The sequence below is a fragment of the Flavobacterium lacisediminis genome (genome assembly GCF_025909975.1).
GTDB lineage: Bacteria > Bacteroidota > Bacteroidia > Flavobacteriales > Flavobacteriaceae > Flavobacterium > Flavobacterium lacisediminis.
The window spans coordinates 346,030-403,700 of record NZ_JAPCIO010000001.1 but is presented as its reverse complement, the minus strand read 5'-3'; the positions used below and the strand labels follow the sequence as shown (position 1 = coordinate 403,700).

The following is a 57,671-nucleotide window of genomic DNA, read 5'->3' as shown; positions in this document are numbered from 1 at the left end:
TCCATTCGAACTTTATTTGATGTTGTATCTACCAAAAGTGTTTCTCCTGTTTCAGCATCAATCATATTTACAATTCCAATGTTTGGAATACTTTCTTCTCTTTGGTCAAAAACTCGAATTCCAGTTACATCATGACGTTTTGAAGCAATTTTCAACGTGTGTTCGTAATCTTGCACCATGAAATCGGAAATTAAAAACACAATCGCTTTCTTTTTCAAAACGCTTGATAAATATTTCAACGCTTGCGATAAATCGGTTTTTTTGCTTTTCGATTCGAATTCGATTAACTCGCGAATGATTCGTAAAACATGCGATTTTCCTTTTTTAGGCGGAATAAACAATTCGATTTGGTCCGAAAATAAAAGTAAACCAATTTTATCATTATTTTGAGTAGCCGAAAACGCTAATGTCGCTGCGATTTCGGTAATCATATCTCGTTTTAACTGATTTTTTGTACCAAAACTCTCCGAACCTGAAATATCAACCATTAACATCATGGTTAATTCGCGTTCTTCTTCAAATACCTTTACGAAAGGTTCGTTATAGCGCGCGGTTACATTCCAATCGATAGCTCTTACGTCATCACCGTATTGGTATTGGCGTACTTCTGAAAAAGTCATACCGCGTCCTTTAAAAGACGTATGATATTCGCCCGAAAAGATGTGATCACTCAATCTTCGGGTTTTGATTTCAATTTTTCGAACTTTCTTTAGAATTTCTTTGGTATCCATTTCTATTAGTTGGCAGTCGCAGTTGACAGTCGCAGTTTAAAAACAGTATTATCTGAAAACTGAGACTGAACACTGATAACTAAATTAAGGCACTTCAACTTCGTTAACAATTCTGCTAATAATGTCTTCTGTAGTTACATTTTCAGCTTCAGCTTCGTATGTGATTCCGATTCTGTGACGTAATACATCGTACACAACGGCACGAACGTCTTCTGGAATTACATAACCTCTACGTTTGATGAAAGCGTAACATTTAGCAGCAGTTGCTAAGTTGATACTTCCACGTGGCGAAGCTCCAAAACTGATTAATGGTTTTAGACTTTCTAATTTATATTTTTCTGGATAACGCGTTGCAAAAATTAAATCTAAGATGTATTTCTCGATTTTCTCGTCCATATATACTTCACGAACAGCTTCTTGAGCTCTTAAAATTTGTTCAATAGAAACCACTTGGTTTACTTTTTCAAAAGCGCCTTTTAAGTTTTGACGAATTACCAAACGCTCGTCTTCCATTTTTGGATAATCGATAACGACTTTCAACATAAAACGGTCAACTTGTGCTTCTGGTAAAGGATAGGTTCCTTCTTGGTCAACCGGATTTTGCGTTGCCATTACTAAGAACGGTTTGTCTAACTTAAACGTTTCATCACCAATAGTAACTTGCTTTTCTTGCATCGCTTCTAACAAAGCCGATTGCACTTTTGCAGGAGCACGATTAATCTCATCGGCTAAAACGAAGTTAGCAAAAATTGGTCCTTTACGAATGGTAAAGTCGTTTTGTTTGATATTATAAATCATGGTTCCTACAACGTCTGCAGGCAATAAATCTGGTGTAAACTGAATACGACTGAACGAACCGTGAACGGCTTGAGAAAGCGTATTAATTGCTAAAGTTTTTGCTAATCCGGGAACTCCTTCTAATAGAATGTGTCCTTGTCCTAAAAGTCCAATTAACAATCGTTCTACCATTTGTTTTTGACCTACAATAACTTTGTTCATTTCCATTGTAAGCAAATCGATAAAAGCACTTTCTCTTTCTATCTTTTCGTTGATTGCTCTTATGTCTAATGCAGCAGCATTTTCTTCCATATCTTGTGTTTTTTTCGAGGTACAATTAAGTTCAAAATTTTAACATTTCAAAATTGAAAAAAAATTTAGTGGTTTGTTGTTAATAATTGGTTAAAAAAACAAAGGCAACTACCTGAAATAGCTGCCTTTTTGAGAATTTTATGATACTTTAACTTAATTACTTCTATTTAATCAGAAATTGTACTGGTTCCGGTATCGGTATTTACTCCATTCACAACCACCACATTTTCAATAATTAAAGGTGTGAAAGTAGATGCTGGATCTGGTGTTAATGTAAGTGTATAAGTTCCTGCTGGTATTCCGTGAAGATAAAATACCCCTTCCGAATCTGTAAGAGCAGTAACCTCAACACTGCCTACCATAACTGAAGCAGATACCTGATAAACCCTGAAACAACAGTTCCTGAAATAGAACCCGAATTTGCTACTGAGCTAACTCTTAAAACGGGACTTAAATTAAAAATACCCGAACCACCAGCTTGTACCACTATAGATCGATTTACATCGAAATCTATCAAAAAATCATACGTGAAATTTGGTTCAAGTGTTTGATTTACTTGCAATTTTAAACCTGATTGTTGTGAGCTTGGTGTGTTCAATGGGTAAGTTATTCCATCTTTTACCACCGTATTATTATCCCCTAAAATCAATCTAATTTGACCTAAAAACCCTGAAGGAATTTGACTATCCGACAAAGAAGCTGTAACTCCCCCTGTTAAATCGAGTAGATTGTAAATTCCTGGATTAGCAATTCCTATACTTACCCATCCATTTTCATCTGTTCCATTAGAATTTTTTATTTTCACATCAAGTATTTCAACATTAACTTCGTCATAATCTCCCGGATTATCGGTTATACCTACTTTAATTCTTGAAGTTCCTGGAGAATTGTCATCCGAATCAGAACAACTTAAAACAAAAACGCTCAGAACAAGAATTGAAAAACAACTTAATAAAATTTTTTTTAAATTTTTCATGAGACAAATGTTTAAATTAGTATATTCATAATGTCATTTTGACATCATACAATTATATATAAACAACGCTATATCAATTATTTATTATAAAATTTAACACCAAAACACAAACTTTATGAAAACTTTGTCAAGAATAATCGCAGGAACAATGAATTGGGGTATTTGGGACAAAAACCTAAGTACAACAGAAATGGCACATTTGATTAATCTTTGTATCGAAAATAAAATCACCACTTTTGATCATGCCGATATTTATGGAGATTATACAACCGAATCACAGTTTGGAAAAGCATTTAGCGAAAGTAAAATTTCAAGAGATAAACTACAATTGATTACCAAATGCGGTATTCAACACACAAAAGGAAGAGAAAATAAAATCAAACATTACGATTATTCTGCAGCATATATCATTTGGTCGGTAGAAAATTCATTGAAAAATCTACAAACAGATTATTTAGATGCTTTGCTTTTACACCGACCAAGTCCATTAATGCAAGCTGATGAAGTTGCCGAAGCGGTTGAAAAATTAAAATCGGAAGGAAAAATTAAATCGTTTGGTGTTTCTAATTTTACACCTTTTCAAACGGAACTTTTGCGTCAAAAAACTGAAATTTCGTATAATCAGGTTCAGTTTTCAGCAACACATCATGAAGCTATGTTAGACGGAAGTTTTGATTATATGCAGATTCACAATATTCAGCCAATGGCGTGGAATCCTTTAGGAACTGTTTTTAGAGAAAATACGGAGCAAACTTTTAGATTGAGACAACTTCTTGCCACTCTTGTAGATAAATACCATGTAGGTTCTGATATTATTTTATTAGCTTGGATTTTACAACATCCGGCAAATGTTTCACCTGTGGCGGGTACAGTAAATGTGGCGCGAATTCAGCAATTATCAAAAGCTCATAGTTTAGAATTAGACAAACAAGATTGGTTTGAAATTTGGACAACAAGCATGGGAAATAAGGTTCCTTAAAAAAAGTAACTACTAAAAAATGATAAACAAACGCTTACTTATCAAAAACATTCTATCTCATCACGATGAGAACAGTTTTTATGATAAGAAGCGTCAGTTGAATTTGCACACTAAAGAAGGAAAAGCGAAATTTTTAAAACACATTTGTGCGCTTTCGAATTCTAATCCGAGCAACAACTCATACATAGTGGTGGGTGTGGAAGATGAATCGAATGAAATCGTTGGTGATGACTTTTTTGATGATAGCCGAATTCAGAATTTGGTGAATGCTTTTTTGGAGAATCCGCCTAAAATTCAGTACGAAAATGTGCCTTTTCCTAATCTTCCAAAAGATAAAGTGGTAGGATTGGTTACGATAAAACCTAAATCTAAAACTTCTTATTTTAAAAAAGGAATTCACACCATTGAAGCCAATAGTACTTTTGTTAGAAAAGGGAGTAATACTTCGCCTACGAAAGAGAAAATTCCATATTCGAAACAGAATGTTGAAACAGTTATTAGCATAGAAAATAGCTCACGTAATAGCATTGCGCATACGTTAGAAAGTGTTTTGGATTTCATCAACAATCGCCATAAAGACATTCCTTCTAACTATCTTGTTTTTAAAGAATTGTTTGTGGTTTGCTGGGCCGGAAATAAGAAGAAGATTCGAGATAAAGTATATTACTCGAGAGTAGATATTGAGTTGATTAATGAACAAGTAAAATTATTTTATTCAGCATTAGATGAAGTTAACATTGAATATGATGATAGTACGTTTTCTATTACCGAATACGTTTCTTTAGGGTTAAATGATAAAACCAGTTATTATCCGTTTGAAAAAGTAACATTAACTTTTTTTGATAATGGCTATTACAAAATGAATTCGGAAATGTTATTTGAGCCACCTCAATACAACCGAAAAATGTTGCATCATATTTATAATTCAAATTTGACCTTATTAGGAAAACTTCAAAAAGGATTGCCTTTACAAGAATCAGAAAAAAGAGATTTGGAGAATTTACCTCACATTCTAATGATTTGTTACTTGAATGGATTTGATGAAGCGAAACAAAAACTAATTGATGCTAAACCTTTTTTGAAATCACTAGAAAATCCTATGATTTATATCTCATTTAAAGAAGTAATGCGAATTTTAAGAAAAATGAAATACGATTAATACAGCTTTTTGTTTTTTATAAAAAGGATTAAAACCAAATAAGAAACAAAAAGAAAAACCCCTAAAATGTAAATCAATTCAAATTGTGCATGATACCCTATGCATTTGGAAAGCAATGTACTACTCTCTAAAAAGAGTGTATTGTACGTTAAATCGATAACAGTATAAAGCCATATTAAACTCAAGAACAACAAAAACAGCAATATTTTAGTGTATAGTTTCATCCTTTATTTATTATAGAAATTACATTGTAAATGTAAGGACGCTTTTTGGATGGGTTGCTGTAGTTTTTCTGCAGTTTATGTTAAAATTTCATATCAAACCTCTTTTTTTTGCTTCTTTAATAATGTCCTCATCAGAACCTTTTTCAATATTAAAGAATTCTTTTATATGCGCCTTCCTTTTATCAATGGCGCTCAGCGTGATGTTAATATATTCGGGCATATTTTTAGTCTTTATACCCTGTGCAAGTAATGTTATGATTTGCTGATAATGTTCGTCTAATAAAAAATCATTCGCCATTAAATCATTAATGTTTTGTTGAACCGTTCGGCTTCTGTATTTATTTCCAATAACAATTTGATGAAATGCGTTTAAAAGTTCTTCTGCTGTAAAATCGCTTTTAACTAAAAAACCTTCGGGTTCAATTTCTCTATGAATTTTATAAAGCAAAAAAGATTCGATATGAGAAGTTAAAATTACAATTTTCGAACTTGGCATGTACATTCTAACCAAAGTAGCTAAATCGTGTCCTGAGTGAATTTTTTGCTCTGGAAAAGCAGGCAAACTCAAATCGATAAAAACAACATCATAGGCTAATTTACTTTGGATATCAGTAATTAAATAATAAGCACTTTCACAATTATAAGCTGGCGTAACCTGAATTTCATAATCCAAATCGTTGAATGAAAGAATGCTCTTATATCCTTCTATCATGGAAGGATGATCGTCTATCATTAAAATATTTAGCTTTTTGTTTTCCAAGTTTGAATGCGTTATTTGACTTTATAATTTGACTTTTAGTTGAACTTTGGTTCCTTTGTTTGTTTCAGAAGTTATTTTTAGTTTTCCGTTTATGGATTCTGCACGACTTTCCATGTTTTTTAATCCGATTCCTGATTTTGATTTAGAAACTTTAAATCCTACTCCATTGTCAATTATGTACAAATATAAAAATCCCTCTTCAATGTATAAACTTAGTGAAATTTTTGTTGCTTTTGCATGTTTGTTAATGTTATTCAATGTTTCCTGAATAATTCTATAAACATTCATTTTTATAAGAGCCGAAATTGTTTCAATCGTTTCATCTGGAGCGATTAAACATTCACATTCGGTTTGATAGGTTTCTTTTTGGTTTTGCAATATTTGTTCTAACAAACTACGATAACTGCCTTTGGCAAAAAAAGCGTCATTATGCAATTCATGCGCGATAGTTCGAATTTCTTTTTCGATATTCTGAATACCATTAATATGTTCTAAACATTTTTGAATGGTTTCATCATCCCTTTTTTTAGTTAAAACAAACAAATTGAGTCGTGTTCCCGCCAATTTATTCATTACACTATCATGAAGTTCTTGAGAGATTCGTAATTTTTCTTTCTTTTTTACTTCGTCTATTTCATCTTGTTTGTCCAACATCAGTTTATAAATTTCTTCATTCGCTTTTTGTTGCTCTTGACTGAAAAGTAATTCTTTATGCTTGCTGCGTTGATACAAAATAATATAAAATAAAATTCCAAAAGAAAACACCAAAAGAGAGGAAACTAAGATGATTCTAAATTGATTTGAAATGGCTTCTTTTTCTACAATTATTTCGTCCGTTTCGTATTCTATTCGAGCTAACTTATTACGTGTAAGTCTTTCTTGTTGTTGTAAACTATCACTAAGTTTAATGTATTCTTTAGCGTATTTTAACCCTTCTTTAGGTTTTAATTTAGTAAAGAAATCGAGAGTGGTTAAAACTTCTTTGTTGTAGTTAGACTCTTTAGCCAGACTATTGGCTTCTTGATTGTATTGAAGCGCAGTTGTAGTATCTTTTTTGGATAGGTAATATTCTGTTAGATGGATTCTGCTGTTAATTCTACTATAAATATCCCCAATTTCATCGCTAAGTTCTAACGCTTTTTTGAAATCTTTTAAACCTTCATTTTTATTTATTTTAAAACGGGAATAAGCATAATTATCTAACAAAGAGGAATGCAATACAGGTTGAATTTCTCTAAGATTATTAATTTTTAATCCTTCTGTAAAAATTTCACTAGCTTCTTTAAATTTACCTAAATTTAAATATACAAAACCAATATTGTTTAAAGCTTGTGCTTGAAGTAATGGTCTATAATTTTTATCTTCTATTTTTCTGATTTGCGCTAAAGATTTTTGATGGTATTCTAGTGCTTTTTTGTAATTTTCTACAGCTAATAAAGAACGCCCTAAATTTGCATAACATTCAAAAACTAAAATTGGGTCATTTAATTCATTGGCAATATTTAAGGCAATAATTGTTTCTGATTCGCAACTCAAAAAATCTTTCTCATATAACAAAATATAAGCCTTATGTAATTTAGTATTTGCAAGATTAAGCTTATCCTCTATTTTTTTATATATTTTTTCTGCTCCTAAGTAGTAATAATAGGCGCTATCGTTTTTAGAAAGAGAAAAATAATAGTCCCCGAGATAATATTCTGCTTTGGCAATATTTAAAGAATCATTATTGGATTTAGAAAGAGCTAAAATTTTATTAGTTGTTTTTTTATATTTTTCATTTTCTGACAACATAAAATAGCGATTAGCTATTCTAAAATAATTACTAATTTTCATAGAATCTGTACTACTTGCTCTATGAATAATAATTTCAGCAGAATCAATATATTTTAATCGAATTTCTTTGTCTAAATTTACATTTGAACTGTTTTCAAAACAGGAATCTAATTTTTTCTGAATATCAAGATTTTTCTCATTTGAATTGCATCCAACGAGAAAAAAGAAACTAAGAAAAATCACAGCCTGTTTCAATTAAAAATATTTGTTTGTAAACAAAAATACTATTAAAAGATAATTATTAATCCTTTTTTACAATAATTATAGGTATTCTGCTATTTAATGTGTTATCTACATTTATTTTTTCAATATTTTCAATTTTATAAGCCATTACTTTTTTTATTGAATCATTTTCTTTGTTATTGGATATATTTGACAAAAACAAAGAACTTACAATTACTACTACCATTGTTTTCATAATTTATTATGTTTTAAAGTTATTAATCTCTTTTTATTATAACAGGTGGTGTATTATCAGCTTCCGTAGCTAATGAATCTGTAGGAACTACATCCCCATCCTTAAATTGCGCATTTTGAATATTTTCTGTTACTTTTACACTTTGTTCAAGTGCGGCATCATACTCGTCTGTTGTGCATGAAAAAAAGGTAGAAGCTACTAATGCTAAAGCAAATAATTGAATTGAATTTTTCATAATGTTTTGATTTTGAAAGTGTTTGTTTGTTATTTTTTGGTGTTTTTTATCTTAAAGAACAAAATTAAAGCCCATGGAAACATAAATTGCTGTAGTTTTTCTGCACATTTTGTTAAAATTTGAGTCAAATTATACTTAATTATGAGAAAATTCGTACTTGGAGATATTCATGGTGGATTAAAAGCAATTCACCAAGTTTTAAAAAGAGCTAAGGTTACCCAAATGGATACTTTAATTTTTTTAGGGGACTTTGTTGATGGTTGGAGCGAATCTCCAGCTGTTCTGGATTTTTTAATAGAATTACAAAAACAACAACCTTGTATCTTTATTCGTGGTAATCACGACGAACTTCTATTAGATTGGTTATTAGGTAATAACGAAAATATTGATGAAAAATTGTGGTTTCAACATGGTGGAGAAGCAACGGTTTTATCCTATCAAAATATCGACACTGATACGAAAGAGAAACACATTCAATTTTTACAATCGCTTCAAAATTATCATTTAGATAATGAGAACCGACTGTTTATTCACGCTGGCTTTACCAATATGAAAGGTGTGGAGCACGAATTTTTTAAACCTTTATTTTACTGGGATCGAACACTTTGGGAAACCGCTTTATCATTGGATAATAAACTCTCAAAAGATGCGATAACGTATCCTAATCGATTAAAAATTTACAAAGAAATTTACATCGGTCACACACCAGTTACTAAAATTGACGAAACAATTCCGGTAAATAAATCTTGTGTTTGGAATATTGATACTGGTGCTGCTTTTAAAGGTCCCTTAACTATTATGGATGTTGACACAAAACAATTTTGGCAAAGCGACTCATTACCAGATCTGTACCCTAACGAAAAAGGAAGAAATTAATTTATTCGTATATTTGTACTCAATTTTAATTATAATACGATGAAAAAATTTTTAGCCGTAATTTGTTTATTAGCCGCAATCCAAGTCTCTAATGCGCAAGTTTTTAAAGGAAAAGGAGATACTAAATTTCAAGTTGGAGCCAACTTACAAGAAAAAGGTTCAGGAATAATTGCAACTTATGATAGAGGAATAGGCACAAACATGTCGTTTGGTTTTACTTCTTTATATTTATTAGGAATTGAAGAAGTAGCTGGTGAAAAACCAAATTTTGACGATCGTTTTGATTTAAGAGCTCGTTTTAGCGCCAATATTGCCGATGTTTTTGGAATTGAAAAAAAAGTAGACGTTTATCCTGGTTTAAATATTGGAATTAAAAATTTTGGAGCTCATTTAGGTGCTCGTTATTTTATTACCGATGGTTTTGGTTTATACTCTGAAATTCAGTTACCGATAGCACATTACGATAATAACCCTGTTGGATTTGAAAAATATAACAATCAGTTTAACTTCTCAATTGGAGCTTCTTTCAATTTATAAAAAATTGTAAAAAAACGTATTAAAGGAAGTCGAAATGGCTTCCTTTTTTTATTCGGGTTGTAGTAAAATGGTTCTTTGTTGTGGGATAACGTGACAAACATCGGACGTAACACTTATTACCTCTGAAATGTACGTTACATAACCCGTTTTTGAAACCGTAATTGTATAATTTCCTTGTCTTTCATAAGCACCTGAAAAAACAGGTTCAGCACTATCAAAACTTTCTAACGTTTCGGAATAACTTCCATCAGTAGCTACAACAGAAACACCTTCGTTTAAGTAAGCATTTGTTTCGGCATCTTTTATGGTGATGTTCAAACCAGCTCGTGCTTCTTCTGTACAAGCAATTCCGTTATCATCTTCGTTACATTGTGTAGCTAATAATAATGGAGCCACAGCTATGATTAAGAGTAATTTCTTCATATTAAGTAGATTTTAATCGAATAATCAAAGATAATTAAATTCAATTTATAACTTTGTCCCAAATTATTTATTTACGTAAAATCCATTCAAAATGAGTGTAATAGAAAAAAAACTGAAAGACCGCAGTGGTTCAGTTTGCGAAATTAGTGGTGCCGAACATGATTTAGTTGTGTACACGTTACCACCTCACACTGCAGAAAGCTTAGAACATTCGGTTTTAGTTGCGAAACATTTAAAAGACCAAATTGAAAACCCAGAAACCATGAATGAAAACGATTGGAGAGGGTTATCAGATAGTATGTGGAATGAGCATTTACCAGTTCAAATTTTATCTTGGCGTATGTTAGCACGTTTAAAAAATACTGATTTATTAGATATGATGTATCTTGACGAAGAAGCATTAGAATGGGCAAAAGCAACCGGTGAAGGCGAAGAAGAAGACGAAAACAAAATTGTACATAAAGACAGCAACGGTGTAACCTTATTAGATGGTGACTCAGTTGTATTAATTAAAGATTTAGATGTAAAAGGAGCTACTTTTACCGCAAAACGTGGAGCTGCCGTACACAACATTAAATTAGTTTGGGATGATGCAAACCTTATTGAAGGTAGAGTGGAAAACCAAAACATTTACATTTTAACACAATACGTGAAGAAAACGAAGTAGTTTTCAATAACTAAAGAAAACAAAAAACCCTGCAATTGCAGGGTTTTTCTATATCCAAAAAGTAACTAATCACTAATTACTTTTCACTAATCACTTTTTTTAGAAATCAAACTTAATACCTTGAGCTAATGGTAACGCTGTTCCGTAGTTAATGGTGTTGGTTTGTCTTCTCATGTAGGCTTTCCATGCATCAGAACCTGATTCACGGCCACCACCTGTTTCTTTTTCACCACCAAAAGCACCACCAATTTCAGCACCAGAAGTTCCAATGTTTACGTTAGCAATACCACAATCAGAACCCGCAGCCGAAAGGAATAATTCCATTTCTCTCATGTTGTTCGTAAAGATAGAAGAAGATAATCCTTGAGGAACTGCATTTTGCATAGCAATCGCTTCTTCAATTGTGCTGTATTTCATTACGTATAAAACAGGTGCGAAAGTTTCGTGTTGTACGATTTCGAACTCGTTTTTCGCTTCAATAATACATGGTTTTACATAACAACCACTTTCGTATCCTTTTCCTTCTAAAACACCACCTTCTACAATTACTCTTCCGCCTTCAGCTTTTGCTTTTTCGATAGCGTTTAAGTAATCTTGAACCGCACCTTTATCGATAAGTGGACCCACGTGATTGTTAGCATCTAATGGATTTCCAATTTTTAACTGTGCATACGCTTTAGCTAAAACGTCTAATGTTTTATCGTAAACACTTTCGTGAACAATTAATCTACGAGTTGAAGTACAACGTTGACCTGCTGTTCCTACCGCTCCAAAAACTGCTCCTACCAATACCATCGATAAATCTGCTTCTTGAGAAACGATAATCGCGTTGTTTCCACCTAATTCTAAGATAGTATTTCCAAAACGCTCAGCCACAGTTTTTGATACGTGACGACCAATTCTTGTAGAACCTGTAAACGATACTAATGGAATACGTTTGTCGTTATTGATTAAATCTCCAGACTCGTTACCAACTACTAAACAGCTGATTCCTTCTGGTAAATTGTTTCTTTCTAATACCGTTTGAATGATGTTTTGACACGCTACACCACATAAAGGCGTTTTTGAACTTGGTTTCCAAATACAAACATCACCACAAATCCAAGCTAACATAGTGTTCCAAGACCAAACCGCTACTGGGAAGTTGAAAGCCGAAATGATTCCAACAATTCCAAACGGATGCCATTGCTCATACATTCTGTGCATTGGACGCTCTGAGTGCATTGTTAATCCGTGTAATTGACGTGATAAACCTACTGCGAAATCACAGATATCAATCATTTCTTGAACTTCTCCAAGACCTTCTTGATACGATTTACCCATTTCAAAAGACACTAATTTTCCTAATGCTTCTTTATGTTTACGTAATTCTTCTCCCATTTGACGAACGATTTCTCCTCTTTTTGGAGCCGGAACCAAACGCCATGTTTTGAAAGCTTCTTCTGCAGCACTCATAGCTGTTTCGTAATCTTCTTTTGTTGAAGATTTTACTTTTCCAATCAAATCTCCTGTTGCTGGTGAATATGATTCGATGATTTTTCCGTTAGAAAACCACTTAGTTCCAGTAGAAGTTCCTTCGTTAATTTCTTTAATGCCTAATTGTTGCAAAGCTTCTTGCATACCAAATTGAATCGCTGCTTCAGATATCATTTTATAACTTTTTATTCGTTTTTTGTTAAATTTTTACAAATGTAAAAAATATATTTTAATAATTGTGTGTCTCAAGTTACACAGCTATTTTTTAACTATTTCTTAGTCGTAAACTTAGGATTGGTTTCCATTACAGTACCGCATTTTTTACACGTTCTTTTTTCTTCTGAATTATAGAACGTACTAAAATGAGGTAAGAAATCTTTTTCTATATCGTGTAATTCGAAATATACTTCGTGTAATTTATGATTGCAATTGTCGCAAAACCAAAGTAAACCATCATTGAATCCTTTTCCAGCGCGTTTTCTTTCGATTACCAAACCAACAGAACCTTCTGTTCTAGAAGGAGAATGTGGCACTTTAGCCGGATGCAAATACATATCACCAGCTGAAAGTTTCATCGCTTTCTTTTTCCCATCTTCCTGAATGTAAACTGTGATTTCACCTTCTAATTGGTAAAACAACTCTTCGGTTTCATTGTAGTGATAGTCTTTTCGTGCATTGGGTCCACCCACAATCATTACAATATAATCTTCCGATTCTACATATAAATTCTTATTACTAACGGGTGGTTTTAACAATGCTTTGTTATCCTCAACCCACTTTTGTAAATTAAACGGTTTTCCTATTGCCATCTTTTTTGCATTTAAAATGTAAAGTTACAGAAAAAGAAAAAGGTTAGCTGCATTTTATTGCAAACTAACCTTATTAAATTATTATCATTGAAATTACTTCACTTCTTTCACTAAATAAATATAAACTGGAAAGTGATCGGAAAATCCAGGAACTCCGTTTTGATTACGAAGTGGGTAGCCTTTATACTGACCTGTTTTCTGTATTAAGAAAGGCTTGTTGTAAATACCTGCTTTCCAATATTTGAAAGAACCATAATCATTTTTGTCTTTAGGGATAAATTGCTGACTTACCATAATTTGGTCAAAAATATCGCCTGAATCTCTATAAAATAAAGTAGCATGACCTTCTTTTGCCATTTGCTCAAAAGGATTGTAAATATCTCTTGGTTCTTTTAATTCTTCTTTTTTCAATTTAGCGCCAATGCCCTGCTTTACACTTTTATTGTATGCTCCATCATTCAAATCTCCCATAGTAATAATTTTAGCATTAGGATTAATTTTAATAATTGAGTCTATTATTTTTCTATTTAATCTTCCAGCTGCTTCTCTGTATGGACTACTCTTTTTCTCTCCGCCAGAACGCGATGGCCAGTGATTCACAATAATATTAATCTCTTCCCCATCTAATAAACCAGTAACTAATAGCTGATCACGAGTGTAGATTCTTTTAGTTTTTTTGTCATAATTAACATTCTCCTCAACTTCTTCTTCTTCTTTTTTGTTTTTTTTATCAGAAGTAGATTCTGATTCATATACATACAAAGGAACATTGATGTAGCTTGTAGGTTGAAAATGTTTTTCTTGATATAAAAACCCTACATCAATTCCACGCTTGTCAGGTGAATCAAAGTGGACAATTTTATATCCTTTATTAATTAAGGTTGGGTGTTTTACTAAATCTTCTAACACACCACGATTCTCAATTTCACATCCCCCAATAATTACTGGAGAATTTTTTTGATTTTCGCTTGTACCTAATTCGATAAGAACACGGCTTAGGTTGTCTAACTTCTTTTTATAGTTTTTTGTATTCCAACCATTAGTAGGTGTATATTCTTCATCGTATGTATCTGGGTTGTTAATGGTATCAAATATATTCTCTAAGTTATAAAATGCTACTGTGTGCACTTTAAATTTTTTATCCTGAGAAAAAGCGCTATTTACAGACAAAATCACGGTAAATACAGCCAAAAGGTGTTTAATTTTCATAAATCAAATGTTATATTAATATCAAGTTTATTACAAATTGGGTGCCAAAGGTAAATAATATTATTAAAAGTTATACATTTGCAGGCTGTTAAGTTTTAAACTACTTAACGTTAAATAAGTATTAATTATAATATTCTTTATGAAAAAACTTGTATTAAGCACTTTACTAGTGCTGCAAGCTGTTTTTGTTTTTGCACAGCAAAATCCAGCCTTAAAAGGTAAGGTTATCGATGCTAAAAGTCAAAAACCATTACAAAATGTAGTTGCAACTATTCAAAGCACGAATCAATCTGCCTTGACTGATTTTGACGGAAATTTTGTATTTCAATCAATTCCTGGTGGAGAACAAGTATTGGTAGTTAAGTCTACAGGATACAACCAACAGACATTCGTGTTAGAGCCAAATAATGGAGAACCATTAGACTTAGGTGTAGTTGTTTTAGAAGAAGACGTTACTTCTGAACAACAATTAAGTTTAGTAACTATTACTGAAAATGACTTAGGAGATGACAACAGTGGGTCGGAAAGTACGTCGGGCTTATTACAAGCAACGAGAGACACCTACCAACAAGCTGCTGCTTTTAACTGGGGGCAATCTCGTTTTAGAATTAGAGGTTTAGATAATGAATATGGTGTTACCATGATTAACGGTTTGTCAATGAACAAATTGTATGATGGAAGACCACAATGGAGTAACTGGGGTGGTTTAAATGATGCAACAAGAAATCAAGAATTCACTATGGGTTCTGCACCTTCAGATTATACTTTTGGTAGTGCTTTAGGAACTCAAGAAATCAACACAAGAGCTTCATTCTACCGTCCAGGTTCAAGAATTTCGATGTCGGGAACAAACACTAACTATAGTTGGAGAATGATGGGAACTCACGCATCTGGTATGAACAAAGACGGATGGGCATTTGTAGTTTCTGCATCAAGAAGATGGGCTGAAGAAGGATACTTTGAGGGAACTGATTATGCTGCAAATTCATTATTTGCAAGTGTTGAGAAAAAGATTAATGACAAACATAGTTTGAATTTAACTTCTATTTATGCTCAAAATAGTAGAGGAAAAAATTCTCCAAATACTGAAGAAGTGAATAATTTAATGGGAATTAAATACAATTCTTATTGGGGATGGCAAGATGGTAAAAAACGTAATTCAAGAGACAAAGATGTTGAAGAGCCAATTACAATGTTATCTCACTACTGGAAAATTACTGAAAAAACAACTTTAAATACAAACGTTGCTTTCCAAACGGGTTCGATTGGTAACTCAAGATTAGATTACCAATTAGGTAATAATCCTGACCCAACTTACTACAAAAACTTACCAAGTTACTTCAGTAATTTAGGAGGCTATACGCAAGACCAATTAACTCAAATTGGAAATACTTTTAGATCAAATTCACAACTTGATTGGAACGCAATGTATATTGCAAATCAAAATAGTGCATTTGCAGGAAGAAGTGTTTACGTTTTATACGAAGACAGAACAGATGACAACCAATTAAGCGCAAACAGTATTTTAAACTCAAGTATTTCAGAAAATGTTAGTTTAACTGCTGGTGCAAATTTTAGAAAATTACGTTCTCATAATCACCAAAACTTATTGGATTTATTAGGAGGTCAATATTTCTTAGATATCGATCCTTTTTACACAGGAAATGCATCTCAATCTAACTTAAACAATCCTAATAGACAAGTTGGTGAAGGAGATACTTACGGATATAACTATTTATTACACGCTTTAACATTTGATGGATTTACACAATTCAAATTTACTTATGACAAAGCTGATTTTTATTTAGCACAATCTTTCTCTAGAACAGAATATCAAAGAGAAGGTCTTTACAGAAATGGAATTTATGCCGATAATTCTTTTGGAAAAGGTGAAAGTATCACATTTGAAAACTTCGGATTCAAAGGAGGTTTAACTTATAAATTAAACGGAAGAAATTATTTTGATTTCAACGGTTTATACCAAACTAAAGCGCCAAGTTTAAGAAACTCTTTCTCAAACGCTAGAATGAATAATGAAATTACTCCAGATTTACAAAGCGAAAGTATTACAAGTGCTGATGCAAGTTATATCTTAAGAGCACCAAAATTCAAAGCACGTTTAACTGGTTTCTACTCTAAAATTCAAAATGCTACAGAAATTTCATTCTTCTACGGAGAAGGAATTGGAAGTGCTGACGATGGTGGTGACGAAGATACTTTCGTTAGCGAAATCGTAACTGGAATTGAGAAACAAAATATGGGTGCAGAACTTGGTTTAGAATACCAAATTACTTCAACTATTAAAGCAACTGCTGCTGCATCTTACGGACAATATATCTATTCTGATAATGCTAAATTAAAAACAAATGATGATGCATTAGCTGCTGCTGGAAATGAAAGCTTAACAGATTTTGGAACTGTTTACATGAAAAATTACCACCAACCAGGTATGCCACAAACAGCGGCATCATTTGGTTTAGAATATAGAGATCCTAATTTCTGGTGGGTTGGAGCAAATGTTAATTACTTAGCTAATAGCTACATTGATTTTGCTAACATTTTAAGAACTGACAACTTCAGTATTGATAGCAGCACAGGAGATAATTACTCTGGAGCTACTCCTGAAACAGTAAGAGATATCTTAAAACAAGAAAAATTTGACAGCTTTACATTAGTAAACTTAACAGGAGGAAAATCATGGAGAATTAGTAAAGCAAATCGTAATACAGTAGGTTTCTTCGCTTCTGTAAACAACGTATTTGATGTAACTTATAAAACAGGTGGTTTTGAACAATCTAGAAAAGCAACTTTCCCAGATTTACAAGCTGATCAAGCTAACGGAACTCCTTCTTTTGGATCTAAATATTTTTACGGATACGGAAGAACATTCTTTGTTAACTTCTACATTAACTTCTAAAAAAATATACTATGAAAATAAAATTTTTAAAAACAATTTTCTTGTTGGCACTTAGTACAAGTGCTTTAACAAGTTGTGTAGGAGATGATGATTATGTTATTCCTACTGTGTATGACTACGCATTTACTGATGGATTTGAAACTAATTGGGCGGGTTGGACAAAATATAGTGTGACTGGGACTCAAGTATGGCAATTAGACACACAGTATGGTAATCCAGGAAATTGTGCTAAAATGTCTGGATATGCTGGAACAAGTAACGCAAATGAAGATTGGTTAATTTCTCCTGAAATTGATTTAAGCGAATTAACTACTGCCTATTTATCTTTTCAAACAGCTTCAAAATTTACTGGAAATGTATTAGAAATAAAAATTTCTTCTGATTATGCTGGAGGAGATCCTAATAGTGCTACTTGGACTGATTTATCTGCTACATTAGATTCTTCTAATAATTATACATGGACTAATTCTGGAAATATAGATGTTTCTTCATTTACTGGCGGAAATGTATATGTAGCTTTCAAATACACATCTACTTCTTCTGCTTCAATGACTTGGGAAGTTGACAATGTTAAAATCACTAAAAACTAATAGCTATGAAAAATTTAAAATTAGTATTAACAACAGCCATTTTAGCATCTTTAGTAGGATGCGTTAATGGCGACGATTATGGAACACCTGATTTATCGAATGATTGTGTAACAGAAATCGCAACTAAAGAAGTATCTGATATACAGGCTTTAGCAACTACAGACAATCCTGTAATCTATACTGACGATGACATTATTGAAGCATATGTAACATCAAGTGACGAAGGTGGAAATTTTTACAAATCGATATCATTAATTTCTGTTGACGGAACTAAAGGGTTTACAATACCTGTTGATGATTACAACTTGTACACAAAGTATGAACCAGGAAGAAAAGTCTATGTTCATTTAAAAGATTTATATTATTCAAATTCATCATTGACAGGTTCTTTTGAAATAGGTGGATTGTATAATGACCCTACATATGGGCCTGAAATCGGAAGAATTTCCGGTGTTGAATACAAGGATGTAATCTTAAGATCTTGTGAAGACGTAAACGAAGATGATATCGTAAAAAATTTAACGATTTCAGCTGCAAAAAACGATCAATATTTAAACATGTTAATCGAATTTGATGCGGTACAATTTACAGATGCTTCATTAGGAAAAACATATTTTGATGCTTCTCTAAATAATTCAGGAGGTGCAACAAATCACGAAATTACTGATGAGTTTGGAAACAAAGTTATCGTAAGAGCTAGTGAATATGCAACTTTTGCTTCAAATGCGGTTCCTTCATTCAATGGAAAAATCAGAGGGGTAATGACTAAATATAATGGTGTTTATCAATTTATGATTAGAACATTAAACGATGTAAACATGACTAATCCTAGATTAGCGATTGATTTATATCCACCTATCGGAGGTTCTGCTTTAGTTTACGGAGCTACTTTAAACGAGCCTTTCACGTCTTATACAACTACAAATCAACAAGTATTTCCTAAATACATTAATGATGCAGCTGTAGGAAGTAGATATTGGCAAAGAAAAGTTTTTAGTGGAAATACTTACATTCAAATGTCTTCATTTGGAGGAACTCCAGAAGCAAACAGAACATTATTCCTTGTTCCTGTTGACATGACTGCTGCAAGTACTTTCTCATTTGAAAGTAAAGCTGGTTTCCACAATGGAAATGTATTGAAAGTATATTATACAACTAATTATACTCCAGGTACACAAATTACAACAGCTACATTAACAGACATTACTTCAAGTTTTACAATTTCTCCTGGATTACCTTCAGGATATCCAACAAACTTTACCGCAAGTGGTGTTTACAATATTCCTGCTGGGGTTACTGGTAACGGTTTCTTCGTGTTTGAATATGTTGGAAATGGATCTTCTGGTCCTACAACAACAATGCAATTAGACAATATTGTAATCAACTAATTACAATTTCTATAAAATCAAAAGCGACTCAAATTGAGTCGCTTTTTTTATGCTTGCTATTTCGTACCTTTGTAACCTTAAAGAAAGATTATGTTAGAGAAAGAAGTTATTGACTTTGAAAAATCAATTGTAGTAGGAATTGTAACCCAAAACCAAAGTGAAGAGAAACTAAACGAGTATCTTGACGAATTGGAGTTTTTGACCTTTACCGCTGGAGGAACGGTTGTAAAACGTTTTTCCCAAAAAATGGACAAACCAAATCCGAAAACTTTTGTTGGAACTGGTAAATTAGAAGAAATTAAATATTACATCAAAGACAACAATATCACAACTGTAATCTTTGATGACGAATTAACGCCATCACAATCTAAAAATATTACCAAAGAATTAGATTGTAAAGTATTAGATAGAACCAATCTTATCTTAGATATCTTCGCACAACGTGCTGAAACTTCATATGCAAGAACGCAAGTAGAATTAGCACAATGCCAATATTTACTACCTCGTTTAACAGGAATGTGGACGCACTTAGAACGTCAAAAAGGGGGAATTGGAATGCGCGGTCCCGGTGAAACTGAAATTGAAACCGACCGTCGTATTGTACGCGATAGAATATCATTACTGAAAGATAAAATTAAAGTTATCGACAAACAAATGGCCACCCAACGAAGCAATCGTGGCGCCATGGTTCGTGTAGCTTTAGTAGGTTATACCAACGTTGGAAAATCAACTTTAATGAATGCTGTTGGAAAAAGTGATGTATTTGTAGAAAATAAACTATTTGCCACACTTGATACTACTGTTCGTAAAACTGTAATTAAGAATTTACCTTTTCTTTTAAGCGACACGGTTGGTTTTATTAGAAAACTACCGACTCAGTTGGTTGAATCGTTTAAAAGTACTTTAGATGAAGTTAGAGAAGCAGATTTATTGCTTCATGTGGTTGATATTTCACATCCTGATTTTGAAGATCATATTGCATCGGTAAATCAAATTTTACAAGACATTAAAAGTGCAGACAAACCAACCATCATGGTTTTTAATAAAATTGATGCTTTTAAATCCGTTTATTTTGATGAAAACGATTTGAGTGTTGAAAAGACTACTAAACATTACACTTTGGAAGATTGGAAAAAAACCTGGATGAGTAAATTAGGGGAAAGCAAAACCTTATTTATTTCGGCAACAGAAAAAGCAAACTTTGAAGAATTTAGAGAAAAAGTTTACGAAGCTGTTAGAGAAATTCATATTACTCGATTTCCATACAACAAGTTTTTGTATCCAGATTATAAAGATGCTGTTGAAAATGAATAAAAAAAGACCTCAAATGAGGTCTTTTTATTTTATTTAAGCTATTTTGAATTAGAAACCATAATTCACACCTAAACCAATAATTTGTTTGGTTTGAAAGCCTCTAAATGCATTGTCATCATAAATTGTTTGAAACGCAAAGTTTGTAGATAAGAATTTATTGATTTTCATCAAAATATTCAATTGGTAATCGATATCCACATTTTGAGGATCTTCTAAATAGTTAGAATAGAAATTTAAGATGTTTTCTACTGAAACATTTTCCATCAACTTGAATTTATAATAACCATTAACAGCGGCTCCTAATTCATATCGAGTTGTTTCTCCTTGTTCTACACCAAAAGACGAACCAAATTCTGTAAAATGATCATGAACTAAGATTAGTTTTGAAGTGGCTGGCGCAATATTTACTTTTAAATTATCGCTTTTCTTCCACAACATACCAGGTCCAAATTGAAAAAAGGCAGGTGAAAAGAAATGAGAAATTTTAACTGTTTGAGTTGCTGGATCTAAACCTGTATCCATTTGTGTTTTGAAATTGAAAAAGGCAGAATAAAACCATTCACCAGAAGCTTTTTTTCCTAAAAGAGAATTCAATTCAATTCTATCGTCGGTTTTTTGAGTATCAGCTCCTTTAATTTTAGTTAAACCGTAAGAAACAATCCATTTGTTATCCCAATTCCAATCGCCATTTTTATAATTGAAATCATAATTAAAACCAACATTTCCAGCGAAGTTATTTTGACCACCCGCTTGCCAATTACTAAAAGAAGATTGGTTCGCTAAAAAAGTAAAAACGCCTTTTCTGGTCCAATGTTTTGTTGTATCAATAGTTGTTTCTTGAGCAATACTAACCGTTGAAACAAATAGTATCAATAAAAAAAGTCTTTTCATTCCTTAAATTTTTAAAAATTAAAGGCGCAAAGGTACTTATTTTTGTTTAAACAAAGGTACAGCCGAGCAAGCTTCCCCAAACATAACACTTTTAGCAACTTTAATTAGTTTTTGAATCGCTAAAGTATAAACCTGATTTGGAACCGGTTTTTTAGAACAACCTTTCAAAATTACTGGTTTTTGAAAATAATCGGTATAATCGAGTTTGTTCAAAATATCTTGATACCATTCGATAACTGCTAATTCTTTATTTCCGTGAATTACTTTTAAAGCATGAGGAGCTATATAAACCGAAACTAAAGCAAATGTCCATGCTGGCAAAATAGCATCTGTATCACAATATAAGGCAACATATTTGTCTTCAAATTGAGACCAATCGTTGTTTTTTAATTGTTCACGAAAATCAGATTCTTTTAAAATGAATCCTTCCAACAACCATTGCGAAATATCTAAATCTACTACATGATTATCTGGATAGTAATCTTCTAAATCGAATACCATCAAGGAACTTTGTGCAACTTTATTTACTATTTCGTCCATATTCTAGTGTTCAGTGTTCAGAAATTAGTATTCAGCAAACTGCCTACTAAAGACTGAACACTGATTACTTATTTAAAGCATTCCTAATTCTAATTTTGCCTCTTCACTCATTAAATCTTTGCTCCATGGCGGATCAAAAGTAATTTCTACTTCACATGATTTTACGGCATCGATAGATTTTACTTTTTCCTCCACTTCTTGAGGCAAAGTTTCAGCTACTGGGCAGTTAGGTGATGTTAAGGTCATTAAGATTTTTACATCGTTGTCCTCGTTAATCATCACGTCGTAGATTAAACCTAATTCGTAAATATCTACTGGAATCTCTGGGTCAAAAATTCCTTTTAAAACTTTGACTACATCTTCGCCTAAGTTGATTGTATCGTTAAATTCTTCCATTTTTTTATTATTTATTGCTTCGATTGAAATGCTAAAGCATACATTTTTATTTGTTTTATCATTGAAACCAAACCGTTCGCTCTTGTTGGAGATAAATGTTCTTTTAATCCTATTTCGTCAATAAAATCGGTATTAGCATCTAAAATATCCTTTGGCGATTGATTAGAAAAAGCTCGGATTAAAATAGCAATAATTCCTTTAGTTAAAATAGCATCGCTATCGGCTGTAAAAACGATTTTCCCGTCTTGTTCTTCTCCGTGAACCCAAACTTTTGATTGGCAACCTTTAATGATGTTTTCATCTACTTTATATTGTTCATCAATTAAAGGAAGTGATTTTCCTAATTCGATGATGTATTCGTAGCGTTGCATCCAGTCGTCAAACATCGAAAACTCGTCTACAATTTCGTTTTGTATTTCTTTAATTGTCATTTTATTTTTCGGTCAGTTTCAAAATTTTGTTTACCAATTTTTCTATTTCAACTGGTGGAAAACCATGGTCAAAACCATTAGCTGGATATTCAACTCCACCAGAAATAAAAATTATATTCGCATGAGCCGCCCCATCATAATATCTTTTTTCGGTTGGCCATTTTAAATCTTTTACTTTTGATAAATCCACGGCTTTAGTCAAAGACTCTATTTCTTTCCAATCCGAATCTGAAATTTTTACTTTCTCTTCGTAATCTTTGAAATCGCGAACACGAGAAACATAAACAACTTGGTTTTCAATCTTAACAGCCAAAGCTAATCCGCGAGAATTTGCTTCATACTTAATTATTGGCATTTCTTTTTGCATTGATAATTCAGGTGTTAATGTGGTTGATGAAACCGAATCTTTCTGACAATTGCAACTTACAATGGTAATTAGAAGAGTTGCTAAAAAGGTAATTGCTTTCATGACTTAAATTTTTTAAGATAACATCATTTGCGCTTTTTTAACCGCTTCTACAAAGATATCAATTTCTTCCTTGGTATTATAAAAAGCAAAACTTGCTCTAATAGTACCTGGAATATTGAAAAAATTCATAATAGGTTGGGCGCAATGATGACCGGTTCTAACCGCTATACCTAACTTATCGATAATTGTGCCAATGTCATACGGATGAATGCCTTCGATGTTAAACGAAATGACTGAAGCTTTATTTTCACTCGTTCCGTAAATAGTTAAACCTTCCATTTCTTGTAATCTTTTGGTTCCGTAATCTAATAATTCTTGTTCGTAAGCTGCAATGTTATCAAAACCGACTGCATTCATATAATCAATCGCAGTTCCTAAAACAATTCCACCTTCGATGTTTGGTGTACCAGCTTCGAATTTATGTGGTAAATCGGCATAAGTTGTTTTTTCGAAAGTAACTTCGGCAATCATTTCGCCTCCGCCTTGATATGGTGGCAATTTTCGTAACCATTCTTCTTTTCCGTATAAAATTCCAACGCCTGTAGGTCCACAAACTTTATGTCCTGAAAACACATAAAAATCACAATCCAAAGCTTGTACATCTGGACGTAAATGCGGTGTTGCTTGTGCGCCATCGATTAAAACGGCAGCTCCTACTCCGTGTGCTTTTTTGATGATGTATTCAATTGGGTTAACCGTTCCTAACGCATTTGAAATATGATTAAGCGTTACGATTTTCGTTTTTTCGGAAAGTAATTTATCAAATTCTGAAATGATTAATTCTCCTTTTTCATTCATTGGTATTACGACCAACTTTGCTCCTGTTTTTTCACATAAAAATTGCCAAGGCACAATGTTGCTATGATGTTCTAAAGCCGAAACCATTACCTCATCACCTGCTTTTAATAAACTTGCAAAACCATTCGCCACCAAGTTAATTCCGAAAGTCGTTCCCGAAGTAAAAATGATTTCGTGATTATGCTTTGCGTTTAAGTGATTTTGAATCGTATTTCTTGACACTTCATAAGCATCCGTAGCCAATTGACTCAACGTATGCACACCACGGTGAATATTTGCGTTGATTTCGCTATAATATTTTGAAATAGCATCTATAACCACTTGTGGCTTTTGCGAAGTAGCACCGTTATCAAAATACACTAAAGGTTTACCATTTACTTTTTGCGATAAAATGGGAAAATCAGCTCTTACTTTTTGAACATCAAACATTTTCATACAATTTGAGCACAAATTTACAACTTGATTGTTTATAATTGGAATAAATAAAGGTTAAAATAGAATTAAAACTTCTCACCTGCTCCACCACCACTGAAACCACCGCCGCCAAATTCCATTGGATTAGATTGTGTTAGTGCTGGTGTGTTAGCATTCGCTAATGATAAAACGGCTTGAGCATTGAATAATAAAGAATCGTCTGAATCTCTATCGGGTTGGAAAGTAACGCCTTCTGTTTTGTTTTTTAATTGTTGGATAATCAAAAACGCTAATCCAAAAAGTAAAATTCCGCTAATAACCATTACGTATTCAATTGGAAAAAAATAGTAATAATGACCAATGGAGTAAAATCCGAACGCTAAAGTAGCTAATCCGGTGTATAAAACCAATTTATCCTTCCATTGGATTCCCAAATAGAAACAAAGCAACGGTATCAAAAAAGTGAGTCCGTAGAAAACGAAAGCAAGTGGAACATCTGAAGTATTTGTAATGGTTAAGTTCATTAAAGATTCGGATAATTCGCGAACTACTAAATAATTCATCGATAAATAACCTAAAAGCAAACTAGCCACTCTAATGGTGTCTAAGGTTTTGAAATATGTGTAGAAATTCTGATTTTTATTTAAATGCGAAACGAAAAAATAAACCGAAATCGCTAAAATCAATCCAACAAAAGACAAATAAAACTTGGGCATGAAATCATGCTCGACTATTAAATTGAAAAATATACCAACCAAACCTATGAAAGCCATTATAGCTGAAATTGTATTAATAAATCGAATAGCGAAAAACACACCCAAAACCAACATTGTTACTAATACTGGTAATACTGCTTCTGTAAGAATTCCGATACCTATTAAAAAAGAGAGTTGGGCGGAAAGTAAAAAAGCATCATCTAATCCATGTCGAAAAAACTTCATTCGAACCAAAACCTCTAATCCAATGTAAGCTAAAATCGCATACAAAAAGAATATAATTTGGTACTCATCGGAAACAATCTGAAGTAAAATCACCGCAAAAGCGCTTATTACAGATGAAAAAAGGAAATTTCCCAACAAAAAGAAACCAATTCGAAAGAAAATATTGGAATTCGATTTCAATTGCATTAATTGAGAACTAATTTTTTGTAATTGCTCTTTAGAAAGGAATTTCTTTTGGTATAATTTTTTAGCTTCTTCGGCCAAAAAATAGTTTTCTAATTCTGATTTATTGTACGCTTGCATTTTTTTTGGCATTAAATTGTTTGACTAATCGAATAAACAGATAAATACTCGCTACCACATAAAAAGGTGAAACCATAATCAATAATTCGTAAAAAGGTCCGAAATCTATAAAAGACAATATTTTTCCTCCTAATACATTTATACCAAAATAGCCATACAACAACATAAAAGCGAAAATTGACGTAGCTAAAACACGGTAACTAAATCGGTAGAAATAATAGACAAAACCAAGTAAAATGGGAATAAAAACATACCATTGTTCCGAAAGTAAGCCTGCAATAATACAAACTCCTAACAAATGCAAAGCAAACGTGGTGTAAACAAAATGGAAGTGAATTTTGATTTTATTTATCAAAGAATATTCCATCCAAACTAATAAACCAATCCCTAAAACTAATCCCGAATATGTCAATTGTAAATTAGAATAGACTTCATTTTGAAATATACTTTTTGGCGTAATAGAAATTCCGATAAAAGCTGCCAAACTAGTAATCGCTATAGAAAGTACAATTCGATTATCGAAATAATATGCAACAGCAAAACACAAAAGGGCTGAAATCAAGGAAACGTAAGCATACGAATCATCAAAAATTTGATATTGAAAATTGATGTAACCCAAAAAGATACATGCCAACAAACTTCCGGTTAAAACCAAATAATCATGTAACGGATTTTCGAACAAAACCTCATCATTGGAATACCCTTTTGCCTTTTTGAAACTGAAATAAAAGCAAACCAGCATCAAAATAAAATTAGCTGAAAGAATAGCTAAATGTCCAATAGAATCGATGTTGTTGTACACAATTACTCCAATTCCAGAAGTAAATAAGATTATAGAGAAGTAAATCATTAAAAGCAATTCGCTTCGTAACGAAAATATGCCTTTCTTTTGATAAATAGTAATTTTCTCTAAATCCTCATCATTCAAAAATTCTTTTTGATGGAGTTTTTGAATCAGTATTTCTGAAAAATGTGGTTTTTCCATGAATTAAAATTTGAATAAAGATAAGGAAAGTTTTACATTATCGCTAAAATAAAAAAACCGCCCAAAAGGCGGTTTTAAAATATATCTAAAATTTTATTACAAATCAAATCCCATATTCACGCCTAATTTGTCAGCGATAATACGAGCAATTTTTGCTTTTAATTCTGGGATTTTTACACTGTTTGTTACTTCACTTGTGAAAGCGTACATCAACAAAGCTTTGGCTTCTTTTTTAGGAATACCTCGTTGTTGCATGTAGAACATTGCACTTTCATCTAATTGTCCAATAGTACAACCATGCGAACATTTTACATCATCGGCAAAAATTTCTAATTGTGGTTTTGCGTTAATGGTAGCTTTATCGCCAATTAAAATGTTGTTATTTTGTTGGAAAGCATCTGTTTTTTGAGCTTCTTTTTCAACGAAGATTTTTCCATTGAAAACACCAGTTGAACTATCGTGTAAAATCGTTTTATAGTTTTGGTGGCTTTCGCAATTTGGTGTTGCATGTTGTACTAAAGTATAATGATCTACGTGTTGTTTATCGCCAATAATGGTAATTCCTTTTAATGTTGAATCAATTCTTTCTCCTTGATGATAGAAATTCAAATTGTTTCTCGTGATATTTCCACCAAACGAAAATGTATGCACTGCTACTCTACTCTCTTGCTTTTGAGCAATGTACGTATTGTCAATCAAATTCGCAGTTTGCACATCGTTTTGAACTTTGTAATAATCAACAATCGCACGCTTTTGAGCGAAAATCTCGGTAACCGAATTCGTTAAAACTGGATTGCTATTCAAACTCTGATGACGTTCTACGATTTGTACGTGAGCGTTTTCTCCAACGATTACTAAATTTCGAGGTTGTACCATCAAAGCTGCTTCATTTCCTGTTGAGAAATAGATAATTTCAATTGGTTTATCTACTACTTTACTTTTTGGAATGTTTATGTAAGCTCCTTCTAAAGAAAATGCTGTATTTAAAGAAGTTAAACTCTCTTCTTTACTAGCAATTTGATTGAAATAATTGTCAATCACCATTTTATATTTCGGCTTTGTCAATGCCGAAGACATCAAGCAAATATCCAAACCTTCATGCGTTGTAGAAGATAAAAACGAACTAAAAATTCCGTCGATGAAAACTACTTTGTAAGTGTCAATTTCATGTAAGAAATACTTTTTTACATCTTTAAATTCAATCGCATTATCCTTTTTTGGGAAAACCGAAAAATCATTTTTTAAAATAGCATTTAACGACGTGTATTTCCAAGCTTCCTCTTTTTTAGTAGGGAAACCTTTGTTTTCGAAATTTTTTATGGCGTTACTTCTTACCTCATGAAGTTCAGAATGTGTATCAATCTTTTCTTCAAAAGCCATGAAAGAAGCTAATAATTTATCTTTCAACTCCATTTTATACTGCTTGTTCGTTTTTAATCCAGTCGTAACCTTTTTCTTCTAACTCTAAAGCTAAATCAGCTCCACCAGTTTTTACGATTTTCCCGTCCATTAAAACGTGAACGAAATCTGGAACAATATAATCTAACAAACGTTGGTAGTGCGTAATCACTAAGACCGCGTTGTTTTCGTTTTTTAATTTATTTACACCGTTTGCTACAATTCGTAACGCATCGATGTCCAAACCTGAATCTGTTTCGTCCAAAATTGCGATTTTTGGTTCTAACATTGCCATTTGGAAAATTTCGTTACGTTTCTTTTCACCACCAGAAAAACCTTCGTTAAGAGAACGCGACAAGAATTTTCTGTCCATTTCCAATAATTCTGATTTTTCACGAATTAATTTCAACATTTCGTTTGCCGGCATTTCTTCTTTTCCGTTGGCTTTTCTACTTTCGTTGATAGCTGTTTTGATGAAATTTGTCACCGAAACACCTGGAATTTCCACAGGATATTGGAACGACAAGAAAACACCTTTGTGCGCTCTTTCTTCTGGAGCTAATTCTGAAATTTCTTCACCGTCTAAAAATATTTCTCCTTGAGAAACTTCGTAGTTTTCGTTTCCAGCAATGATAGAAGATAACGTTGATTTTCCGGCACCGTTTGGTCCCATAATCGCATGAACTTCTCCTGCCTTAATTTCAAGGTTGATTCCTTTTAATATTTCTTTGTCTTCTACCGAAGCGTGTAAGTTTTTTATTTGTAACATTTTGTAAATGTGTTATTTATTCTAATTTATGATTGATTATCCTACAGAGCCTTCTAACGAAATTTCCAATAATTTTTGGGCTTCCACTGCAAATTCCATTGGTAATTTATTCAATACTTCTTTACTGAATCCGTTTACGATTAAGGCTATGGCTTTTTCTGTTGGGATTCCACGTTGGTTGCAATAGAACACTTGATCTTCTCCAATTTTTGAAGTCGTTGCTTCGTGTTCAATTTTTGCCGAAGCATTTTTGCTTTCGATATATGGAAACGTGTGTGCACCACAATTATTCCCCATCAAAAGCGAATCACATTGAGAGAAGTTACGTGCGTTTTCAGCTCTTGCTCCTATTTGTACTAATCCTCTATAACTATTTTGTGATTTTCCAGCAGAAATACCTTTAGAAATAATGGTTGACTTTGAGTTTTTACCCAAGTGAATCATTTTCGTTCCAGTATCTGCTTGTTGGAAATTATTAGTAACGGCTATCGAATAAAATTCACCAATTGAATTATCACCTTTTAAAACAACCGAAGGATATTTCCATGTTACTGCCGAACCTGTTTCTACTTGTGTCCAAGAAATTTTAGCATTTTTCTCGCATAAACCTCTTTTGGTTACGAAATTATAAACACCACCTTTTCCTTCTTTGTTTCCAGGATACCAGTTTTGAACGGTTGAATATTTGATTTCGGCATCGTCCATTGCGATTAATTCTACAACGGCTGCGTGCAATTGATTTTCATCACGACTTGGAGCCGTACAACCTTCCAAATACGAAACATAACTTCCTTCGTCCGCAATTAGCAATGTTCTTTCAAACTGACCTGTTCCACCTTGATTGATTCGGAAATACGTTGATAATTCCATTGGACAACGAACACCTTTTGGAATATAACAGAAACTTCCGTCAGAAAAAACAGCCGAATTTAAAGCGGCATAGAAATTATCTTTCTGAGGAACGATTGTTCCTAAATATTTACGAACTAATTCTGGATGTTCTTTAATGGCTTCCGAAATCGAACAAAAAATAATCCCTTTTTCATTTAATGTTTTCTTGAAAGTCGTTGCAACAGAAACCGAATCTACCACGATATCAATCGCTACATTGTTCATTTTCTTTTGTTCGTCAACTGAAATTCCTAGCTTTTTGTACATCGCCAAAAGTTCAGGATCAACGTCTTCTAATTTTTTATTCGGATCGGCTTTTTTAGGTGCCGAATAATACGATATCGCTTGAAAATCTGGTTTTTCGTAATGCACATTAGCCCATTCAGGCTCAACCATTTCTAACCAAGCACGAAAAGCTTCTAAACGCCATTCTGTCATCCATTCTGGCTCTTCTTTTTTCTTTGAAATCGCACGAACAATGTCTTCATTTAATCCAATAGGAAACGTATCCGAGTCCAATTCGGTGTAAAATCCGTATTCGTATTCTTTATTTTCTAATTCGACTTTTAAGTCGTCCTCAGTATATTTGCTCATATTTTTTTGATTTATAGAGAGAAACTCTCTCCACATCCACACGTTCTTTGTGCATTTGGATTGTTAAAAACAAATCCTTTTCCGTTTAAACCACCCGAAAATTCTAATATAGTTCCAGCCAAATAAAGAAAACTCTTTTTCTCAACGGCAATTTTTACATTATTATCTTCAAATATTTTATCGTTTTCTCCTATTTCTTTGTCGAATTTTAAATCATAAGACAAACCCGAGCAACCACCACTTTTTACGCCTACTCGCACGTAATCTTTGGCTGCATCAAAACCATCTTCTTGCATCATGCTGATGATTTTTTTACTTGCTGTATCAGATACTTTAATCATTTCTTATTTTGATTTTGTCTAAATTAACCGCAAAGATAATCCATAAATTGCTTTTTACAAGAGTTGCTAACATTTTTATAACTTATAGATTCATAGTTTCTATTTATAGTATTTTTTGTAATTTGGCTGAAAATTGTTTTGATCATGAAATTACACCCAATTGAAGCTGGAAATTTTAAACTAGATGGTGGCGCTATGTTTGGCGTGGTGCCTAAAACCATTTGGAATAAAACCAATCCGGCCGACGAAAATAACTTGATTGACATCGCCGCAAGATGTTTATTAATTGAAGACGGGAACCGATTGACTTTGATTGATACCGGAATGGGAAATAAACAATCTGATAAGTTTTTTGGATATTATTCGCTTTGGGGTGATCACTCTTTAGATAAATCCTTAAAAAATGCTGGTTTTCATCGCGATGATATTACCGATGTTTTTATGACGCATTTACATTTTGACCATTGTGGTGGAAGTGTAAACTGGAACAAAGACAAAACGGGTTACGAAGTCGCTTTTAAAAATGCGAAATTCTGGACTAATGACAATCATTGGGAATGGGCAACGAAACCAAACGCTCGTGAAAAAGCATCATTTCTGCATGAAAATTTAATCCCAATGCAAGAAAGCGGACAATTACAATTTATCAATCGACCTGATAGTGATTTTGGTTTTTCAAGCGAATTAGGTTTCGATATTTTCTACGCTGATGGTCATACCGAAAAACAAATGTTACCACACATCAATTATAATGGAAAAACCATTGTTTTTTGTGCCGATATGCTACCAACTGCGGGCCATGTTCCAATACCATATGTAACTGGATACGACACAAGACCCTTGATGTCAATGGATGAAAAGCAAATATTTTTAAATAACGCTGCAGACAATAATTATTATTTGTGGCTAGAACATGATGCTCACAACCAAATTATAACGGTTCAGCATACCGAAAAAGGAGTTCGTTTGAAAGAAATTTTCAAATGTGAAGACATTTTAAAATAAAGTTAAAAACAACTATAATTGTAACAAATACAAAATACTTCAGTCCAATAACTGAAATTAATTAATTGAGAATATGAAGAAAATTTTTAGACCACTGTATTTAAGCTTAGCTTTAGGACTTGTTTTAGCAAGTTGTGGATCACAAAAAATGGTATCAACTCCGGTTGAAAATATTGATAACTTACCTTTAAAAACCACTCCTGTTGCTGAAAATGATTTGCAACGTTGGAGTCATTTAGACTTAGTAAAAGATACACTTCCTGGAATGAGTGTAGACAAAGCTTATAAAGAATTACTTAAAGGTAAAAAAGGGCAGAAAGTTATCGTTGGAATCGTAGATTCTGGTGTGGACATCAACCATGAAGATTTAAAAGCAGTGATTTGGACCAATCCAAAAGAAATTGCAGGAAACGGAATTGACGACGACAAAAATGGCTACATTGATGATATTCATGGGTGGAATTTCTTAGGAAATGCTGTTCACGAACAATTAGAAATGACACGTATTGTTAAGAAAGGTCCTGGAACTCCTGAATATGATAAAGCAAAAGCTGAATTGGCAGAAGAGATAAAAGGAATTCAACCTCAAAAGCAACAATTAGATTTCATTATTAATGCTGAAAAAGCATTGGTTGGCTATTTCAAAAAGAGCAATTTTACTTTAGAAGAAGTAAAAGCAATTCCTGCAACAGAAACATCTTTATCTCAAGCTAAAGCTGTTTTTACTCAAGTTTTAAGTAATAGCAGTAAAGCAGATTTTGACAAACAAATTGAAGAATTCAAAGATTACATCTACGGACAAGTTAACTATAACTTAAATGTAGATTTTGATGGTAGAAAAATTGTGGGAGATAATCCAGATGATTTAAAAGATACGAAATACGGTAACAATAACGTAATAGGTCCAGAACCAAAAGAAGCAAAACACGGAACTCACGTAGCTGGAATTGTAGCTCAAGTTAGAGGCAACAACAAAGGTGGTGATGGTGTTACAAACAATGCGCAAATAATGGCGTTAAGAGCCGTTCCAAACGGAGATGAATATGATAAAGATATTGCTTTAGCTATTCGATATGCGGCGGATAATGGTGCAAAAGTAATCAACGGTTCTTTCGGAAAATACTATTCGCAACACAAAGAATGGGTTATGGACGCAATTAAATACGCTGAATCTAAAGACGTTTTAGTAGTTATTGCTGCAGGAAACGAATCATATGATTTAGATGTTACTAACAAATATCCAAACGACACGTATGATAATTCACCTGAATTCGCTAAAAATGTGTTAATCATTGGAGCGCTTTCTCCATCTTACGGAACTAAAATGGTGGCAAGTTTTTCTAACTACGGAAAAAACAATGTAGATATTTATGCTCCAGGAGATAAAATTTATGCTACTACTCCGTTAAACACTTACGAATATTTACAAGGAACTTCAATGGCTTCTCCAAACGTGGCTGGTGTTGCAACATTAATTCGTTCTTACTATCCAAGTTTAACAGCTGTTCAAGTAAAACAAATCATCATGGAAAGTGGTACGCCTTTGAAAAACACAGTTACCATTGGTGAAGACAAACACAAAACTAATTTTGCTGATGCTTCAAAATCGGGAAGAATTGTAAATGCATACAACGCTTTAGTTTTAGCAGCTAAAATGGCTAAATAATAATTGTTGAAATCAAATTACTATTATAAAATCCTACAAGGCTTCATCGTCTTGTAGGGTTTCTTTTAAAACGCAACTATGAAAAAATTTCTTTTTTTAAGTTTATTTCCAATTTTAACATTGGCGCAAAACAATCCAAATCCAGGCTATTGGCAACAACATGTTGACTATAAAATGGAGGTAAATATGGATGTGAAAAAATTCCAATACAAGGGAAAACAAGAAATTGTGTATACCAACAATTCAAATGATACGTTGCATAAAGTATATTATCATTTGTACAACAATGCTTTTCAACCAGGAAGCGAAATGGATGCAAGACTTCAAGCCATTTCTGACCCTGATAAGCGAATGGTGAAAACCTTTAAAAAAGAAGGTAAAGATGTAAAAGAAAGTAGAATTAGCACTTTAAAACCGAATGAAATTGGGTATTTAAACATCGCTAATTTCAAACAAGATGGTGTTGCCGCAACCACAAAAGTAGTAGGAACCATTTTAGAAGTTACATTAGCAAAAGCTATTTTACCAAAACAAAAAACAACACTTTCCTTAGATTTTAATGGTCAAGTACCGTTACAAATTCGACGTTCGGGAAGAATTTCTGAAGAAGGAGTTGCTTTATCGATGACACAATGGTATCCAAAATTATGCGAATATGATTTCGAAGGATGGCACGCTAATCCATACATCGCAAGAGAATTTCATGGTGTTTGGGGAAATTTTGATGTGAAAATAACGATTGACAAAGCATACACGATTGGTGGAACAGGTTATTTACAAAACAAAAACGAAATCGGTCATGGCTATCAAGATGCCGGTGTACAAGTCGTTTATCCTAAGAAAACCAAAAATCTAACTTGGCATTTTTATGCACCAAACGTGCATGATTTTGCTTGGGGAGCGGATAACGAGTTCATTCACGATATGATTTTAGGTCCAAACAATGTGGAATTGCATTTCTTGTACAAAAACAAGAAAGAGAATTTAGAAAATTGGAAAAAAATGCAACCTAAAACTGCGGAATTACTAGCGTTTTTTAATGAAAATGTTGGGCCTTATCCGTACAAACAATATTCAGTTATTCAAGGTGGTGATGGCGGAATGGAATATGGTATGAGTACCTTAATCACTGGAAATAGATCTTTTGGAAGTTTAGTTGGTGTAACCGCTCACGAAATGGCGCATTCATGGTTCCAATTTGTTTTAGCCACTAATGAAACCAAACACGAATGGATGGACGAAGGATTTACCTCGTACATTTCTAATTTAGCAATGAACAAGGTATTGCCTCCTAAAAAACCTGAAGTTCCTTATGAAGATGCATATAATAATTACATTTATTTAGCAAAATCTGGGAAAGAACAGCCGTTATCCACTCACGCCGATCGTTATGATTTGAATATGGCGTATGGTATTTCAGCTTATAGTAAAGGAGAAGTATTTTTGGTACAATTAGGTTATTTAATTGGGCAAGAAAACCTCAACAAAACCATCAAACGATATTACAACGAGTATAAATTTACGCATCCAACACCAAACGACATCAAACGTGTTGCGGAAAAAGTTTCGGGTGCTAATTTAGATTGGTATTTGTTAGATTGGACATTAACAACTAACACTATCGATTACGGTATCAAAGAAGTTTCTGAAGCGAATGCCGCTAATACAAAAGTGATTTTTGAAAGAAAAGGAAGAATGCCAATGCCTTTAGATGTTATGGTGGAATACACCGACGGAACCAAAGAATTTTTCTACATTCCAAATACTTTAATGCGTTGGGAAAAACCAAATCCGTATGCAGGAATCAAAGGAAATGTATTAAAAGGTTGGGATTGGGCGTTTCCAACATTCACTTTTGAAATTGCAAAACCAAAAGCAAAAATAAAATCCATCACCATTGACCCAGAAAACTTAATGGCAGATGTAAATAAAGAAGATAATATCTTTCCAAAAAAATAAAATTTAAAAGCGACTTTCGGGTCGCTTTTTTTGTGTTCATTTTCAATCGTTGAGATGATAATTGTCATGATTTGCGTGTTTTGTCTTTCGTAATTTTAATGTGCAAAAAATGCAATTAAAATTAGTTATTCATTTAAAAAAAATAAAGTCATGAGCATTGCAACCAAAGACATTAGAAACGTGGTATTTCTTGGGCATTCAGGTTCTGGAAAAACCACCTTTATCGAGACCATGTTATTTGAAAGTGGCGTAATTCCACGCCGTGGTTCGGTTGAAAATCACAATACCATTTCGGATTTTACCGATTTAGAACACGAAAGAGAAAATACCTTATACAGCCACTTAATGCACGTTAAATGGCACAACAACAAAATCAACATCATAGACACTCCAGGTTTCGACGATTTTATTGGTGAAGTAGTTTCTTCGCTTAAAGTAGCCGATACCGCTGTAATTCTTCTAAATGCGGCTTCTGGCGTAGAAGTAGGAACTGAAATTGTTTGGGAATACGTTCAAAACTATCAAACGCCTGCTTTTCTTGTTATCAATCAAATGGATCAACCAAAAGCAGATTTTGAAACTACTTTAGAGCAAGCGGTAAATCGCTTTGGGAATAAAGTAATTCCGATTCAATTCCCTTACAATTCAGGTGAAAAATTCAATAGTATTATCGATGTTCTTCGCATGACGATGTATGTTTTTCCAGAAAATGGTGGAAAACCAGAAAAAATGCCAATTCCAGAATCTGAATTAGAGAAAGCCAACGCGCTTCATAACGCCTTAGTAGAAGCAGCTGCTGAAAATGAAGAAGGTTTAATGGAAAAATACTTCGAAAAAGGTAATTTAGACGAAACCGAATTAGCAAAAGGATTAACTATTGCGCTTGCTAACCAACAAATATTTCCTGTTTTCTGTGCTTCGGGATTGAAAGATATGGGAAGCGGAAGAATCATGGGATTTATTGATGATATTGCACCATCTCCAGCTGACAGACCAGCCAAAAAATTAGAAAATGGTGTCGAATTAAAATGCGATGCTTCAGACAAAACCACAATTTTTATTTATAAAACGCTTTCTGAACCTCAAGTGGGAATGGTTTCGTATTTCAAAGTGCTTTCTGGCGAATTGAATGCTGGCGATGAATTAGTTAATGCCGATAACGGAGAAACTGAACGCTTAACTCAATTATTCGTAGCCGAAGGTAAACAAAGAACTTCAGTAGAAAAATTAGTTGCAGGAGATTTGGGTGTAACTGTTCGATTGAAATTTGGACATTCAAACAACACATTGAATGCTAAAGGTGTAGAAAGAAAAGTAAGAAAAATGCAATTTCCTGATAGCAGAATTAGAAAAGCGGTTGCTACTGCTAATCTTGCCGATATGGAAAAAATGATTAAAGCATTCCATCAAATTGAAGAAGAAGATTTGACTTTTAAAGTGGAACAATCTTCGGAATTAAAACAAACTATTGTTAACGGTCAAGGACAATTGCATTTGGATTTAATCAAACATCGTGTTGAAAATGAAAACAATATCGAAATCGTTTTTGAAGAACCAAAAGTGCCTTATCGTGAAACCATAACTAAAGCCGCAAAAGCTGAATACCGTCATAAAAAACAAAGTGGCGGTGCTGGACAATTTGGTGAAGTTCATTTAACGATCGAGCCTTATTATGATGATATGCCAGAACCACAAGGCGTAAACGTTCGCAACAAAGAAATTGAGGAATTGCCATGGGGTGGAAAATTTGCGTTCTATTGGTGTATTGTAGGTGGCGCTATTGATAATAGATACGCTACTGCTATCAAAAAAGGCATCATGCAATCCATGACCGAAGGTCCGTTAACGGGTTCTAATTGTCAAAACATTCGCGTTTGTATTTACGATGGTAAAATGCATGCTGTAGATAGCAATGATATTTCGTTCCAATTGGCCGCTTCTCATGCGTTTAAAGAAGCTTTTAACGAAGCAAGACCTCAGCTTTTAGAGCCTTATTATCAACTTGAGGTGCTTTGCGAAGATGCCTACACCGGCGACGTTATGGGCGATTTACAAACCCGAAGAGCCATCATTCAAGGCATGGACACCGATGGTCATTATCAAAAAATTATTTCCGAAGTGCCACTAGCTGAACTCAAAGATTACGGCTCAACACTTCGTTCATTAACACAAGGAAAAGCAAAATTCAAATTGGAATTTAGTAATTATCAACTGGTTCCAACTCATGTTCAGGAAAGTTTAGTTATAAGCAATGCGGTTTTATCTGAATAATGAATGAATTTTGATTCTGGAAAAGCTTCTTCAAATCGAGGAAGCTTTTTTTGTGCGTATTTTTAACGTTTTAAAAAATAAAATTAAAAATTAAAAAATTTACTACTGATTATTAGTAAATTAGTATAAAAAATAAAACGGTGGAAATTTTAGATAAAAATAAAACGGTATCGCAATTAACATTACTATACATTTTAGTGGTTGTTGCCTTTTCCTTTTTTGATTTGAAATCATTTCCCATTCTTGAATTTCTGTTAGGTAGTATTCGGATTCCGCTTCTTATTTTAATGTATTTTCTTGCTTCAAAAATCAAAAGCACGCTCTATTTTAGCGCTTTAATTTTGTTCTTTTTTGCCTATTTATTCTTTAGAGAAAATACGCCTTTCTTTAATTTTATTGGAGCTATCATTTCACTTGCTTATCGCATATTAATCTTCATCATCGTTTATAAAAGTATTGAAAATAAAAATTGGTTGGCGATAGTTTTAGCTTCTATTCCTTTCTTTTTTATCTATCTGTATGCGTTACTTTTGATAGAAAGCGAAGTGAAAATAGATTTTTATCCATGGGTTGTAAACGGATTTTTAACATCTTTCATTGGCGGAATGGCTGCTTATAATTTCCTGTTTCAAGATAAGAAAAGGTTATATTGGTTAATTATAAGCGCCATTTTGTTTGTGATTCAAATTGGAGTTTTCTTAATCAACAAGTATTACTATCCTGATGAAATTTTAAGAATGTTAACCATTATTTTGTTTGGAATTTCCAACTTCACTTTTTACAAATTTGTAATACTACAAGAAGAATTAAAACTTAAATACACATCTTAGTTTAAAGTTTTCTAACTTTGCTCCATGAAATTCACTTATCCCAAACACGAAAAATTAAAAAGCAAAACTACGATTGACTTGTTGTTTTCAGAAGGGAAATCGGTTTCAAAATACCCATTACGTTTAGTTTATGTTGAAAATACGGAGCCAAATGCCGAACTAATTAAAATGGGTGTTTCAGTATCAAAAAAATACTTTAAAAAAGCGGTAGATCGCAATTATTTCAAACGTGTTTTGCGCGAAACCTATCGTTTAAACAAGCATCTTTTGATTGATAATTTAGAAAAACCACATGCGTTTATGTTTTTCTATCAAACAAAAGAGCGACTTTCCTATCAAGAAATCGAAGAGAAAACCATCCAACTTTTTCAAAAATTCAACGAAAGGCAGAAGTAAATTGCACTTTTGGTTTAATTTTTGCTCAAGATTCTTTACTTTCGTAAACTGGTATAATTCAATACTTCAACATGAAAAAATATTTCAGAGGAAAAATTATCATTCCTGTTCTGGCTGCGGGTTTCTTATTTGTTGGTGTTAGTTTCAAGAACGACTTTTTTGAAATTGCCAAGCAAATCGAAATCTTTACTGGACTTTTCAAAACCGTTAACCAAAATTACGTGGACGAAACCAATCCAGGTGAAATGATGGATAACGCCATAAAAAACATGTTGAAAGAATTAGATCCGTACACAGTTTTCTTTAACGAACAAGACGTTTTAAAATTCAAAATCAACAATACGGGAGAATACACTGGCATTGGCGCTATGGTGCAACGCAAGGAAGGAAAAGTTTTTCTAAAAGAAATTTACAAAGGATTTCCAGCCGATAAAGCCGGTTTAAAAGCTGGTGATGAAGTAATTCAAATTGGAGACATTAGCCTAAAAGAATACAAAGAAGATGCTTCGCAATTGTTTCGTGGCGCAAAAAACACGAAGGTTGAAATTCAATACATTCGTCAAGGAAAAACGCAGAACGCCACTATTATATTAGATGATGTTGAAATTAAAGCGGTTCCATTTTTCTCGCTTTTAAAAGACAACACAGGTTACATTGTTTTAACGAAATTTACTGAAAAGGCGAGCTTTGAAACCAAAGCAGCGTTATTAGAATTGAAAAAACAAGGCGCTAACAAAATCATTTTAGATTTAAGAGGAAATCCTGGTGGTTTATTGCATGAAGCTGTGAATATTTGCAATCTTTTTGTTCCTAAAAACGAATTGATTGTAACCACAAAATCGAAAAATCCAAAACACAATTTAGAATATCGTACCAAAAACGAACCTATCGATTTAGAAATTCCGATTGCGGTTATTGTGGATGGAAAAAGTGCTTCGGCTTCGGAAATTGTAGCGGGTGCGATTCAGGATTTAGATAGAGGTGTGATTTTAGGTACCAGAAGTTTTGGAAAAGGATTGGTACAACGTCCATTAGATTTGTCTTATGGAACGCAAGTTAAAGTAACGATTTCGAGATATTACACTCCTTCTGGAAGATGTATTCAAGCTTTGGATTATTCGAAAAAAGACGAAAACGGAAAAGCTATTAAGAAATCGCAAAACGAATTCAATGCCTTTAAAACCAAAGCTGGAAGAACCGTTTATGATGGCGGTGGTGTTTTACCCGATATGGAAATTGAAGAAACCAAAACAGCAACAATAACGGATGCAGTTATTAAAACGGATGCTATTTTTAACTTTGCTACGCAATGGTATTATAAAAACCCAACCGTTTCAGGAATTCCTAACATTTCAGATGCTGATTTTGTTGCTTTTAAAGCATTTTTAAAGCAAGAGAAGATCAGTTTAGATACCGAAACTAACAAAGCGCTTAAAAACGTGCTTGAAACGGCTAAAAAAGAAAAAATAGACACTCAAATTTCAAATGAATACAAACAATTAGAGTTGGCTATAGAGAAAAATCAGGAAATAGAATTGGACAAAAACAAGAACCAAATCAAAAAACTGATTCAGGAAGATTTAATTACACGTTACCAATATCGCGAAGGTTTATATCTATTTTACACAAAAGAAAACTTAGAAATTGAAAAAGCCATTGCTTTATTAAACAATCAAACGCAATACAAATCAATATTAAAAAAATAAGATGACACGTTTACTTTCCCTACTATTTTTATTATTTTCAGTAGTTTCATTTGCTCAAGAAGATGAAGAAGTACACTCGATATTTTTCGAATTTGACAAATACAATTTAAAGGAAGAACAAGCCGATGCCGTAGTTGCTTTTGTTAGCAAAATCGACACTTCGCGCATCGAATCGGTTCAGATTTTTGGGTATTGTGATGATCGAGGTAAAGACGCTTATAACTATACTTTATCTACAAATAGAGCCAATACAGTTAAAGATAAACTGATTGAAAAAGGAATTAAAAGTAAAATTATCATTACACTTGAAGGAAAAGGTAGAATTATGCTTGATGAAGACATGCAAACCAATGTTCCTGAAGCGCGCTCTAAAAATCGAAGAGTAGATGTAGTGGTAAATTTCAAACCTATTGTAATTGAAGATTTTAAAATTCCTGGTGTTTATAGTACAATTAAAAAAGACCGAATTGTAGGTGATAGAATTTATTTAGATCATGTTTTATTTGAAAGAGGCAGTAGCCAATTAACTTATAAAGCCAAGAAAGAGTTAGACCGAATTGCATTAGAATTACACAAATACAAAAACATCCATTTCGAAATTCAAGGTCATGTTTGTTGTACACCAACCTTCCAAAAAGAGGCTGTTGATCGCGATACAAAAAAACGAGAATTATCAATAAATCGCGCTAAAAGAGTATATAATTACTTTTTGATGAAACGTATAAGTAAAACTCGTATGACTTACAAAGGATACGGCAACACCCAATCTTTGAAAAAAGGCAGCACTTTAGATAGAAGAGTAGAGCTTTTAATTACTAAAAACGATGTGGTTCCGGTAGAACCGAAGAAATAGTTATTTTTTCTTCATCTGAATATGCGGAATATCGTCTTCTAAATACATTTCGCTAGTTTGGATAAATCCGTGTGATTCGTAGAATTTTTTCAGATATTCTTGAGCGGAAATCGTAATGGCAGTTTCATCGAAATTTTCTTTTATAGATTCAATTGAAACGCGCATTAAGTCATGTCCGAATTTTTTATCGCGGTATTTTGGGCTTACCGCAACTCGTCCAATCGAAGTTTCATCAAAATAATAGCCTTTGTTGAACAAACGAGAATATGCAGCCAAATCGCCGTTGAAATACCCTAAAACGTGAATTGCCTTCTCGTCTTTACCATCAATGTCTTGATAAACGCAATTTTGCTCCACTACGAATACTTCTGAGCGAAGTTGCAGTAAAGAATATAGTTCGAATGTAGAAAGTTCGTTAAATCGCTTTATTTTGAATGATATTTCCATATTAAAAAAGAAGTTCCCTTAATCGGGAACTTGATATTATTTTAAAAACTTAACCGATTGAATAATCGCTTCCAACTCGAAAACCAAATCACGCTTCGATTTTGACGGATTATAAGTGAATCCTTCCAAAATTAAATAGCGGTTATTTTTTGTGTCTTTGATTGCGTAGTTCACAAAAGGACCTGCCATGAAATCGTTTTTCAATTCCCAAGTTCCTTTAGTTAAATAGGTTTTTTTACCGTCAACGGTTACATCAAATAAATAAGGAGCATAAGCTGCTTCTGTAATCATCCAAGTATTTGGTAATGTTCCGTGAATGTTGGCTTTTCCAATTTCATCACGCATTGCTGTAATGTTAGCGATGATATTGTTATCTTTTTCTACTTTTTCAATTGGAACCTGATAAATTAAAATACTGTTATAACCTGAGGTAAATTCTTTTCTTAACCAAATGAAATTATCTTTTACCATGTCATATTTATATCCAAAACCAATTTGCAAGCTTATTCCAAATTTATCTTGTAATTTAGTATCTGGAACTAATGATTTTTTCATTCGAATTTGATTCTCAATAATTTCAGCAGCTTTAATTGTTTTGATAATCTCTGCCGATTTTTCTTCGAGAACATTTAAAACATCTTCTGTATCACTTCCAGAAATAAAAAATATATTTTGCGGTTTAGCAAATTTATTAGTAGTTGAAGTAAAACTAGCTTCTTTCCCTTTCTTCACAACAATAATATTACGGCTTTTACGAACAAACCCTTCAAAAACTTTTGTTGGATATTGATTTAAGGTGAATAATGGCTCTTCTTGTGGCAAACCATCTACTGGAGCAGCAAATTTTTTACGAATACTATCACCTATTTCTCCGTTCCACAAGTTATCATCTATAATAATCGAAACATTATTGATTTTTCCATTTGATTCTGATAAAATGGCTTGCGTGTCTTCTTTAGAAGTTTCTTTACAAGACAAAAACGATAGGGCTACAAAAGTTAAAACTACTAATTTTTTCATGGGTTAGAACAATTTATTATCCGTTAATTTTTAATTTCATTCCAGGTTGAATATTATCACCGCTAATATCGTTCCATTTTTTAATATCTTCTATGGAAACGCCTGGAAATTGTTTTGAAATTGAGAATAACGAATCGCCACTTTTAACCGTATAAGTCCCGTCATTATTAGATTTAGACTCTGTTTTAACGATTACTTTTTTATCCGAATAAATTTTTAATTTTTTTCCTGCCTGTATGGTATTTCCCTTTATGCTATTCCATTTTTTTAGTTCAGTTATGGAAACATTATACTTATCGGCAATTTTTCCTAAACTTTCACCACTTTTGATGGTGTGAAACTGTGTTTTTCGCTCAAATTTAGGTTTACTTACATATGTGGAATCCGCGTTAGATGCTATCGAATCTTTTGAAGTGGAAGTAATAAATTCCGATTTTGTTTTTTCTTTATAGGTTTCTAAATAATTCAAATAAGCGTAAATTTTCTCTTCGTTAGAAACAAATAATCCCATTTTATTTTTTGGCAAACGCAAGTAGTGCGGTTCATCTGCATCAAACGGAATTACCTTTAATTTATAAATCGGATTTAAAAACTCTAATTGCTCTTCCGAAATATCCAATAACTCCGCAATATGTTTGAACGACATTTGCTTTTTCACCATAATCGTATCGGTCTCAAAATAAGTTAATGGCGCTTTTTTAGGCATAATTCCGTGCTCTTTTTTGAACTCGTATATGTAAAAAGTAGCTAAAAAGGCAGGAACATAATTTGCAGTTTCTTTAGGTAGATTTTTACGAATGTTCCAATAATTTTGACTTCCGCCCGAACGACGAATCGCTTTTGAAACATTTCCTGGTCCGCAGTTATAAGCTGCTAAAACCATGCTCCAATCACCAAAAATTCCGTATAAACTTGATAAATATTGACAAGCTGCTTCCGTTGCTTTTAATGGATCGTATCGCTCATCAACATAAGAAGTAACTTCTAAATTGTATTGTTTTCCTGTTGGGTACATAAATTGCCACAAACCAGAAGCGCCAACTCTTGATTTAGCTCTTGGATTTAATGCCGATTCAACAATAGCCAAATATTTCAATTCTAACGGAATGTTATATTTTGCTAAATGCTCTTCAAACATTGGGAAATAATATTCTGAAATCGCCATTAAACGCTCAAATGCTTTCGGACGATTTTTCAAAAATGCCTTAATCGTGTTTTCCAGAGCAGGATGATATTCGATATTAAAAGGCGATTTAGCATCCATTTTTGCTAAACGCTTCTTTAGTAAATCGGTCGAAAGATCATAGCTAACTTCTGTATCGATATCTATTGAGGAAATATCGGTATACATGTCATTCGATAGCTCGAAATTCGCTAATTCCGTCAACCATCTTTCATCAATACAATTGCTAGTACTATGATTTACAAAGGTTGTTTTCAAAGAATCTAAATAGGACATCTTTGGTAACGGAAGTATATTTTCCTTTTCTGCTGTTTCCTGTGCAAAGCTAAAAAGCGACAGAAAAAGAGATGTTATTATTAAAATTTTTTTCATTCTGTTTTTTGTTTTTGGGGCATGCTAATCATTAATAACTTAATAACCAGCGTTTTATTGTATTCTTAATCTAAAATAGCTGCAATTCCAGGTAAGGTTCTACCTTCCAGCATTTCTAACATCGCTCCACCGCCGGTAGAAACGTAACTCATCTTTGGCTCTAATCCAAATTGTTTTACAGCCGCAACACTATCGCCACCACCAACAAGTGAAAAAGCACCATTTGCAGTTGATTCTGCAATATATTCTCCTAACGAAATTGTTCCGTTTGCAAAATTTTCCATTTCAAAAACACCTAATGGACCGTTCCAAAGAATAGTTTTAGAATCTAAGATTATGCGTTTGATAATTTCTAACGATTTTGGACCTGCGTCTAAACCTTGCCAACCGTCAGGAATTTTATTCACATCTACCACTTGTGTATTGGCGTTATTTGAAAAGGCATCGGCAGCAACAACATCAACTGGTAAATGAATTTGAACACCTTTTTCTTTAGCTTGTTTTAAAATTTCGATTGCCAATTCTAATTTATCGTCTTCACAAATTGAATTTCCGATTTTTCCACCTAATGCTTTTATAAACGTAAACGTCATTCCACCACCAATAATCATGTGGTTTACTTTATCTAAAATATTTTCAATTACTGTGATTTTTGAAGAAACTTTACTTCCTCCTAAAATCGCAACCACAGGTTTTTCAGAATTTTTTAATACTTTTTCGATGCTTTCAATTTCTTTAGCTAACAAATAACCGAAGCATTTCGCATCTTGAAAAAATTGCGCAATAATAGTAGTTGAAGCATGTGCTCTGTGAGCTGTTCCAAAAGCATCGTTCACATAAATATCACCTAAAGAAGCTAATTTTTTTGAGAATTCAACATCTCCTTTTTCTTCTTCGGCATAAAAACGTAAGTTTTCTAATAATAAAATTTCGCCCGGTTGAAGATTTTTTGCTGCATTTTCAGCAATTTCTCCAATACAATCCGAAGCAAAATGTACTTTTTGACCTAAAATTTCTTCCGTTTTTGCAACAATGTGTTGTAACGAATATTTCGCTTCAACTCCTTTTGGTCTTCCTAAGTGACTCATTAAAATTACACTTCCACCATCTTTCAATATTTTGTCAATTGTAGGCTTTGCTGCCTCGATTCTTGTAGCATCTGTAACTTTAAAATTTTCATCTAAAGGCACATTAAAGTCTACTCGGATAATTGCTTTTTTATTATTGAAATTGAAGTCGTTAAGTGTTTTCATTTGTGTCGAATTTTAATTTGAGCGAATGCAAATATAAATTATTGTAATTTAAATCTTTATAACAAATATCATATTTTGCATTTTTTTAAATTCTTTTAAAACCAACTTTTTGATTTCTTTTATACCAATTTTGGTAATTTTTGATTAGGTTTGTTCCATGCTTTTCAAAGATATTTTAGGACAAGAACATATTAAAAATCACCTAACTAAGAGTGCCGAAGCTGGAAGAATTCCGCACGCTCAGTTGTTTGTGGGACCCGAAGGTTGCGGAACGCTTCCTATGGCGATTGCATATGCGCAATATATTTTGTGTGGCAATGTTGGCGGAGAAAATGTAGGCGAAAACTCCACTTGTAACCTAAAATTCGAACATTTTTCGCATCCCGATTTACATTTTGTTTTTCCTGTTGCAGGAACTGATAGCGTTAAAAGTCATGCGGTTAGTGATAATTTCATGGTAGAATGGCGCCAATTTTTAACTGAAAGTCCTTATGGAAGTTTGTTTGATTGGTTGAAAAACCTTGGAATTCAGAACAAGCAAGGTTTAATTGGAGTTGATGAAGCAACAGAAATCAACAAAAAATTAGCATTAAAAGCTTATGAAGGCGGTTACAAAGTAATGATCATTTGGATGGCCGATAAAATGAATGGTCCTTCGGCAAATAAATTATTAAAATTATTAGAAGAACCGCCAGCTAAAACCGTTTTTATTTTAATTACCGAAAGCACAAGCGATATGTTACAAACGATTTTGTCGCGTTGTCAAGTGATTGATTTTATTGGCTTGAGCGAAAGTGTAATTGCAGAAGCTTTGGTTTCACGTGAAAATTGTGAGCCAACTATTGCTAAAAAAATCGCGCATCAAAGCGAAGGAAATTATAACAAAGCGTTGCATATTTTACGAAAAGAGGATGATGAATATCCTTTTGACGAATGGTTTGTAGAATGGGTGAGAAGTGCTTTTCGTGCCAAAGGAAATGCCGCTGCCATCAACGATTTAATTGCTTGGAGCGAAAACATTGCATCCACTGGAAGAGAAACGCAAAAACAATTTTTACATTATTGTATTCACTTCTTCAGACAAGCTTTATTAGTGAATTATAAGGCAAATGATTTGGTGTTTTTAGAAACAAAAGTGCCTAAATTTGAATTAGAAAAGTTTGCTCCGTTTGTAAATGGTGCAAATATTACAGATATTTACAAAGAATTAGAAGACGCTATTTACCACATTGAACGCAACGGAAATAGCAAGATCATCTTAACCGATTTATCTATAAAATTAACTCGATTAATCCACAAAAACGCATAATTATGACACAAGTAGCTCCACAATTATTAGTTTTAGCTTTATTAGCAATTACTTTCTTACAATCTGGATATGATAAAATTAAAGATTGGAAAGGCAATGTAGAATGGTTAACTGGTCATTTTGCTAATACTATTTTAGCAAAACAAGTTCCTTTTGCTTTAATGACAATTTTAATCTTAGAAATTGTTGCTGGTGTATTGTGTGTTTCTGGAATAATTCAATTAATTGCTGAGCCAGCCGTTACTGGTGGGCTAGGTTTTTATGGTGCTATTGTATCTTGTATTACTTTGCTTATGTTGCTTTTTGGACAACGTTTAGCGAAAGATTATGATGGGGCAAGAACCATTGTAATTTATTTTATTCCAGCAGTTATGGCGGTTTTTTGGTTGAATTAACCCAAACTCGCTTTATACAATCTCAACTCGTCCCAGGTAAATTTATCGCCGTGAATTTCTTTTAATTCGCCTAAACTTTCGCCTTTAAAATCTTTAAAAGCCGCTTTTAATTCTGAAATTTTATCTTCTGCTAAAATGTCGGAAAGTTGCACGATTTCCATTTGAATCAACTTGGTAAAATGGTTGTAGATAGTTTGTGGAGTGAGCTTTCGTTGCTTTGCAATTTCGTAAATCGATAAGTTTTGCTTCCACAATTCCAAAGTATCTTCGATAGTAGATTTCTTTGGCTCTTTTGTTTTTTTCTTTTTCGAATCGGTGTAATACGAAACGTCTTCATCGTCTTCTACTAAAGCAGCGTGAGAAGTTCTAAAGCGTTCTGCCACAACTACTAATTTATTGATTTTGTAGGTACTCATGTCTTCCGAAATTAAATTTTTCTTCGAAATTTCTTTTCCTTCGACAATGATATTCGTTAATAATTTTGCTTTTTTAAGTTGTAAAATCGCTTTAATTTGAAGCTCTTCTAGAACTAACAATTCATCATAAAATGCTTTTACTTTTTTGATGCGTTTTACTTCTTCGATTTTCAACAACAATTCTTCTGCGACAGCATCTAACGTTTTAAAAAAATATTGATAAGCCGCATCACATCGATCCTTCACGAAATTCACATCCAAATTTTCATCGTAGAAAATTTTCTGCAATTGCGATAGAAATTTTCCAGAAGGTTCTAAAATTTCGGCGATTTTTTCTTGTTGGTTTTTTGCCCAATTGTTATGCTTCGTTTTTGGCGATTTTGGTGCTTCGGAATTGTAACTAAACAAATGATTGCGCCATTCTTGACCTAATTCTTTGAAATCAAATGAATTAAGCAAAGTATTCAGCCAAAAAAACAACGTTTCTTTAGCTAACGAATGTTGCAAAATTTCTTCGGAAGCTTTGTTTTCGGCATAATTGAGTACTTCTTTATCGCTCGAAATACCATTCATTCGCAGCGGAGACAGTAAAATAAGCCCTTTTAACGAACGTAAACGCGATAAAGCCACATACGCTTGTCCGGGCGCAAAAACTTGCGATACATCGAGCGCTGCTTTGTCAAAAGTTAAGCCTTGACTTTTATGAACGGTAATTGCCCAAGCCAATTTGATAGGGTAGTGGACAAAAGTTCCAATGACTTCTTCTTCAATTTCTTTAGTATTTTCGTTGACTTTGTAGCGAATATTTTGCCATTCGTAGCGTTCTACTTCAATCGTTTTGTTTTCTTCGGGAAAGTGAACAAAAATTTCTTTTTCGGTTAACGAACTGATAACGCCCATTTTTCCGTTGAAGAATTGTTTTTCGAAATTCAAATCGTTTTTAATAAACATGACTTGCGCTCCGACTTTAAGTTGCAATTTTTCTTCTAACGGATAAATTTTTTCTGGAAAATCAGCTGTGATTTCTGGTAAATAGGTGAATTGCTTTCCTTCTAAATCTTCTAAAGATTTTGCATTTATTGTATCTGCTTTGGAATTATGCGTGGTTAAAATGATGAAACCTTTATTTTTCTTCAGATCAAAATTGGGTTGTACAAATTGATTCAGAATTTTAACATCATCCGAAGTGATTCTATTATGACGTAAATTGTTCAAAACATCAATAAACTCAGCATCGGTTTGGCGGAAAATTTTATCTAATTCGATGTATAAAGGCGGATATTGTTGAATAATGTGCGAATGAAAAAAGAACATACCACGATAATAATTCTTTAGCATTTCCCATTCTTCATTTTTCACTACTGGTGGTAATTGTAATAAATCTCCTATAAAAAGAACTTGAACCCCACCGAAAGGTCTTTCATTTCTGCGTACTTTTCGCATCATAAAATCCATGGCATCTAATACATCAGCACGCAACATAGATACTTCATCAATTACCAACAATTCCATATTTCGAATTACTGAACGTTTCACGTTATTCATCTTAAAATGACGTCCTAACGAATCGCGATTTTCGAATTTTACGGTGTCGGAAAAGTGTGGAAGTTGCTTATTATCAGGGATGAAAGCAGCAAAAGGTAATTGAAACATCGAATGAATGGTTACGCCATTTGCATTCAAAGCGGCAATTCCTGTAGGTGCTACAACAACCGTATTTTTATGTGTCGTAGCGATAATTTCTTTTAAAAGTGTGGTTTTTCCGGTTCCTGCTTTTCCGGTAAGGAAGATGGATTTATTGGTTTGATTAATAAATCTAAGGGTGTAAGTGGCTGCGGCTGATAATGGTTCCATATGGCGTAAAATTTTAAAAAACAAATATATAGAAACGAACAGAAATAAAAAAGTCCCGATTACTCGGGACTTTCAATTATTTTTTTTCTTCTTCCTTAGTGGCTACTTTGTCGTCTTTCTTAGTAGCTTTATAAGTCTCGTTAAGTTCTTTTAAAACTTCTTTTGTGATATCATAACCATCTTTAGCGTAAAGAACTGTTGCAGCATCACCTGTTCCGTAGATATAATCATATCCTTTTTTCTTACCGTAATCTTTGATGAATTTCTTTACTTCACTAATTAAAGTGTCTTTTAAAACCGCTCCTTCTTGTTGTAATTGTTGAATTAAAGCATTTTGTTCAACACCTAATTGTTGCTCTCTTTGTTGTAAAGCAGCACCCATTTGTTGTGCCCATTGTGGTCCTTTAGCTTGAGCATTTTGACGGAAATTTTGAGCTTCAGCCTGAAAAGCTCTTACTTTAGCTTCTAAAGGACGGCCTAATTCTTCCGACTTAACTTTGAATTTATCATCTTCATCTTTAAACTTTTCGTATTTCTCGATTATCTCTGATGTGTTGATATATGCTGTTTTGAATTCTTTTGAATTTGTTTCTGTTTTGTTACAAGCTAAAATGCTTAAAGCAACGCCTAAAATTAAAATGGCTTTTTTCATTTGATCTAAATAATTAATAATTTTTGTAAAAGTAATAATAAGTTGGTAAGTAGCAAATTTGTTGCTTTTTTATTTATTTTCCAACTATAAGGTTTTTTTATATGAATTTTTAAAAATGATAGATTCAAGTTATAAAAAACAACTCTCATAAATCATTCACAACAAATTTTCTAAAAAACGACAATAAATAACATAAAAAAACATCAAAAAACGTCTAAAATCGCTTTAAAATGATTTTTACTTGTTTTTTAGCACGTAAATATGCGATGAAAACTCCTTTTTAAAGAATCCCGACACATTTGAGATCAAACCGATAAAAAATCCAGAAATGAAATTCATTTTACCAGTTTTATATTTTTCTGATAAAAGTGACACATAAAAACTATCAAAGCACATTGGTTTAATATCTTCTAAATTCATATTTTGCTTGTCGAATAATTTTTCGATAGCTGTTTTTGAAAAATGCCACAAATGTCTTGGCACATCATAAGCGGCCCAAAACTCTTTATAATGATTTGCATCGTACGATTTAAAATTTGGAACGGCAATAATAATGGTTCCAGAAGGTTTCAACAAACGTTTTAATTCTGCAACTTGATGTTCAACATCTGGAACGTGTTCTAAAACGTGCCACATGGTAATCACATCAAATGAATTACTTTCTAACTTTTCAATCGTATCGCCAAATTTAATTCCTTTTCCAACAGCAATTCCTTTTGCTTTATCATTAGGCTCAATTCCTAAGATTTCCCAATTCTGATTTTTACATTCCAAAAGGAAATCTCCTGTTCCAGCACCAATATCTAGAATTCTTCCTTTCAAAGGTTGGTGTGAATTAATCAAACTAACTTTATCGCGAATGGCTTTTCTTTTGATGAAATGATACATTTTTTCAAATAGCGTACGTTTTCCATCGGTGTGAGAAATATAATCTTCAAATTCGTAATACGAACCTAATTTATCTAAAGTAGGTTGCGGATGCGTTTTTAAGATTTGATATTCTTCATTTAACAACAAGGAAAAAGATTCTCCAGAAACTGAAAAATCTTTAACGGTAATAAAACTTTTATCTTCTAAAAAATTCATTTATTATATTTTTATGCGAAAGGCTTATTTTAATAGGGTTGACGGCGTTGTTTCACGTGAAACATTTTTACTGAACACTAAAAACTGAACACTGAACACTTTCTTATCTACCCATGTATATTAACAACACCGAAATATCACTTGGCGAAACTCCACTAATACGAGATGCTTGTGCGATAGTTCTTGGTCGAATTTTATTTAATTTTTGTTTGGCTTCAATTGAAATCGATTGGATTTTATCGAAATTGAAATTATCTGGAATAACCATGTCTTCTAAACGAGTTAGTTTATCAGCATTATTTTTTTCCTTTTCGATATAACCAGAATACTTCACTTGGATTTCGGCTTGCTCAACTACTTCTTGATCTAAATCGTGTTCTTCAATATAAGCTGCTACTTTTTTAAATTTTCTAAAATCTTCCAAATCCAATTGTGGACGAGAAAACACTTTAAACATTTTATCAGGTTGACTCATTGGTGCAGAACCTTTGGCTTCTAATATAGGATTTGCTTCTTCAGGTTTTAAGCTTGTTTCTTTGAAGAAATTCACCATCGCATCTGATTGAGAGAATTTTTGTTCCATACGAATCATACGCTCTTCTTTAGCTAAACCAATTTCAAATGCTTTTGGCGTTAATCTAAAATCTGCATTATCTTGACGCAATAAGGTTCTGTATTCGGCACGCGAAGTAAACATACGATATGGTTCTTCTGTGCCTTTAGTAATTAAGTCGTCAATTAAAACTCCAATATACGCTTCATCTCTTTTAAGGATAAACGGTTCTCTATTCTGAACTTTTAAAGCTGCATTTATTCCAGCCATTAAACCTTGAGATGCTGCTTCTTCGTAACCAGTTGTTCCATTTATTTGTCCAGCGAAATACAAACCTTCAACTAATTTAGTTTCTAAGGTGTGTTGTAATTGCGTAGGAGGAAAGTAATCGTATTCAATAGCATAACCAGGTCTGAAAAATTTCACATTCTCGAATCCGGCTACCGAACGTAAAGCTTTGAACTGAACATCTTCTGGTAACGAAGTTGAGAATCCGTTGATATAATATTCACAAGTTGTCCAACCTTCTGGTTCAACAAAAAGTTGATGACGCTCTTTATCTGCAAAACGATTAATCTTATCTTCAATCGAAGGACAATATCTCGGACCTAAACTTTTAATTCTTCCGTTGAACATTGGACTTCTATCAAAACCTTCACGTAAAATATCGTGCACTTCTAATGAAGTATACGACATCCAACAAGAACGTTGTGTTTTTAATGGAGCGGTCAAATTCGAATACGAAAACTTTTCTGGAACATCATCGCCAGGTTGTTCTGTCATTTTAGAAAAATCCAAAGAACGACCATCTACTCGTGGAGGTGTTCCAGTTTTCATTCTTCCCGATTCGAAACCTAATTTTACTAAATCTTCTGTGATTCCGAAAGAAGCACTTTCTCCTGCGCGACCACCACCAAATTGTTTGTCACCAATATGAATCAAACCATTTAAAAAAGTTCCGTTTGTCAACACAACTGACTTTGCTTTGATTTCCACTCCAAGTGAAGTTTTCACCCCTACAATCTTTCCATTCTCTGCTAAAATTCCAGCCACCATTTCTTGGTAGAAATCCAAATTCGGAGTATTCTCCAACATAGTTCTCCATTCGTCGGAAAAACGCATTCTATCCGATTGTACTCTTGGCGACCACATCGCAGGTCCTTTTGATTTATTCAACATCTTGAATTGGATTGCGGTCTTGTCAGAAACAATTCCAGAGTACCCACCCAAGGCATCAATCTCACGCACAATTTGTCCTTTTGCAATTCCTCCCATAGCAGGATTACACGACATCTGTGCAATGTTTTGAAGATTCATTGTCACCAAAAGCGTAGAGCACCCCATGTTGGCAGCAGCAGCAGCAGCTTCACAACCAGCGTGACCAGCACCCACAACAATTACATCATATTGATTTAAAAACATCTTCTATAAATATTATGTTCCACGTGAAACATTTAAAAAAATTCTAGTTTATAAGCTTAATGTTCCACGTGAAACATTTGCATTTTTTCTTCTTCTTTCGAACGCATTAAAGCTTCGTCTTTTGGAGATTTATCTTTGTAACCACAATAGTGTAAAACACCATGTGATAATACACGTTTTAATTCATCTTCAAAAGAAACATTAAAATCATTAGCATTATCCTTTACTCGTTCCACTGAAACGAAAATATCACCTTGTATTAAATTTCCTACTGTGTAATCAAAGCTAATAATATCCGTTAAAGTATCGTGATCAAGGTATTCTACATTGATTTTATGTAGGTATTCGTCATCACAAAAGATATAATTGATTTCACCTTCATCAAATCCTTCGGATTCAATAATACGGGAAATCCAATCTTCATATTGCTCTTCGTTGTCGAGTTCGAAATCTGTTTCGTAATTAAAACTAATCATTGCTTTTAAAATAGTTTTGAACCTTCTGGTTAAAATTGGGTTGCAAAGGTAAGCTTTGTCTGTTTAATATTTCAACACTATTCAGATATTCTTTTAATTCCTTTGAAAGTGGAGTAGTGTTACCATTATAGTTTTTGTCATTCGTTTTAGATTGACGTTTAGTATCTTCTCCTTGTTGCTGAATCGCTTTATCTAATTTTAAAAGTTCGTGTTTTAAATTCAACATCTTTTGCAAGGTCTCGTTTTTAAAACCTTTATTAATTAGTTGTTTTTCGATATCTTTCATTTGATTCAAAGCATTCTGCCCTTGACCTGTCATACCTTCTTTTTCTAATGCTTTTTGTAAAGCATCACGCAACTGTCTTTGCTCTTTCAAAATTTCTAATACTTTACCTGCATTTCCTTCAGAACCGTTTTCTCCATCTTCACCATTCTCACCAGATTGTCCCTTTTGTTTTCCTTGACCGGGTTTTTCACCTGGCTTAACTCCCGGTTTGTCGCCAGGTTTCATTCCATCTTTCATTTTCTCACCAAGGCCTTCTTGTTGTTTGATGATATCTGGAAGTTGCATTCCACCTTTGCCTTGTCCCGGTTTTGGTTTTCCTTTTCCGGAACCTTGACCTTGCATTTCCATATTCATTTCACTTTGAACATTACTTAAATAATCCGCTAAACGATTGGCAGAGGTTAAAACGTATTGTTGATGTGAAGCTCCTTTCTGAATATTATTATCCGCTAATGTTTCTAAAGTCTTGTCTAAATTATAATGGATTTCACCAACTTCATTTAGAATCGTTTCAGTAATTTTTGGATTACGTAAAGCAACAGCAAACAAACTATCGTCAACGTGTTTGAATTGTAATTTTAAATCTTGTTGCTTTTTTAATACTTTATTCAATTGCAAAGAACGAACTTGAGATGAATTTGTAGTCTTAATTAAACTCTCTTCGTCGAATGAAAAAGCTAATAAATTATCTAGAATCTGACGAAGTAATTTAGCGTCTTCTTGCATTTGTTCCATTTCACCCGATTGCATAGATTGAGCCATTTTCTGACTCATCTGTTTCATCTTAGCGGCTGCCGATTTTTGCTTCGGTTTTGCTTTCTGTTGGTTTTGCTTTTGCAATTCATCAGAAGCTTTTTCCATGTCTTTTTTTACATCCTCTTGTTCATTCTTATCATTAGGAATATCCTTCGGAGCTTTTAATTCTTTATTTTCTTTATCTAATTCTTCAAGTTCTTTCTTAATATCTTCAAACTCATTATTGATAGCGTCTTGATTTTCCTTGTTATTTTCTTTAGTGTCATCAGCTAATTTTTCTTCCTTCTCAGCAAGCTTGTCTAATTTATCTACGATTTGTTCCGCCTTTTGTTCCACATAAAAACGTTTCGTCAATTCAACTAACTGTTCTAAATTCTGTTGTTGATTTTTTGCATTTTGTTTTAGTTTATCAGCTTTATCAAACAATTGCTCTTTCTCTAATTTCTTAGAAAGCTCTTCAAGTTCTTTTAAAAGTTTTTCATTTTTCTCTGCTTGCTTTTCAGCTTCTTCTAAACGGCGTAATAATTCTTCTTTGTCTTTATCTTGTGATTTTGGATTGAATTCTTCCAAATTCTCGGTTAACTTTTTAGTAAATTCTTTCATCATTTCGTCTTGTTGTTTTTGACGATTGATAAAATCTTCGACTTTCTTTTGATCTTTGAAATCTAAACTAGATTTCTCTTTATTCATTTTTTGAAGTTTATCCAATTCCGAAATTTGCTTCTCTTGATTTTGAAGCGATTTTTCTAAACTATTGATGTTTTCATTCTGCTCTTGCAATTGTTTGTCTTCTTTTTGGTCTTCAGTCAATTCATAATGAAGAAAAACAGATGATTTTGTGCTTTTATAATTGTTAACTACATCATTATCAAATACTTCAAAGTAATATTCGTAATTTACACCTTCTTCAATTGATAAACCATTAGGAAACGAATAAATAAATTGATCAACCGCTTGTTTGTTAATCGCTAAATTCGCTTTTCGAGTTGCAGAAGGATTTCCTTTTGGATAAAAAACAACTTGTAACTTCGATAAACCATGATCATCGGCAACTTGTCCAATCATCATTTTCGATTTTAACTTTAATGAATCAGGTGCAATTTGAACCGAAATGGTTGGATATTGATCTTTAATCGTTGCAATTTGATAAGACAACTTTTCAAACTCGTTGATGTTTCTATTCGATGTAATTACTTCGTAACTTAAATTATCCGATATTCTTCTTGAAAGCGAAAAGTTATTTTCCTTAGAAGCAAAAACACTCACTTGATTATTCGTTTTGAAACTTACTTTATCAGTTGCCAAAGCATTAATTCTCCAAGTTACAACCGTACCTACAGGAACTACAGCGTTTCCAGTTCCTTGAATCACTTCAGATTTTTTACCTAAATAGGAAGGATATTGCAAGACCATTTCAAAGTTGGCAATCGTTGGAACATCTACCACATTAATCTGATACTCTTTCGAATTTAATCCATTCGCTAAAAGCGAAAAAGTAACATCTTTTGACAATTTAGAAAACGTATATTCAAAAACTCCTGGTTTTGTGGTTTGTAAAAAATATTCTTCATCACCAATTTGAATAGCAATATTTTCAGGTATCACTTTTCCTTGTGTTTTCACTTGTAGTACAAAATCAGAATTCTGTTGTGCGGTTAATGATTTATTCAATACTACAAATTCAAAAGGAGCAGGCGGAGCATATTTCGTTTCATAATTCACTACACGAGCAAAACTATTCGAAATGATTTCGGAATTTCCAGTAACGAAAAAAAGTATCAATAATAGAATTGGAACAATCGCATAAGGCAAAAACTTTTTGTTCTTAGCAAAATTCACCGCATTCGAAAACGGAATCGGTTGTAACGAAGCTGCTTTTTGTTCGATAGAAGCCGCTAATAATTCCGAAGTTTGACTTTGATTTGCCAATTGTAAAAAGTTCAACAATTTATCTTGCACTTCCGAAAAGTGATTTCCGATGATGGCTGACGCTTGTTCGTAATTGATTCCTTGTTGTAATTTGAATAATTTAAACAGTGGAAAAGCAATGAATCGAAACAATAAAAACGATTCTACGCCAACGAACAACCAAAACAAAATAGTTCTTCCGGAGGTGGATAACCATAAAAAGTATTCAATCAATAAGGTAAAAATGAAATACAACAAGCCCAATCCGATGAAAAGAATGACTCCTTTTATCAGTTCGTTGGTGTAAAACTTCTTGATAAACCCTTCGAGCTTATCGAAAATAATGCTTTTTGCTTCCAAGATTGTTGATATACTGTTTATAACCGATAAAATTACAACATCTTGTGAGATTAGTCAATAGGTTTTTAGTGAAACTTAACATTTACAGAATAGGATTGTTAATAACCATAAGATTTTCTAAATTCTAAATTCTTACTTCTAATTTGTAATCGTATCTTTGCACAAAATTTAATGAAATGTCAGTAAGAGTAAGATTTGCACCTAGTCCAACTGGACCTTTGCATATTGGTGGTGTTCGTACCGCTTTATTCAATTATTTATTTGCCAAAAAACACGGTGGTACTTTCTATTTACGAATTGAAGATACCGATCAAACGCGTTTTGTTCCAGGAGCAGAAGCTTATATTTTTGAAGCTTTAGAATGGTTAGGAATTGCGCCAGAAGAAACCGTTGGAAAGAATGAAAAATTTGGACCTTATCGTCAAAGCGAACGCAAAGCGATGTACCAACAATATGCGGATCAATT

The 57,671-nt window shown here is 33.1% G+C and carries 54 protein-coding genes (2 of these 54 only partly in view); 20 read left to right on the top strand and 34 right to left on the bottom strand.

All coding sequences use genetic code 11. The annotated features are described in order from the left end of the window. The 4 genes from OJ995_RS01980 to OJ995_RS01965 form a co-directional block, all read right to left on the bottom strand. Positions 1-731: the 5' portion of a DUF58 domain-containing protein gene (locus tag OJ995_RS01980; protein ID WP_264367906.1), read on the bottom strand. Its footprint begins 136 nt before the window's first position; the window shows 731 of its 867 coding nt (coding positions 1-731); it begins with the start codon at positions 729-731; the stop codon falls past the left edge of the window. Between the two features lie 84 nt (positions 732-815). After that, positions 816-1,820: an AAA family ATPase gene (locus OJ995_RS01975; protein WP_264367905.1), complete on the bottom strand. Its 1,005-nt coding sequence runs from the start codon at positions 1,818-1,820 to the stop codon at positions 816-818. Between the two features lie 167 nt (positions 1,821-1,987). Further along, positions 1,988-2,182 carry a hypothetical protein gene (locus OJ995_RS01970; RefSeq protein ID WP_264367904.1) on the bottom strand — a complete coding sequence of 65 codons (195 nt, stop codon included), beginning with the start codon at positions 2,180-2,182 and terminating at the stop codon, positions 1,988-1,990. Next, positions 2,176-2,796, bottom strand: coding sequence for a DUF4382 domain-containing protein (locus OJ995_RS01965; protein ID WP_264367903.1), 621 nt, complete (start codon positions 2,794-2,796; stop codon positions 2,176-2,178). Before OJ995_RS01965 ends, OJ995_RS01970 begins: the two co-directional genes overlap by 7 nt. A 115-nt stretch (positions 2,797-2,911) precedes the next feature. On the opposite strand from OJ995_RS01965, the gene OJ995_RS01960 reads away from it, so the two are divergent. Beyond that, positions 2,912-3,775, top strand: coding sequence for an aldo/keto reductase (locus tag OJ995_RS01960; protein WP_264367902.1), 864 nt, complete (start codon positions 2,912-2,914; stop codon positions 3,773-3,775). Positions 3,776-3,794: 19 nt separating this feature from the next. Continuing rightward, positions 3,795-4,934, top strand: coding sequence for an ATP-binding protein (locus tag OJ995_RS01955; protein WP_264367901.1), 1,140 nt, complete (start codon positions 3,795-3,797; stop codon positions 4,932-4,934). A gap of 312 nt (positions 4,935-5,246) precedes the next feature. Here OJ995_RS01955 and OJ995_RS01950 read toward each other — a convergent pair whose 3' ends face one another. From OJ995_RS01950 to OJ995_RS01935, 4 genes are read right to left on the bottom strand one after another with little or no spacing between them, the layout of a single operon-like run. Further along, on the bottom strand, positions 5,247-5,891 hold the full coding sequence (locus tag OJ995_RS01950; protein ID WP_264367900.1) for a response regulator: 645 nt from the start codon (positions 5,889-5,891) through the stop codon (positions 5,247-5,249). Between the two features lie 48 nt (positions 5,892-5,939). Next, on the bottom strand, positions 5,940-7,946 hold the full coding sequence (locus OJ995_RS01945) for an ATP-binding protein (protein ID WP_264367899.1): 2,007 nt from the start codon (positions 7,944-7,946) through the stop codon (positions 5,940-5,942). Between the two features lie 46 nt (positions 7,947-7,992). After that, on the bottom strand, positions 7,993-8,169 hold the full coding sequence (locus tag OJ995_RS01940; RefSeq protein WP_264367898.1) for a hypothetical protein: 177 nt from the start codon (positions 8,167-8,169) through the stop codon (positions 7,993-7,995). A 22-nt stretch (positions 8,170-8,191) separates the two neighbouring features. Continuing rightward, positions 8,192-8,404: a hypothetical protein gene (locus OJ995_RS01935; RefSeq protein ID WP_264367897.1), complete on the bottom strand. Its 213-nt coding sequence runs from the start codon at positions 8,402-8,404 to the stop codon at positions 8,192-8,194. Between the two features lie 141 nt (positions 8,405-8,545). Between OJ995_RS01935 and OJ995_RS01930 the strand changes: the two genes are divergently transcribed. Beyond that, positions 8,546-9,280: a metallophosphoesterase gene (locus tag OJ995_RS01930; RefSeq protein WP_264367896.1), complete on the top strand. Its 735-nt coding sequence runs from the start codon at positions 8,546-8,548 to the stop codon at positions 9,278-9,280. Positions 9,281-9,319: 39 nt separating this feature from the next. After that, on the top strand, positions 9,320-9,817 hold the full coding sequence (locus OJ995_RS01925; protein ID WP_264367895.1) for a DUF6646 family protein: 498 nt from the start codon (positions 9,320-9,322) through the stop codon (positions 9,815-9,817). A gap of 48 nt (positions 9,818-9,865) precedes the next feature. Here the strand turns inward: OJ995_RS01925 and OJ995_RS01920 are convergent, their stop codons facing one another. Next, the gene (locus tag OJ995_RS01920) at positions 9,866-10,240 is read right to left on the bottom strand and encodes a hypothetical protein (protein ID WP_264367894.1); all 375 of its coding nucleotides are present in this window, start codon (positions 10,238-10,240) and stop codon (positions 9,866-9,868) included. A 91-nt stretch (positions 10,241-10,331) separates the two neighbouring features. Here OJ995_RS01920 and OJ995_RS01915 point away from each other — a divergent pair, with 91 nt between their 5' ends. After that, entirely contained in the window at positions 10,332-10,907 is a 576-nt protein-coding gene (locus OJ995_RS01915; RefSeq protein WP_264367893.1) for a PhnA domain-containing protein, read from the top strand. A gap of 99 nt (positions 10,908-11,006) precedes the next feature. Here the strand turns inward: OJ995_RS01915 and amaB are convergent, their stop codons facing one another. From amaB to OJ995_RS01900, 3 genes are all read right to left on the bottom strand, one after another. Beyond that, complete coding sequence (gene amaB / locus OJ995_RS01910) at positions 11,007-12,557, bottom strand: L-piperidine-6-carboxylate dehydrogenase (protein ID WP_284698654.1); 1,551 nt, start codon at positions 12,555-12,557, stop codon at positions 11,007-11,009. Positions 12,558-12,652: 95 nt separating this feature from the next. Next, complete coding sequence (locus OJ995_RS01905) at positions 12,653-13,192, bottom strand: 3-hydroxyanthranilate 3,4-dioxygenase (RefSeq protein ID WP_264367892.1); 540 nt, start codon at positions 13,190-13,192, stop codon at positions 12,653-12,655. 93 nt (positions 13,193-13,285) lie between these two features. Continuing rightward, complete coding sequence (locus OJ995_RS01900) at positions 13,286-14,401, bottom strand: endonuclease/exonuclease/phosphatase family protein (protein WP_264367891.1); 1,116 nt, start codon at positions 14,399-14,401, stop codon at positions 13,286-13,288. A 139-nt stretch (positions 14,402-14,540) separates the two neighbouring features. Between OJ995_RS01900 and OJ995_RS01895 the strand changes: the two genes are divergently transcribed. The 4 genes from OJ995_RS01895 (at position 14,541) to hflX (ending at position 20,610) form a co-directional block, all read left to right on the top strand. Then, entirely contained in the window at positions 14,541-17,318 is a 2,778-nt protein-coding gene (locus OJ995_RS01895; protein ID WP_264367890.1) for a TonB-dependent receptor, read from the top strand. Between the two features lie 11 nt (positions 17,319-17,329). Continuing rightward, entirely contained in the window at positions 17,330-17,908 is a 579-nt protein-coding gene (locus OJ995_RS01890; protein ID WP_264367889.1) for a choice-of-anchor J domain-containing protein, read from the top strand. A 5-nt stretch (positions 17,909-17,913) separates the two neighbouring features. Beyond that, the gene (locus OJ995_RS01885) at positions 17,914-19,296 is read left to right on the top strand and encodes a DUF5689 domain-containing protein (RefSeq protein WP_264367888.1); all 1,383 of its coding nucleotides are present in this window, start codon (positions 17,914-17,916) and stop codon (positions 19,294-19,296) included. Positions 19,297-19,386: 90 nt separating this feature from the next. Then, entirely contained in the window at positions 19,387-20,610 is a 1,224-nt protein-coding gene (hflX, locus tag OJ995_RS01880; protein ID WP_264367887.1) for a GTPase HflX, read from the top strand. 48 nt (positions 20,611-20,658) lie between these two features. Here the strand turns inward: hflX and OJ995_RS01875 are convergent, their stop codons facing one another. The 12 genes from OJ995_RS01875 to OJ995_RS01820 all read right to left on the bottom strand — a co-directional run bounded on the left by OJ995_RS01875 (position 20,659) and on the right by OJ995_RS01820 (position 30,771). Next, a complete protein-coding gene (locus OJ995_RS01875; RefSeq protein ID WP_264367886.1) occupies positions 20,659-21,501 on the bottom strand; it encodes a DUF3078 domain-containing protein in 843 nt (280 codons plus the stop codon). A gap of 36 nt (positions 21,502-21,537) precedes the next feature. Next, positions 21,538-22,041: a DUF2480 family protein gene (locus OJ995_RS01870; protein ID WP_264367885.1), complete on the bottom strand. Its 504-nt coding sequence runs from the start codon at positions 22,039-22,041 to the stop codon at positions 21,538-21,540. A 72-nt stretch (positions 22,042-22,113) separates the two neighbouring features. Then, positions 22,114-22,437, bottom strand: coding sequence for an SUF system Fe-S cluster assembly protein (locus tag OJ995_RS01865; protein WP_111566555.1), 324 nt, complete (start codon positions 22,435-22,437; stop codon positions 22,114-22,116). 11 nt (positions 22,438-22,448) lie between these two features. Then, the gene (locus OJ995_RS01860; protein WP_264367884.1) at positions 22,449-22,868 is read right to left on the bottom strand and encodes a SufE family protein; all 420 of its coding nucleotides are present in this window, start codon (positions 22,866-22,868) and stop codon (positions 22,449-22,451) included. A gap of 1 nt (position 22,869) precedes the next feature. Further along, positions 22,870-23,337 (bottom strand): hypothetical protein, encoded by a 468-nt coding sequence (locus tag OJ995_RS01855; RefSeq protein ID WP_264367883.1) that lies wholly within the window; start codon positions 23,335-23,337, stop codon positions 22,870-22,872. Positions 23,338-23,349: 12 nt separating this feature from the next. Then, a complete protein-coding gene (locus tag OJ995_RS01850) occupies positions 23,350-24,564 on the bottom strand; it encodes an aminotransferase class V-fold PLP-dependent enzyme (RefSeq protein ID WP_264367882.1) in 1,215 nt (404 codons plus the stop codon). A gap of 71 nt (positions 24,565-24,635) precedes the next feature. After that, positions 24,636-25,805 (bottom strand): hypothetical protein, encoded by a 1,170-nt coding sequence (locus tag OJ995_RS01845; protein ID WP_264367881.1) that lies wholly within the window; start codon positions 25,803-25,805, stop codon positions 24,636-24,638. Beyond that, positions 25,777-26,778: a DUF2157 domain-containing protein gene (locus OJ995_RS01840; RefSeq protein ID WP_264367880.1), complete on the bottom strand. Its 1,002-nt coding sequence runs from the start codon at positions 26,776-26,778 to the stop codon at positions 25,777-25,779. The genes OJ995_RS01845 and OJ995_RS01840 overlap by 29 nt, the downstream gene beginning before the upstream one ends. Before the next feature lie 96 nt (positions 26,779-26,874). Beyond that, positions 26,875-28,191, bottom strand: coding sequence for a Fe-S cluster assembly protein SufD (gene sufD, locus OJ995_RS01835; RefSeq protein WP_264367879.1), 1,317 nt, complete (start codon positions 28,189-28,191; stop codon positions 26,875-26,877). A 1-nt stretch (position 28,192) separates the two neighbouring features. Further along, positions 28,193-28,945 carry a Fe-S cluster assembly ATPase SufC gene (sufC, locus tag OJ995_RS01830; protein ID WP_264367878.1) on the bottom strand — a complete coding sequence of 251 codons (753 nt, stop codon included), beginning with the start codon at positions 28,943-28,945 and terminating at the stop codon, positions 28,193-28,195. Positions 28,946-28,981: 36 nt separating this feature from the next. Beyond that, entirely contained in the window at positions 28,982-30,430 is a 1,449-nt protein-coding gene (gene sufB, locus OJ995_RS01825; protein WP_264367877.1) for a Fe-S cluster assembly protein SufB, read from the bottom strand. A gap of 11 nt (positions 30,431-30,441) precedes the next feature. Continuing rightward, positions 30,442-30,771 (bottom strand): HesB/IscA family protein, encoded by a 330-nt coding sequence (locus tag OJ995_RS01820; protein ID WP_133609171.1) that lies wholly within the window; start codon positions 30,769-30,771, stop codon positions 30,442-30,444. Positions 30,772-30,915: 144 nt separating this feature from the next. On the opposite strand from OJ995_RS01820, the gene OJ995_RS01815 reads away from it, so the two are divergent. The 8 genes from OJ995_RS01815 (at position 30,916) to OJ995_RS01780 (ending at position 41,457) form a co-directional block, all read left to right on the top strand. After that, entirely contained in the window at positions 30,916-31,776 is an 861-nt protein-coding gene (locus OJ995_RS01815) for an MBL fold metallo-hydrolase (RefSeq protein WP_264367876.1), read from the top strand. A gap of 73 nt (positions 31,777-31,849) precedes the next feature. Further along, positions 31,850-33,442 (top strand): S8 family peptidase, encoded by a 1,593-nt coding sequence (locus OJ995_RS01810; RefSeq protein ID WP_264367875.1) that lies wholly within the window; start codon positions 31,850-31,852, stop codon positions 33,440-33,442. A gap of 78 nt (positions 33,443-33,520) precedes the next feature. Then, complete coding sequence (locus OJ995_RS01805; protein ID WP_264367874.1) at positions 33,521-35,401, top strand: M1 family metallopeptidase; 1,881 nt, start codon at positions 33,521-33,523, stop codon at positions 35,399-35,401. Between the two features lie 150 nt (positions 35,402-35,551). After that, positions 35,552-37,672 (top strand): elongation factor G, encoded by a 2,121-nt coding sequence (locus OJ995_RS01800; RefSeq protein WP_264367873.1) that lies wholly within the window; start codon positions 35,552-35,554, stop codon positions 37,670-37,672. 140 nt (positions 37,673-37,812) lie between these two features. After that, positions 37,813-38,502, top strand: a complete 690-nt coding sequence (locus OJ995_RS01795) for a hypothetical protein (RefSeq protein ID WP_264367872.1) — start codon at positions 37,813-37,815, stop codon at positions 38,500-38,502. 24 nt (positions 38,503-38,526) lie between these two features. Beyond that, entirely contained in the window at positions 38,527-38,898 is a 372-nt protein-coding gene (rnpA, locus tag OJ995_RS01790) for a ribonuclease P protein component (protein WP_264367871.1), read from the top strand. Between the two features lie 71 nt (positions 38,899-38,969). Then, positions 38,970-40,604 carry a S41 family peptidase gene (locus OJ995_RS01785; protein ID WP_264367870.1) on the top strand — a complete coding sequence of 545 codons (1,635 nt, stop codon included), beginning with the start codon at positions 38,970-38,972 and terminating at the stop codon, positions 40,602-40,604. Position 40,605: 1 nt separating this feature from the next. Further along, positions 40,606-41,457, top strand: a complete 852-nt coding sequence (locus OJ995_RS01780) for an OmpA family protein (protein WP_264367869.1) — start codon at positions 40,606-40,608, stop codon at positions 41,455-41,457. Here OJ995_RS01780 and OJ995_RS01775 read toward each other — a convergent pair whose 3' ends face one another. The 4 genes from OJ995_RS01775 to OJ995_RS01760 form a co-directional block, all read right to left on the bottom strand. Beyond that, a complete protein-coding gene (locus tag OJ995_RS01775) occupies positions 41,458-41,904 on the bottom strand; it encodes a GNAT family N-acetyltransferase (protein ID WP_264367868.1) in 447 nt (148 codons plus the stop codon). Between the two features lie 36 nt (positions 41,905-41,940). Then, complete coding sequence (locus tag OJ995_RS01770; protein ID WP_264367867.1) at positions 41,941-42,924, bottom strand: DUF4837 family protein; 984 nt, start codon at positions 42,922-42,924, stop codon at positions 41,941-41,943. 16 nt (positions 42,925-42,940) lie between these two features. Then, positions 42,941-44,479: a lytic transglycosylase domain-containing protein gene (locus OJ995_RS01765; RefSeq protein WP_264367866.1), complete on the bottom strand. Its 1,539-nt coding sequence runs from the start codon at positions 44,477-44,479 to the stop codon at positions 42,941-42,943. Positions 44,480-44,544: 65 nt separating this feature from the next. Next, positions 44,545-45,732, bottom strand: coding sequence for a phosphoglycerate kinase (locus OJ995_RS01760; RefSeq protein WP_264367865.1), 1,188 nt, complete (start codon positions 45,730-45,732; stop codon positions 44,545-44,547). A gap of 157 nt (positions 45,733-45,889) precedes the next feature. On the opposite strand from OJ995_RS01760, the gene OJ995_RS01755 reads away from it, so the two are divergent. Next, on the top strand, positions 45,890-47,041 hold the full coding sequence (locus OJ995_RS01755) for a DNA polymerase III subunit (protein ID WP_264367864.1): 1,152 nt from the start codon (positions 45,890-45,892) through the stop codon (positions 47,039-47,041). Between the two features lie 2 nt (positions 47,042-47,043). Beyond that, a complete protein-coding gene (locus OJ995_RS01750; RefSeq protein ID WP_264367863.1) occupies positions 47,044-47,436 on the top strand; it encodes a DoxX family membrane protein in 393 nt (130 codons plus the stop codon). On the opposite strand, the gene OJ995_RS01745 is transcribed toward OJ995_RS01750, so the two are convergent. From OJ995_RS01745 to OJ995_RS01720, 6 genes are all read right to left on the bottom strand, one after another. After that, positions 47,433-49,706, bottom strand: a complete 2,274-nt coding sequence (locus OJ995_RS01745; RefSeq protein ID WP_264367862.1) for a helix-turn-helix domain-containing protein — start codon at positions 49,704-49,706, stop codon at positions 47,433-47,435. The two genes, OJ995_RS01750 and OJ995_RS01745, sit on opposite strands and share 4 nt — an antisense overlap. 76 nt (positions 49,707-49,782) lie before the next feature. Then, a complete protein-coding gene (locus OJ995_RS01740) occupies positions 49,783-50,358 on the bottom strand; it encodes an OmpH/Skp family outer membrane protein (RefSeq protein ID WP_264367861.1) in 576 nt (191 codons plus the stop codon). A 237-nt stretch (positions 50,359-50,595) separates the two neighbouring features. Continuing rightward, complete coding sequence (locus tag OJ995_RS01735) at positions 50,596-51,444, bottom strand: class I SAM-dependent methyltransferase (RefSeq protein WP_264367860.1); 849 nt, start codon at positions 51,442-51,444, stop codon at positions 50,596-50,598. A gap of 103 nt (positions 51,445-51,547) precedes the next feature. Beyond that, positions 51,548-53,419 (bottom strand): tRNA uridine-5-carboxymethylaminomethyl(34) synthesis enzyme MnmG, encoded by a 1,872-nt coding sequence (mnmG, locus tag OJ995_RS01730; RefSeq protein WP_264367859.1) that lies wholly within the window; start codon positions 53,417-53,419, stop codon positions 51,548-51,550. 56 nt (positions 53,420-53,475) lie between these two features. Next, positions 53,476-53,895, bottom strand: coding sequence for an rRNA maturation RNase YbeY (ybeY, locus tag OJ995_RS01725; protein WP_264367858.1), 420 nt, complete (start codon positions 53,893-53,895; stop codon positions 53,476-53,478). Then, a complete protein-coding gene (locus tag OJ995_RS01720) occupies positions 53,888-57,205 on the bottom strand; it encodes a DUF4175 family protein (protein WP_264367857.1) in 3,318 nt (1,105 codons plus the stop codon). Before OJ995_RS01720 ends, ybeY begins: the two co-directional genes overlap by 8 nt. Positions 57,206-57,381: 176 nt before the next feature. Between OJ995_RS01720 and gltX the strand changes: the two genes are divergently transcribed. Next, positions 57,382-57,671, top strand: the start of a protein-coding gene (gene gltX, locus OJ995_RS01715) for a glutamate--tRNA ligase (protein WP_264367856.1). Its footprint extends 1,207 nt past the window's final position; 290 of the gene's 1,497 nt are visible here — the first part of the coding sequence; the start codon lies at positions 57,382-57,384; its stop codon lies beyond the right edge, outside the window.

Coding starts and splice junctions, on each gene's coding strand:
- OJ995_RS01740 (WP_264367861.1), bottom strand. CDS start 50,358: ATGAAAAAAGCCATTTTAATTTTAGGCGTTGCTTTAAGCATTTTAGCT.
- OJ995_RS01965 (WP_264367903.1), bottom strand. CDS start 2,796: ATGAAAAATTTAAAAAAAATTTTATTAAGTTGTTTTTCAATTCTTGTT.
- OJ995_RS01750 (WP_264367863.1), top strand. CDS start 47,044: ATGACACAAGTAGCTCCACAATTATTAGTTTTAGCTTTATTAGCAATT.
- OJ995_RS01735 (WP_264367860.1), bottom strand. CDS start 51,444: ATGAATTTTTTAGAAGATAAAAGTTTTATTACCGTTAAAGATTTTTCA.
- OJ995_RS01860 (WP_264367884.1), bottom strand. CDS start 22,868: ATGACAATTAAAGAAATACAAAACGAAATTGTAGACGAGTTTTCGATG.
- OJ995_RS01820 (WP_133609171.1), bottom strand. CDS start 30,771: ATGATTAAAGTATCTGATACAGCAAGTAAAAAAATCATCAGCATGATG.
- mnmG (WP_264367859.1), bottom strand. CDS start 53,419: ATGTTTTTAAATCAATATGATGTAATTGTTGTGGGTGCTGGTCACGCT.
- OJ995_RS01940 (WP_264367898.1), bottom strand. CDS start 8,169: ATGAAAACAATGGTAGTAGTAATTGTAAGTTCTTTGTTTTTGTCAAAT.
- sufC (WP_264367878.1), bottom strand. CDS start 28,945: ATGTTACAAATAAAAAACTTACACGCTTCGGTAGAAGACAAAGAAATA.
- OJ995_RS01950 (WP_264367900.1), bottom strand. CDS start 5,891: ATGATAGACGATCATCCTTCCATGATAGAAGGATATAAGAGCATTCTT.
- OJ995_RS01955 (WP_264367901.1), top strand. CDS start 3,795: ATGATAAACAAACGCTTACTTATCAAAAACATTCTATCTCATCACGAT.
- OJ995_RS01810 (WP_264367875.1), top strand. CDS start 31,850: ATGAAGAAAATTTTTAGACCACTGTATTTAAGCTTAGCTTTAGGACTT.
- OJ995_RS01850 (WP_264367882.1), bottom strand. CDS start 24,564: ATGTTTGATGTTCAAAAAGTAAGAGCTGATTTTCCCATTTTATCGCAA.
- OJ995_RS01875 (WP_264367886.1), bottom strand. CDS start 21,501: ATGAAAAGACTTTTTTTATTGATACTATTTGTTTCAACGGTTAGTATT.
- OJ995_RS01805 (WP_264367874.1), top strand. CDS start 33,521: ATGAAAAAATTTCTTTTTTTAAGTTTATTTCCAATTTTAACATTGGCG.
- OJ995_RS01935 (WP_264367897.1), bottom strand. CDS start 8,404: ATGAAAAATTCAATTCAATTATTTGCTTTAGCATTAGTAGCTTCTACC.
- OJ995_RS01930 (WP_264367896.1), top strand. CDS start 8,546: ATGAGAAAATTCGTACTTGGAGATATTCATGGTGGATTAAAAGCAATT.
- OJ995_RS01855 (WP_264367883.1), bottom strand. CDS start 23,337: ATGAAAGCAATTACCTTTTTAGCAACTCTTCTAATTACCATTGTAAGT.
- OJ995_RS01755 (WP_264367864.1), top strand. CDS start 45,890: ATGCTTTTCAAAGATATTTTAGGACAAGAACATATTAAAAATCACCTA.
- sufB (WP_264367877.1), bottom strand. CDS start 30,430: ATGAGCAAATATACTGAGGACGACTTAAAAGTCGAATTAGAAAATAAA.
- OJ995_RS01905 (WP_264367892.1), bottom strand. CDS start 13,192: ATGGCAATAGGAAAACCGTTTAATTTACAAAAGTGGGTTGAGGATAAC.
- OJ995_RS01845 (WP_264367881.1), bottom strand. CDS start 25,805: ATGCCAAAAAAAATGCAAGCGTACAATAAATCAGAATTAGAAAACTAT.
- OJ995_RS01970 (WP_264367904.1), bottom strand. CDS start 2,182: ATGGTAGGCAGTGTTGAGGTTACTGCTCTTACAGATTCGGAAGGGGTA.
- OJ995_RS01865 (WP_111566555.1), bottom strand. CDS start 22,437: ATGGAAGAATTTAACGATACAATCAACTTAGGCGAAGATGTAGTCAAA.
- OJ995_RS01765 (WP_264367866.1), bottom strand. CDS start 44,479: ATGAAAAAAATTTTAATAATAACATCTCTTTTTCTGTCGCTTTTTAGC.
- OJ995_RS01885 (WP_264367888.1), top strand. CDS start 17,914: ATGAAAAATTTAAAATTAGTATTAACAACAGCCATTTTAGCATCTTTA.
- OJ995_RS01780 (WP_264367869.1), top strand. CDS start 40,606: ATGACACGTTTACTTTCCCTACTATTTTTATTATTTTCAGTAGTTTCA.
- OJ995_RS01900 (WP_264367891.1), bottom strand. CDS start 14,401: ATGAAAATTAAACACCTTTTGGCTGTATTTACCGTGATTTTGTCTGTA.
- OJ995_RS01890 (WP_264367889.1), top strand. CDS start 17,330: ATGAAAATAAAATTTTTAAAAACAATTTTCTTGTTGGCACTTAGTACA.
- OJ995_RS01770 (WP_264367867.1), bottom strand. CDS start 42,924: ATGAAAAAATTAGTAGTTTTAACTTTTGTAGCCCTATCGTTTTTGTCT.
- OJ995_RS01870 (WP_264367885.1), bottom strand. CDS start 22,041: ATGGACGAAATAGTAAATAAAGTTGCACAAAGTTCCTTGATGGTATTC.
- sufD (WP_264367879.1), bottom strand. CDS start 28,191: ATGGAGTTGAAAGATAAATTATTAGCTTCTTTCATGGCTTTTGAAGAA.
- amaB (WP_284698654.1), bottom strand. CDS start 12,557: ATGATATCTGAAGCAGCGATTCAATTTGGTATGCAAGAAGCTTTGCAA.
- OJ995_RS01760 (WP_264367865.1), bottom strand. CDS start 45,732: ATGAAAACACTTAACGACTTCAATTTCAATAATAAAAAAGCAATTATC.
- OJ995_RS01775 (WP_264367868.1), bottom strand. CDS start 41,904: ATGGAAATATCATTCAAAATAAAGCGATTTAACGAACTTTCTACATTC.
- rnpA (WP_264367871.1), top strand. CDS start 38,527: ATGAAATTCACTTATCCCAAACACGAAAAATTAAAAAGCAAAACTACG.
- OJ995_RS01840 (WP_264367880.1), bottom strand. CDS start 26,778: ATGGAAAAACCACATTTTTCAGAAATACTGATTCAAAAACTCCATCAA.
- OJ995_RS01895 (WP_264367890.1), top strand. CDS start 14,541: ATGAAAAAACTTGTATTAAGCACTTTACTAGTGCTGCAAGCTGTTTTT.
- OJ995_RS01960 (WP_264367902.1), top strand. CDS start 2,912: ATGAAAACTTTGTCAAGAATAATCGCAGGAACAATGAATTGGGGTATT.
- OJ995_RS01815 (WP_264367876.1), top strand. CDS start 30,916: ATGAAATTACACCCAATTGAAGCTGGAAATTTTAAACTAGATGGTGGC.
- OJ995_RS01785 (WP_264367870.1), top strand. CDS start 38,970: ATGAAAAAATATTTCAGAGGAAAAATTATCATTCCTGTTCTGGCTGCG.
- OJ995_RS01800 (WP_264367873.1), top strand. CDS start 35,552: ATGAGCATTGCAACCAAAGACATTAGAAACGTGGTATTTCTTGGGCAT.
- hflX (WP_264367887.1), top strand. CDS start 19,387: ATGTTAGAGAAAGAAGTTATTGACTTTGAAAAATCAATTGTAGTAGGA.
- OJ995_RS01975 (WP_264367905.1), bottom strand. CDS start 1,820: ATGGAAGAAAATGCTGCTGCATTAGACATAAGAGCAATCAACGAAAAG.
- ybeY (WP_264367858.1), bottom strand. CDS start 53,895: ATGATTAGTTTTAATTACGAAACAGATTTCGAACTCGACAACGAAGAG.
- OJ995_RS01745 (WP_264367862.1), bottom strand. CDS start 49,706: ATGGAACCATTATCAGCCGCAGCCACTTACACCCTTAGATTTATTAAT.
- OJ995_RS01920 (WP_264367894.1), bottom strand. CDS start 10,240: ATGAAGAAATTACTCTTAATCATAGCTGTGGCTCCATTATTATTAGCT.
- OJ995_RS01925 (WP_264367895.1), top strand. CDS start 9,320: ATGAAAAAATTTTTAGCCGTAATTTGTTTATTAGCCGCAATCCAAGTC.
- OJ995_RS01915 (WP_264367893.1), top strand. CDS start 10,332: ATGAGTGTAATAGAAAAAAAACTGAAAGACCGCAGTGGTTCAGTTTGC.